Source organism: Streptomyces sp. Je 1-4 4N24 (genome assembly GCF_026239515.1).
Taxonomy (GTDB): domain Bacteria; phylum Actinomycetota; class Actinomycetes; order Streptomycetales; family Streptomycetaceae; genus Streptomyces; species Streptomyces nigrescens.
The window spans coordinates 3,545,192-3,602,862 of sequence record NZ_CP110836.1 but is presented as its reverse complement, the minus strand read 5'-3'; the positions used below and the strand labels follow the sequence as shown (position 1 = coordinate 3,602,862).

The window sequence follows — 57,671 nt, the reverse complement described above, 5'->3', positions numbered from 1 at the left end:
TGGATGCCGCCCTGGCCAACCGCCGCAAGCGGCACGGGGCCCAGCTGTTCGGCTAGGGGGGATACCTCCTGCGGCCTGTCCGGTCGAGCGGGGTCGGAGAGGCCCCAGGCGGAGGGCGTGGTCGTGACGGGCGGGGTGGCGAGGCCGGTCGCGCCGGGTCGGGGCAACGGTGCTCCCGGCCCGCGCGTGTCAGAGGCCCGTCGGGGGTGGTGGGTCCGTGTGCCGTCGGCGGGTCGTGGGCCGGACGGCGGCGGTGATGCCGGAGAGGAGCAGGCCAGTGGGGAGGGCGAGGAAGAGCCATGGGCCGGGCGCGTGCCAGAGGCCGAGGGCGTCGACGCCGTAGGCCGTGCCGAGGGGTGAGGGCGGTGAGGCCCGCGATCAGGCGGGCCGGTGCGAAGGGGTGGCGCTTCACCGGTGGGCTCCCTGGGGGGTCGGGGCGGCCGGGGCGGCGGGGGCCGGTGTGGCGCGTTCGACGGCGACCTGGCCGGCGCCGAGTTCGAGGTTCAGCTCCACCGAGCCGCGCGGCTTCTCGCCCTTCTTGAGGCCGTCGGCGGGGAGGGTGACCGTCCGCTGTCCGCCCGCCGTGAGGTCCACGTCGTGCGGCGATTCGCCGGGCAACTGGACATCGCCGAGGCCGAGCGAGATATGGAGACGGGCGGTGACACCGTGCGGCAGCGTCACTTGAAGGCGGCCGGCGCCCACTTCCACGCCGGTGCGGACCGTGCTGCCCGCTTTCAGGGGCAGGCCGGTGAGGTCCAGCTCCCCCTCTCCCGAACCGAGTTCATACTGCGGCTGGACGGCGCCGAGGGTGGTGGGGGACCAGGTGCGCTTCTGCCATTGGGCGGTGAGGTTGTCGGGCAGCGTCGTCGCGCCCGCCAGCAGCAGGGCCGTCAGCACCACCATGAAGACCGTGCCGCCACCGGTGCGTCCGAACCAGGCGCTGAGCACCAGCCCGAGACCGAAGACGACCAGCGCGCACGCCAGGCCCGCCTGGAGGGCCGGCACCGGGCCGTCATGGCGGGAGACGGCGAGCGCTGTGCCGCAGCCGGCGAGCAGCGCGAGCAGGAACGTCCAGCCGCCGATCGGGCGTCCGCTGCGGCGGCCCCGGCGCGGGTCGCGGGCAGGCGGCGCACCGCCCGGCGGCACGGGCGCCCCGGGCGGACGGCCCGCGTCGGACCAGCCGTCGTGCCGGTACGGGGCCGTGGCCGCACCGTGCTCGGCCCGGTACGTGATGTCGAGGGGGAGCGGGGTGGTGTCAGGCCCCCACAGATAGCCCGGACCGGCCGCCTCCCCGCGCTGGGCGCGCCACCAGGAGGGGCCGGCGGGCACCGGGGGCGCCTTGGTCTCGGGCGGGGCGTCGGCGACGGCCTGGGCCGTTGCGGTGTCCATCGCCTCCGGGCCCTCGGTCTCCACCCGCCGGCGCCGGCGCGACCAATGGGCGGAACCGGCCGCCGCCAGCGTCAGCATGATGGCGAACGACATCATGCTGCCCTTGGCGAGGGTCGTCAGGAACAGTCCGCAGCCGATCAGCGCCAGGAGCAGGGCCGTCAGCGCGGGGCCCTCGACACGGCCGGAGAGCAGCCTGCGGCCCTCGTTCTCGTCCTCGCCGTCGAGGGGGATGAGCAGCCAGGCGAAGCCGTAGGCGATCAGCCCGAGGCCGCCGACGGCCAGCACGGCGAGCACCACTCGGAAGATCACCGGATCGAGATCCCACTGCCGGCCCAGCCCGCCGCAGACCCCGCCGATCACCTTGTGCCGCCGGCTGCGGCGCAGCGGCGGATGCGACGGGGCGGAGCCGGTGGGGCCGGCGGGCGCCGACTCCTCGACGTGGGCTGCATCGTTCATGGGCCCATGGTGACAAGGGCGACGCGCTCCCGGCATCAGTGGAAACCCTGGCAGATCCCTGAGATCCCCCGATGCCGGCCCCGATATGCCCCTGGGGGGTCCCGAAACCCCTCGTGCATTCGCATATGCCCCCGGCCCTGTGGGGCCGGTCGGAACACGCATGCGGACGGACGGTGGCCGGAGGGCTTTCCACCGGCGGGGGCGACTATCGTTGCGCCCTGGATACGTACGGGTTTCCGGAGGGGCGTGCGGTGACGGAGGCGGCGTCGGTGGACGAGGGGCGACTGGTCGCCGGGCGGTATCGCCTGGTTGAACGGATAGGCCAGGGCGGTATGGGAACCGTCTGGCGGGCCCGGGACGAGGTCCTTGGCCGTCAGGTCGCGGTCAAGCGTCTGCATGTGGCGCCGTATCTCGATGCGGACGAACTGGCGAGGCGCTATGAGCGCACCACCCGCGAGGCGCAGGCCGCGGCGCGCATCAACCACCCCAATGTGGTGGGGGTGCACGACGTCGTGGACGACGCAGGGATGCCGTGCATCGTCATGGAGTACGTCCCCTCGACGACGCTCGGCGATCTCATCAAGGAAGCCGCACGGCAGGACAGTTCGGTCACACCGCGCGAGGCCGCCCGTATCGGACGAGGCATGGTGGCGGCGCTGCGTGCCGCACACTCCGCCGGTGTGCTGCACCGTGACGTCAAGCCGGGCAACGTGCTGCTCGGTGAGGAAGGCCGGGTCGTGCTCACCGACTTCGGCATCGCGGTCGCCAGCGGTACCTCCACGCTCACCAAGACGGGCGAGCTGGTCGGTTCCATCGACTACTTGGCGCCCGAGCGGGTCAGAAGCGGCAGCCCCGGGCCCGCATCCGACCTGTGGGCGCTGGGCGCGACGCTCTATCAAGCGGTCGAGGGACGGCCCCCGTTCCGCAAGGACACCGCGGTCGAGACGGCGTACGCGATCGCCATGGACCCGTTCGAGGCGCCGCGCAATGCCGGGGTGCTGACCCCGCTGATCGAGGCGCTGCTCGCCAAGGAGCCGGCCGACCGCCCGACGGCCGAGGTCGTCGAACAGGCGCTGCGGGCCGCCGAGGCCGACGCGGACACGGCGCTGTACGGCTGGCCCACGCTGGCACTGGGCACGGTCGGACGCGGTGCGCCGGAAACGGCAACGCCGGGCGAGCAGACGGAGGCACCGACCCATCCGGTGTCGCACACGGACGGGGCGGGAGCCACGTCGGACCGCACCGGAACCGGAACCGGGACCCGTGCGGGCACGGCCACGGGCGCGCGCTCGGGCACGGGCTCAAGTACGGGCACGGGCTCGGGTACGGAAACGGGTGCGCACTCGGGTATGGACGTCGGCGCCGTCACCGGCCCCATGGCTCTCCCGGACGGGGCGGTCGGCAGGCGGGCCGACGGGGACCGTACGGAGGCGCTGTCCGGCGGCAAGACACCTCGTAGGCGGCGTGTCGCCCGGGTCGTTGTCTGGAGCATCGTCGGGCTGCTGTTCGCCGGGGGCGGTGCGGGCACGGCCTGGTACCTGATGGACCGTGGCGACTCCGGTGCGACCCCCAGCGCCTCCGACAAGGGCGAACCGCGCGTTCCCAGTGAACCGGAAAACAGCATCGGACCGCCGCCTCCGCTCCCCGACGGCTACCGGAAAGTGAATGAGTCCGCGCTCGGCGTGGCCTTCCCGGTGCCCGATGGCTGGCAGCGGAAGGTCGAGGACAACGGCCGGACGATCATTTACTACTCGCAAAAGGACCTGGCCAGACTGACCGTCAGCGTCCTGGACCTCTCCTCCGGCAACGCGGTGAAGCACTTCAAGAACCTTGAGGCCCGCCAGAAGGCGGATTACGAGGTCTACTCGCAGCTGCGTTTGCAGAGCACCGTCTACCAGGGCGAGCCCGCCGCGATCTGGGAGTACACCTTCGGGGGCAAAGCCCGTATGTACCGGGCGGCGGATCTCGGGTTCGGCCGCGCGGGTGGCACGGACTACGCGATCTACCTGTCCGCACCGGAAGCCGACTGGACGACGTTCGGGAAGGTCTTCTCGGCGGTGACGAACGGTTTCCGCCGGACCGACCCGAAGAGCTGAGGCGGCGGGCGGGAGCGGCGAGGCGGAGCAGGCCGCCGCGGACCGCCATGGACCGGCTGGACCGGTCCGCCTCCGGCCCGCCCCGTCCGGCCCCGGGCGGCCCCCCCGGAAACGTCAGGGACAGGTTCAGGGACGACCCTGATGTCCCGGGCGCGGGTGCCGTGTGACGATCGAGCACATGACCACCGCCCCGCCCCGCGCCGAGACGAGCTACGCCCCGGCGCCGGACCCCGACGACCCGCCTGTGCGCAAGCTCTACCGCAGCGCCGACGGGCGGCTGCTCGGTGGCGTCGCGCGGGGGCTCGCGGGCCATCTCGGACTGCCGGTCTCCTGGGTGCGGATCGTGTTCGTGGCCCTGTTCATGGCGGACGGGATGGGCGCCCTGCTGTATGCCGCGTTCTGGTTCTTCGTCCCGCTGGGCGTCGGCGGCGTGGACCACCGGCAGCCCGCCCCGGCGGACGGCAAGCGCCGCCGGCTGCGGCACCGCCCCGACAAGGGCCAGGTCTTCGCGCTGATCGCGCTGCTCATCGGCGCCTCGATCGTCGCCTCCCGCTTCCAGCTGGGCCAGGCCGACGGCTATCTCTGGCCGGTGCTGCTGATCGGCGCCGGTGTCGCCCTGGTGTGGCGGCAGGCGGACAACTCCCGCCGCGCCCAGTGGCTGGAGCTCGGCCGCCGCAACGGCCTGCTGTCGATGGTGCGCGGCGCGGCCGGTGTGCTGCTGGTCGGCGTCGGGGTGACTGGAATCGTCGTGCTGCAGGGTTCGGTGCGTCATCTCGGCTCGGTGCTGCAGGCCGCCCTCGCCGTCGTCGTCGGCATCGCGCTGCTGGCGGGCCCCTACCTGGTGCGGATGGCCCAGGACCTCTCCGAGGAGCGGCTGATGCGCATCCGTGCCCAGGAGCGCGCCGAAGTGGCCGCCCATGTGCATGACTCGGTCCTGCACACCCTCACCCTGATCCAGCGCAGCGCCGACGACCCCCGGGAGGTGGCGCGGCTGGCCCGCGCCCAGGAACGTGAGCTGCGCGCCTGGCTCTACAAGCCCGAGGGCCGCGGCAAGGAGGAGGACGAGGAGCCGGCCACCCTGGCGGAGGCGGTCCGCAAGGCCGCCGCCGAGGTGGAGGACGACCACGGTGTCCCTATCGAGGTCGTGGTGGTCGGCGACTGCCCGCTGGACGAGCCGCTGGGCGCCCAGATGCAGGCCGCACGCGAGGCGATGGTCAATGCCGCGAAATACGGCGGGGAGGGCGGCGCGGTGCAGGTTTTCGCCGAGGTGGAGGGCCGTTCGGTCTTTGTCTCGGTGCGCGACCGCGGCCCCGGATTCGACCTGGACGCGGTCCCCGCGGACCGGATGGGCGTACGGGAGTCCATCATCGGCCGTATGGAGCGCCACGGCGGCACCGCCCGGCTGCGCTCCGCCCCCGAGGGCGGCACGGTCGTCGAGCTGGAGATGGAGCGCGCGGCGACGGAGCGCGGGACATGACCGGGCCGGGCGAGGGGCGGCCGGAGGCGACAGGGCGCGCCGGGGCACGGGATGATGGCGGGGCAGACACCGAGGGACGGGCGGAAGAGATGAGCAGCGACGGCGCACAGCAGGACGGGACCGGCGGCGGGACGGCCGAGGGCCGGACCGTACGGGTCGTGCTGGTCGACGATCACCGGATGTTCCGTACGGGCGTCCAGGCCGAGATCGGTGAGACCGGGCGCACCGGCGTCGAGGTGGTCGGCGAGGCCGCCGACGTCGACCAGGCGCTCACGGTCATCACGGCCACCCGCCCCGAGGTCGTCCTCCTGGACGTCCACCTCCCGGGGGGCGGCGGTGTCGAGGTGCTGCGCCGCAGCGCCGCGATGATGACCGACACCGAGCGCCCGGTCCGCTTCCTGGCGCTCTCCGTCTCCGATGCGGCCGAGGACGTCATCGGCGTCATCCGGGGCGGCGCCCGCGGCTATGTCACCAAGACGATCACGGGCACGGACCTGGTCAACGCGATCTTCCGGGTCGCCGACGGCGATGCGGTCTTCTCCCCGCGGCTGGCCGGCTTCGTCCTGGACGCCTTCGCCTCGACGGACGCCCCGCCGATCGACGAGGACCTCGACCGCCTCACCCAGCGCGAGCGCGAGGTTCTCCGGCTGATCGCCCGCGGCTATGCCTACAAGGAGATCGCCAAGCAGCTCTTCATCTCCGTGAAGACCGTCGAGTCCCATGTCTCCGCGGTGCTGCGCAAGCTCCAGCTGTCCAACCGCCATGAGCTGACCCGGTGGGCAGCGGCCCGGCGGCTGGTCTGACCTGCGGAACCGGCACGGGGGCGGGCTACCGCGCAGCTTCATGACGAGGGAGTAACAAAGCACCTAAGAAGGGCAACCAGGACCCTGCGGATCACCATCTAAGGGCGCGGAGAGGCTCACTGCCGAAGGCGGGGCCGGAACCACCCCACGTCCTTCGCGTAGTTTGTCCTGGAAGCGAGAACCCGATGAGCCTGACGGGCACGCCCTTCTTCCTCACCTCGCTCACGCTGCTGATCGTCGCCGTCGTGCTGCCCTTCGCCCTCTGGGGCCGAATAGCCGGACCGCCCCTGGTGCGCGGCCTCGGCCGACTGCTGATGCTGCTTTTCGCCCAGGTCACGGCCATCACCGTGGTCTTCGTCCTGGTCAACAACGCCAACAGCCTCTACGACACCTGGGACGATCTGCTCGGCACCGGTAGCCATGTCGAGGCGGCCCGGGACCTCGGCCCCGACGGCATGGGCGGCCGGCAGATCAAGCACGAGCCCAAGCAGCTGCAGCAGTTCCGCCCGGCCGACGACCCCAAGGTGGGTGCCGGCGTTCAGATGACCGATCTCCAGGGCCGGATCTCGGGGGTGCGGGGCGAGGTGTACGTATGGCTGCCGCCCCAGTACAACGACCCGGCCTACCGGAACAAGAAGTTCCCGGTGGTCGAGCTGCTGCCCGGCTACCCGGGCTCGGCGAAGTCCTGGCTGGGCTCCCTGCGCGCGGCCGAGCAGCTCATGCCGCTGATGCAGAACGGCACGGTCAAGCCGGCCATCCTGGTGGCGCCCCGGACCAATCTCCTCCCCGGCGCGGACACCGGGTGCGTCAACATCCCCGGGAAGGTCAACGCCGACAGCTGGCTGACCGTCGACGTCCGCAAGATGATCATTGACAACTTCCGGGCCGGCGACAAGCCGGACTCCTGGGCCCTGGCCGGCTACTCGGCCGGTGCGCACTGCGCCGCCAAGCTGGCACTGGCCCACCCCGACCGCTACCGTGCCGCGGTCGCCATGTCCGGCTACAACGACCCGGCGCTCGAGCGTGACTCGCTGGCCGGCAAGGACCCCAAGCTGCGTATCGAGTCCAACCCGCTGCACATCCTGAAGTCGGCCAACGCGGCCGGGAAGCCGCCGCGTACCGCGCTGTATGTGTCGGGTGCGGCGCGCGACGGCTTCCAGGCCGGGCTCGCCCTCCGCCAGTTCGCGCAGAGTCCGACCACGGTGACGCTGCGGCAGATCCCGCCGGGCGCGGGCCACACCACGGTGGTCTGGAAGCAGCAGGTGCCGGAGATCTTCCGCTGGCTGGGGACGCAGCTCAGGGCGTGAGGGCACGGGTGCCGCGGAGCCCGGGGCAGTTCCCCCTACGGGTGGCGGCACCTGAGCCCGCGGCCATTCACCCCATACGGCCGGCGGCGGTGACCGGGGACCGGAGCCGCCAGCCCATCGCCTCGTAGAGCGCACGGCCGTCGGGGCTGGCCACCAACACGCCCTGCCGCGCGCCCCGTTCCACCGCGCGGCCCGCCAGCGCGGTCATGACCGCCCGGCCCAGCCCGCGCCGTTGGTGCGCGGGCTCGGTGCCGATCATGTCGAAGACGACGGACGGGGCGTACGGGGCGGGGGAGCTGCCCGGTGCCCCCGTGGTGAGGGCGGCACGTCCGCTCGCGGCGAGGACCGTGCCGGGCCCGTCGGCGCCACCGCAACCGGAGCCGGAGCCGCAACCGGAACCGGAACCGGAGCCGGAGCCGTTGCCGGGGTCGCCGACGGCGTGCACACGGGCCTCGAACACCTCCTCGCCCTCGTCGACGATCTCCAGCCGGTAGCCGGACGGCAGACCGGCGCCGGGGCGCGGCGCCGCCAGCCCGTCCGTCGTCATGAGGTACTGGGGTTCGCTGATCTCCCAGTCCGCGGTCAGCAGCGGCTCGACCACCTCGCGCGGGGCACACGCCTTGATCCACAGGCCGGGCGTGGTGAGCGTGTCCACGAGGTCGCGCAGGACGGCCGGTTCCGCCTCCGAGAGGACATGGCGCGCGAGGTGACCGGGCCGCCGCACCTCGATCCGGAAACCGCCGGGCACCGCCTCCGGCGCATCCGTGCCCCGCGCACGCGCCCAGCCGTCGACCCAGGCATGGACGGCGGAGTGGAGGCCGGTGTCAGGCGCCGCGGCGGTGTGCGTCATCCGGCCGATCGTACGCGGGGGCCGCTGCCGCCCCAACTGCCTTTTCGGGGGCGGCAATCGGGCCATGGTGCGGCGCGCATGCCTCGTGGTGGGGAGCCCTACGCCGGCCGGGTCGCCGCCGCGAACGGCATCTGGTCGATCGGTGCGATCCGTACCGGCGCCCCCGGATGCGGTGCGTGGATCATCTGGCCGTTCCCGACGTAGAGCCCCACATGACTGATGCCCGAGTAGAAGAACACCAGGTCACCGGGGGCGAGTTGGGACCTGCTGACCCGCGGCCCGGAGCTGATCTGGGTGTAGGTCGTACGGGGCAGCGCGACCCCGCCGGCCTTCCAGGCGGCCTGGGTCAGCCCCGAGCAGTCGTAGGCGGCCGGGCCGGTCGCGCCCCAGACGTAGGGCTTGCCGAGGGCGCTGTAGGCGAAGGCGACGGCACGGGCGGCACGGGGGCTGGGAGCCTGTGCCGCGGCGGCGCCCGCGCCACCGGGAATCCCGGCGGGGCCGTCCCCGCGGCCGTCCCCCCGGTCCGTGCGGCCCTGCCCCGGCCCGCTCCGCGACCCGTCCCGGGCCGCCATCCGCTGCCGCTGCTCCGCGGTCAGCCGGTGGAGCAACTCCTCGGCGGCGCCCAGCTTGTGCACGACGGTGACCCGGTGCTTCTTCAGCTTGGCCTCGGTGTCCGCCAGCCGCTCCACGGTCTCCTCGGCCCGCTGCCGGACCTGCCGTACGCTGCCGAGCCGGCGCGCATAACCGGCCACCGCGGTCGCCTGGTGGCTGCCCGTACGCTCCAGCACCGCGGCGCCGTCCAGATAGCGCTGCGGGTCCGCGGACAGCAGCAGCCGTACGGCCGGGTCGACGCCGCCGGAGCGGTACTGGCTCGCGGCCAGGGTGCCCAGTTCGGTGCGGGCGGCGTTCAGCTTCCGGGTCCTGCGGGCGGCCTCGTCCTGCAGCCTGCTCAGTTCCTCGCGTGCGGTGTCGGCGGATTCCTTCGCACCGTTGTAGTTCTGCGTGGCCACCTCTGCCTCCTGGTACAGCGCGTCGACCCGGTCCTTGACCTGGGCGGGGGTGGGCCGGTGTGCGGCCTGGGCGGTGCCCTCGAAGCCGGTGGCGGTGGCGGTGGCGGCGCCGGCCAGCGCCAGGGTGGCGGCCGTACGGGCGGTGCGCGCGCTGCGCGAGCCACCGCCGGTGAGCGCGGCGAGCGGATGCTGCCGGGGCTTGCGGTGCGAGGCCACGGTGGCCGTCACTTCCTTCCCTTCGAGCCGTGGGCCCGGCGGCGGTCCGTCACGGGGGCAACGGACCGCCGCCGCACCTCTCGGCGGGGACGGCCGACGGAACGCCGGTGGGGGGGCCGGCGAGGCGGGGAGTCGGCCGCCTGAGGGAGGACGCTAAGCCTGGATGTCACGGCGGTGAGTCCCCTTGCCCGGCATTGTTCGCTTTCGACCACGGCAGGTACGCGGGTGACCGCGGCGCCATGGCCCTACGGCCGGGACCGGTCTGGCCTGACCGAAGCGGCGATAGTGGGCGCCCTGCCCGAAGGGCCGTGCTATACGGCGGCTACGATCCAGCACTATGGACGTAGTAACCAATATCTTCGTCGGCCTGCACATCATCGGCATCGCCTCCCTGCTGGGCGGCTTTCTGACCCAGATGAAGGCGATGAGCGCGGGCACCGCCCGCTTCGTGCCGGCCATGCTGCACGGCGCGCTGACGATGCTGGTCACCGGCATCGTGCTGGTCGGCCTCAACCAGGCCCAGGACCACCCCGTCAACAACATCAAGATCGGCATCAAGATGGCCGTTCTGGTGGTGATCCTGGCGCTGGTCTACGTCAAGCGGGACGACGAGACGGTCGACAAGCCGCTCTTCGCCGCGGTCGGCGGGCTGACGGTGGCCAACGTCTTCATCGCGGTGCTCTGGACCTGACGCACGTCCCCACCACGGCACACCGCGCGGTCCTCGCACTCCGGCTCCGGAGGCGAGGACCGCGCGGTGGCGTGTGGGGGGTGACCGTGGGGGGTGGTCTTGTGGGGGAGCGGGCCGGGCCTCAGTCCGGGCGGACGCTCCCGTAAATCGGCATGTAGTAGATCGACTCCTCCCGGACGTTGGCGCCCGGCTTCGGAGCGTGGACCATCTTCCCGTTGCCTATGTACATGCCGACGTGGCTGATGTCGTCATAGAAGAAGACCAGGTCACCGGGCTGCAGATCCTTGGTGGCCACCCGCTGGCCGATCTTGACCTGGTCCCAGGTGGTCCGCGGCAGGTCGACGCCCACCGCCTTCCACGCCGCCTGCGTCAGCCCCGAGCAGTCGTAGGAAGCGGGGCCGGTGGCGCCCCAGACATACGGCTTGCCGATCTGGGCGCGGGCGAAGGCGAGCGCCTTTTCGCCCTTGGCGGAGGACGAGTCACCGGTGGAGCCGCCGTCGGTCGAGCCGCCGCCGGTCCGGCCGTCGGACGGGCCGTCGCCGTCCTGCTGCCGCTGGCGCTCCCGCTCCTGCTGCTTGCGCGCCTCCTCCGCGGCCCGGCGCTTGGCCGCCTCTTCCTTCTGGCGCTCCAGCTCCGCCAGCCGCGCCTTCTCCTGGGCGGTCAGCCGGGACAGCAGCTGACGGGCCTCGGCCAGCTTGTCCTGGACGGAGCGCTTGGACTCCTTGAGGGAGGCCTGCGACGTCTGCAGCCGCTCCAGGCTGCGGGTCGCCTCGGCACGCTGCCGGGCCGCCTTCGCCTGCTGCTCCTGGTAGTCGGTGACGGCCTGCTTCTGCCGGCCGGACAGCCGCTCCATGAGGTGGTTGCGGTCGACGAACTGCTGCGGGTCCTTGGCCAGCATCAGCTGCGCCGTCGGGTTCATGCCGCCGGTGCGGTACTGCGCCGAGGCGAAGGTGCCCAGCAGGCGCCGGGACTGGTTCATCTTCTCGGCGCGCTGGGCGGCGGCGTCGAGCAGACCGTCCACGGTGTCGCGCTGCTCGTCGGCGCGCTCCTTGACGGCGTTGTACTTCTGGGTGGCCACCTCGGCCTGGTGGTAGAGGCCGTCGACCTTCTGCTTGACCTCTTCGATGCTGGGCTTGGGCGCCCTGGGGGCCGCCTCGGCGGACTGCGAGAGCAGGGTGACCGAGGCGAGGGCGGCGGTGGTGAGTCCGGCCGCCGTACGACGGCCTCCGGGTGAGGCGAGAACGCTGGTGCGCGGCTTGCGATGCGACGCCAAGGCCGGCAACTCCTTCCGTGGACCGCCTACCGGGTTGCGATGGGGGTACCTCCCAGGCCGTTCAGGCACTGGGGGAGGGTTCGGGCGGTGTCGCTGACGGAAGGCTTGCCCTACGGTCCGGACGTCCACTGGCGACGGCCGTACGGATCGATTCACCCCGGTGGTGCTGGTGGGTCCCCGGCTCCGGGTGCCTGAGGGCAGTGCCGGACTCGGCGTGGCGGCCCGTGCGGACGCTGTCGTCCACGGGGAGGCGGGCTGCCTGAGCGAGGACGTTAGCCAACTCGTGTGGCTCCTGTGAAGGCTGATGTTCGATATGCCCGAAACCTTTTCGTGACCTGAACGCGATGCGGGTGTTGTGGTGCCAGATGTCGGATTCGGGTAGACGAGGAGCCGCCGGCCGGCGGCGCTTTCCGGCGGTCTGACCTGCCGCGGTGCCACGGCCCGCCCCGCAGACGGCCCGCAATCCGCTACTCCGCGGCGGACTGTCAGTGCGGCGGCCTAGACTCGGTGGGCGATGAGCAGCCTCTTTGACGACAGCTTCCTGGCGGACCTCGGCCACAAGGGCGAGGAGGAGCACCCACCGCCTCCCGAGGACGAGCACGGCCCGGCCCCGGAGGAGATCCCCGCCGACCTCTTCGGCGGGAGGTTCGACGCGCCCGCCCCCAGGGAGTCGTACTACCGCGACGGCGCCGCCCGCCCGCCCGTCGACGCCGCGGCGCTGCTGGAGGGGCTCAACGACGAGCAGAAGGCGGCCGTGGTGCACACCGGCGGCCCGCTGCTGATCGTCGCCGGCGCCGGCTCCGGCAAGACCCGGGTGCTGACCCACCGCATCGCGCATCTGCTCGCCGAGCGCCATGTCCACCCCGGCCAGATCCTCGCGATCACGTTCACCAACAAGGCCGCCGGTGAGATGAAGGAGCGCGTCGAGGAGCTGGTCGGCCCGCGCGCGAACGCCATGTGGGTCTCCACCTTCCACAGCGCCTGTGTCCGCATCCTGCGCCGCGAGTCCAAGAAGCTCGGCTTCACCTCGTCCTTCTCGATCTACGACGCCGCCGATTCCAAGCGCCTGATGGCCCTGGTCTGCCGCGATCTGGATCTGGACCCCAAGCGCTACCCGCCCAAGTCCTTCAGCGCGAAGATCTCCAACCTCAAGAACGAGCTCATCGACGAGGAGACCTTCGCCGGGACGGCGGCTGGGGGCACCTCCCAGACGGAGTCTGGGGGAGGTTTCGAGAAGACCCTGGCCGAGGCGTACACGATGTACCAGGCACGGCTGCGCGAGGCCAACGCCCTGGACTTCGACGACATCATCATGACGACGGTCAATCTGCTCCAGGCCTTCCCGGATGTCGCCGAGCACTACCGCCGCCGCTTCCGCCATGTCCTCGTCGACGAGTACCAGGACACCAACCACGCCCAGTACACCCTCGTACGCGAACTGGTCGGCCCCGCCGAATCCGCCGCGGAGCTCTGCGTCGTCGGTGACGCCGACCAGTCGATCTACGCCTTCCGCGGCGCCACGATCCGCAACATCCTCCAGTTCGAGGAGGACTACCCGGACGCGACCACGATCCTGCTGGAGCAGAACTACCGCTCGTCGCAGACGATCCTGTCCGCCGCCAACGCCGTCATCGAGCGCAACGAGAACCGCCGCCCCAAGAACCTCTGGACGGACGCCGGCACCGGCCCAAAGATCACCGGCTATGTCGCCGACACCGAGCACGACGAGGCCCAGTTCGTCGCCGACGAGATCGACCGGCTGACGGACGCCAAGGACGCCAAGGCCGGCGACGTCGCGGTCTTCTACCGCACCAACGCCCAGTCCCGGGTCTTCGAAGAGATCTTCATCCGGGTCGGGCTGCCCTACAAGGTCATCGGCGGAGTGCGCTTCTACGAGCGCAAGGAGGTCCGCGATGTCCTCGCCTATCTGCGGGTGCTCGCCAACCCCGAGGACACCGTCCCGCTGCGCCGCATCCTGAACGTCCCCAAGCGCGGTATCGGCGACCGTGCCGAGGCGATGATCGATGCCCTGTCGGCGCGCGAGAAGATCACCTTCCCGCAGGCGCTGCGCCGGGTCGACGACGCCTACGGCATGGCGGCCCGCTCCGCCAACGCCGTCAAGCGCTTCAACGTCCTCATGGAGGAGCTGCGGACGATCGTCGAGTCCGGCGCCGGCCCCGCCACCATCCTGGAGGCGGTCCTGGAGCGCACGGGCTACCTCGCCGAACTCCAGGCCTCCACGGACCCCCAGGACGAGACCCGGATCGAGAACCTCCAGGAACTCGCGGCCGTCGCCCTGGAATTCGAGCAGGACCGCGGCGAAGACAACCCGGGCACCCTCTCCGACTTCCTGGAACAGGTCGCGCTGGTCGCCGACTCCGACCAGATCCCGGACGAGGACGAGGAGGGCAGCGGCGTGATCACCCTCATGACGCTGCACACCGCCAAGGGCCTGGAGTTCCCGGTGGTCTTCCTGACCGGCATGGAGGACGGCGTCTTCCCGCACATGCGCTCGCTGGGCCAGACCAAGGAGCTGGAGGAGGAGCGCCGGCTGGCCTATGTCGGCATCACCCGCGCCCGCGAGCGGCTCTATGTCACCCGCTCCACGATGCGCAGCGCCTGGGGCCAGCCCTCGTACAACCCGCCCTCCCGGTTCCTGGAGGAGATCCCGGACGACTTCGTGGAGTGGAAGCGGACGGGCCCGGCGACGCCGTCCGCGTCCATGGGCGGACTCTCGGCAGGCGGCGGAGGCGGCTTCAGCTCCTCGCTGTCGTCGTCGCGCGCCAAGGGCCCCAGCGGCTTTGCGACCCGCCGCTCCCAGGACCGCCCGGTGGTCTCGCTGGCCGTCGGCGACCGCGTCACGCACGACAGCTTCGGCCTCGGCACGGTCGTCGGCGTCAAGGGCAGCGGCGACAACGCCGAGGCGACCATCGACTTCGGCGGCGAGAAGCCCAAGCGGCTGCTGCTGCGGTATGCGCCGGTGGAGAAGCTGTAAGGGAAGGCTGTACCGGAAGCCGGAAGCCGGAAGCCGGAAGCCGGAAGCCCCCGGGGCCGTGCCCTGGGGGCTTCAACGGAGCCGGAGCCGGGGTCGCGGTCAGTTCGGGTCGAGGCCGTGGTCCTGCAGCCAGGGCAGCGGGTCGACCGCCGCGCCGCCGCCGGGACGCACCTCGAAGTGCAGATGCGGTCCGGTGGAATTGCCGGAGTTGCCCGAATAGGCAATCTGGTCACCGGCCTTGACCGACCCGGAACGGATCTTGGTGCTGCTGAGGTGGCAGTACCACGTCTCCGTGCCGTCGGCCGCCGTCACGATCGCCATGTTGCCGTAGGCGGAGTTCCACTGGGTGCGTACGGTGCCGTCGGTGGCGGACATGACCGGGGTGCCGTAGCTGACCGGGAAGTCGATACCGGTGTGCAGCGACATCCAGTTGACCCCGGCCTGGCCGAACTGGGCGCTCAGCCCATGCTCCTTGACCGGCAGCATGAACTTGGGCCGCATCGCCTCCTTGCGGGCCGCCTCCTTCGCCTTGCGCTGACGCTCCAGCTCCTGGCGCTCCTTGAGGTCGATCCGCTCCTGGGTGCGGCTGGCGCGGTCGCGGAAGTCATCCGCGCTGGCGCTGAGTCCGGCGAGCTGGGTGTCGAGCTTGTTGTTGGCCGCGGACGGCTTGACGGCCGCGGCATCGGGCGCGGCCTGGGCGGTCGCATCGGCCTTGTCGTCCCCGCCGAAATCGGCGACGGCCGCGGTGGCCACGGCGCACACGCCCAGGGCGGCGACCGAGGGCACCGCGACGGTCAGCAGCGCCGACCGCTTCGCCGTCCGCCGCCGGCCCCGGCCGCGGACGGCCTTCCCGGCGTCCGGCCCGGTGACCCGCCGGCCGGCGGGGGCGGGGGCCGCGGGGGTGATCGGCATGGCCTGCGTCATGGCGTCCGCCACGGCCGCGGCCTCGCTGTAGTCCTCGGCGTCGCGGGGGGAGCCGTCGTCGGCCCCGGCCCGGCCGGTGTCGTACGGGTCGCTCCCGGGCCGGCCGGCGTCGGGGCCGGCGGTGTCGAAGTGCCCGGCCTCGTCCCAAGTGGCGCTGTCCCACTGGATCGTGTCGGTCGGGGGCGGTCCGGCCTGCGCCGGGATACCGGCGATCAGGTCCTGGTCGGTGGTCGACCAGATCGCGGTGGCCTCGAAGCTCGCGGTCTCCTCGACCGCGGTGGCCTGCCGGCCGAAGGCGTCGAAGGCATCGGCGGTCTCGTACGCGCCGGTGGCATAACTGCCGGTGTCGTACGCGCCGGTGGGGTAGCTCCCGGTGTCGAAGCCGCTGTCGAAGCCGCCGTGGCCGTACGCGGTGGCTTCGTAACCCGCCGTCTCGTACCCGGACGAGGTGTACGCGGTCGCGTCGTGCGCCGGGGCGTCGTAGGTGGTGTGTGCGTACGGGTCGTAGCCCGGGGTGGCCGCGTGCGGATCGGCGACGGCATAGGCGCCGGTGTCCCAGCCGCCGGTGTCCCACTGTGTCGTGGCATAGGTGCCGGTGTCGTACGCGCCGGTGGCATAGCCGTCGCCCGCCGGGTACGTCCCCGTGTCGTAGGCCTCGGTGCTGTAGGTGCCGGTGCCGTAGGCGCTCATGCCGTAGGCGTCCGCCGTGCCGTGCGTGCCGGTGTCGTACATCCCGTAGGTGCCGGTGTCGTACATACCGGTCTCGTACGAGCCGGGGAGCGAGCCGAAGAGGGGATCACCGTCGCCGTATTCGGCGTTGCCGGTCGAGGCCTGCTGTCCGTAGGAGTCGTAGGCGGGATAGTGCGCATACGAGGCGTCGGAAGCAGAGCCGGTCGGAGGCTGGGCCCCCGAGGGGTGACGGTCGTTCACCAACTTCTCTTTCGCCTCGGCAGCAGGAGAATTAGCGGCGACTGTACCCGGCGGTACGCGACGGCGACAATCTTCAACTGGTTTTGGGCTAGGCCAGATCGGGCATTTGGCCGCCTTTCGGGAGTCCCCATGCGAGCTCTTGGCGCCCCGTTCGAAGTTTGTTCGACTTCTGGTCAAGATCATGTCGCCGGTACGACGTCACTGCGGCGCCCCGTGGGGTGCGTGCGGGGCGTTGTCAGGCCACCGAAATGGCGTCCGCGGCTCCTTGCGCGGTTTCCGCCGAGGTCAGTGCTTCCCGTATTCCGGCTGCTACGGCGCCATTGACCGGCAGGGCGAGGTGTCCGACACCGGCGACATGCACGTTGTACGCGATCAAATCAGGGTGACTGATTCTCGCTGTTGTGGCCGGAACCATCACCTGATCCTCCTCGCTCCAGAAAGCGACGAATTGCGTACGGCAATTCGGCGCCGGCCGCGACAACTCCGCTATCACCTCGGAATCGGGGCGCATCTGGCGGACGAGGGGGTGCGCCGACATCAGGGGCGCGATACGGGTGCCGGAGTGCGGGGTGCCGAGCGTGATCACCGTACGGACGCGGGTGTCGCCGCCGAGCCGCTGTACGTAATAGCGGGCGATGAGCCCGCCGAGGCTGTGGCCCACGAGGTCCACCCGGCGATGGCCGGTCCGGGCACAGACCTCCTCCACATGGCGGCTGAGCAGCTCGGCGGCCTTACGGAGATCGCAGGTCAGCGGGGAGTAGTTGAGCGCCTCTACATGGCGCCAGCCGTGCCGGTGCAGCGAGCGGCGCAGCAGCAGGAAGACGGAGCGGTTGTCGATGAAGCCATGGAGCAGGAGGACCGGCGGATGGGCCCGGCCCTCGGTCGGCAGCATCGTGGGCGCGCCGGGGGCGGGCTGCGGGGTCTCCGGCGCCGTGAACCCTTCCGGGGGCTCGGCTGCGGGGTGGGGCGCGGGCCGTGGCAAGGGGCGTTCCTGGGAGATGCCGGTCGGATAGAGGAGGAGATGGCCGGCGAGGACCGCGAGGTCCACGACCGTGCTGCGCAGGGGGAGCGACGAGGCGCGGGTGGGGAGCAGGCGCACGCACCGCAGTGGCGTGGAAACGAGGCGCGCGATCAGAAGGGGTGCGGAGAGAAAGGGCAGGGCCTGCATGGCCGACCTCCCGGATGGCATGCGGGAGGCGGCGTCGACCCCCGTATGCCCTCGTGGGAAGCCCTGGGCGGTGATGGCGGGCATGCGGCGACTCGCACTGCTGCGTGCCCGGCGCCCGGTGGCCCGGCTGTGGCTCCCCGTGCGCCTGGCCCGCGGCCTGTGCCGCCCGGCTCCGGCGGCACGACACGCGGGACGCGGCGCGTAGCGAACGTGTCCCATGTGTGATTTCCCCCTCCCCGGATGTCACGAAACGGCTGGGTACGGGATGCTGGCGATAACGTTCGTTCACGCTCGTGGCCGCCGGATCGCGGTCGCGCGATCGATTGTCGGCTCGGCGGCACCACAGTGCCGTGCATGGCTTGGAGGCAGTGATGAGTGTGGCTCGGCATGACGGAGCGCAAGCGGGGAGCCAGGGCGCGGCGGGCAGGTCGGGGCCGATCCGTGTGGTGGTGGCCAAGCCGGGCCTGGACGGGCACGACCGGGGCGCCAAGGTCATCGCGCGGGCGCTGCGCGACGCCGGTATGGAGGTGATCTACACCGGGCTGCACCAGACCCCGGAGCAGATCGTCGACACCGCGATCCAGGAGGACGCCGACGCGATCGGGCTGTCCATCCTCTCCGGGGCGCACAACACCCTCTTCGCGAAGGTCATCGCCCTGCTGGAGGAGCGGGACGCGGCGGACATCAAGGTCTTCGGCGGCGGCATCATCCCCGAGGCGGACATCGCCCCGCTCAAGGCGCAGGGCGTGGCGGAGATCTTCACGCCGGGCGCCACGACCGCCTCGATCGTGGAGTGGGTCAACGAGAACGTCCGCTCGCTGGCGGTCTGAGGCACCGCGGAGCCGGTGGCGCGGCCCGGCCGGGCGGCCGGGCCCGGGGGTGGGCCGGGGTCGGGCCCCGGCCCGGCAGGCCCTGGCACGGCAGGCCCCGGTGGGCGCAGCCCCCGTGTGCGCTGTCTTGGCGTGAGTGGTCATGGCACGCGGGGCCCTGGCGTGGCACCGTCGGGTGTGGCACCGCCGGGTGTGGTGGCTGCGGCGGCGGTGCCGAGGTCTGGGCCGGGGCCGGTGGTGTCGCCGGTGGGCGCGGTGAATTCCCTGTGCATCGTGGCGCGCAGGCGCAGGGTGCCGACCAGGCGTTGGAAGGCCTCGGACCAGTAGCCGCCGGAGCCCGGGGAGGCGCCTTCCGGCTCGTCCGTGACGGCCGTGAGCATGTCGAGACGGTCCGCGGCGGCCGGGTCCAGACAGCGCTCGGCCAGGCCCATCACCCCGCTGAAGCTCCAGGGATAGCTGCCCGCGTCCCGGGCGATGTCCAGGGCGTCGACCACCGCTCCGCCGAGCGGCTCGGCCCAGGGCACCGCACATACGCCGAGCATCCGGAAGGCCTCCGACAGGCCGTGTGCCGCGATGAACTCCGCGACCCACCGGGCCCGTTCGTCCTCGGGGAGGATGGTCAGCAGCTTCGTCAGATCCCGTGACGAGCCGGCCGGTGTGACCTCGGCGGCCTGGGACGGTGCGGCCGGCGCACCCAGCAGTGCCCGCGCCCAGTCGGCGTTGCGCTGGCGCACGGCGGCGCGGCACCAGGCATCGTGCAGCTCCGTACGCCAGTCGTCGCCCACCGGCAGCGCGACGATCGCCGCCGCGTCACGGCCCCCGAAGCGGGCGTGCCAGCCGTCCAGTGGTGTCGCCTCCACCAACTGGCTCAGCCACCAGGACCGTTCCCCCCGTCCGGAGGGCGGTTTGGGTGCCACGCCGTCCCGCTGCATCCCCATGTCGCACTCATGGGGCGCCTCCACCGCGATCACCGGTGCGCCGGCCGTCCGGTCCAGGCCGATGCAGGTGTGGGCCCGCTGTGCCATACGGGCCGCGAGCGCGGAGCCGGGAAGCGCGGAGAGCAGCTCGGCGGCCGTGGCGCGGACGTTGCGGCTGCGGTCGGACAGGGCCTGTTCGAGGAAGGGCTCATCGGCCGTTGAGAGGTCCTCGCGCAGCGAGTCGAGGAACATCAGGCGGTCTTCGGCCCGCTCCGTGGACCAGGTCGTGGTCAGCAGCGCCAGGCCCGCCGGCGGGTCCTGGCGGCGCAGGGCGGTCAGCAGGGCGACCCGCTCCGCGAACAGGCCCTCCTCCCACCGGCGCCGTACGGCCTCGGGATCGTCGTCCCCGGGGAGCGCGGACGGGCTGCCGGTCCCCCGGAGGGCGAACTTCCACTCGTCGTTGAGCCGGGCCAGCCACAGGGCACGCGGCCCCGCCAGGGCGAGCGCGGCGGGCCGCAGATCCGTACGGGCGCGGGCGGCGTCGAGCAGCGCGGGCAGCAGGGCCTCCGGGGCGCGGTAGCCGTACGTGCCTGCGGCGGCCAGCCACTGGGGCAGCAGCTCGGTGAGGTCGGGGGCCGCGCCCCGGCGGCTGCCGCCTCCGCTGCCGCCGCGGTCGGCGAGCAGCAGGGACAGCCGGCGGCGCGCCGCGGGCGGCAGCGGGGGCCGCGGGTCGGCCGGGGCCGGGGCGGGCCGCTCACCGGCAGGTGCGGGGCGCAGCGCGGCGCGCCGGCGCACCGTGCTCACCGCGGCCGCGTCCAGCAGCGCGGCCGCGGCGGCCTGTCCCGGCCGCGCCGCCACCGGCGGTGTCCGCCGCTCGGTCCCGAGCAGCGCGGCGCTCACGAGGTCGGACCAGGGGGCGGGGGCGGTCGGGGTGGGCGCGGCGGGCGAGGTGGGGGTGGTGGTGCGCGTCATGCCTTCCTCCAGGCATCGGTGGTGGACGGCGTCCGTGGGGGCCGGGGCGTCGCGGCCGGGGCGCGGGTCACAGGGACACCGGGGCGGGGTCCCAGACGGTCAGCGGCAGAAAGCCGCGGTGGCCGCATTCGCCGAAGACCGTGACCGGTGCCCCGCCCGATATGGCGGCCAGCTGCCACAGGCTCGTACGGCCGAGGCAGCGCGGGTCCAGTGGGAGCGCCGACTCCCCGTCCGCGTCGGCCAGTTGCCAGCCCCTTCCGTCGTGGCTCGGTATCGGTGTGACATCGGTGAGCACCACCGGCCAGGAATCCAGCCACGGGTCGTCGCGCAGCGCGTCGCCGTACGCGGCCAGGGCGGCATCGATGCCTCCGCCGGGGGGAACCGGTCCGGGAGCCGCCGGGGCGTGCCGCTCGCCGAGAGTGGCACGCAGCGGGCGGGCGCCCGGGTAGTAGGCGAGGTCCGCGTCGAGCACCAGACCGGGCGGCAGCGCCAGGTCCAGGGGGCGGCCGGGAGAGCCGCCGAAGGAGAGGTGCAGCGCCATCCGGCCGGTCCGCTCGCCCCGCAGGAAGATTCTGCGGGTGATCAACTTGCCGTCGTCGCTGTCCTGTTGGGCGAGCACCAGCCAACGGTCCCGGACCGTCGCCGCATCGGGGCCGGTCAGCAGGTCCGCCGCCTCCGTGGTCAGCCCGACGCGCGAGCGGACCGTCGCCGCGAGCGGACCCGGCAGCCGCTCGATACCGAGGAACCCCTGGTCGAGGAGGTGCAGCAGCGCGCATTCCTCCAGCAGCCGCGCCGGCCAGTCCGGGCCGGACGCCACCACGGACGACAACTCCCGTACGCGTGAGGCGAGTCCGGGCGCCTGGGCGTCGACCATACGGGCCGCCGTCTCGTCCCAGGATCCCGTCCCGTTCTCGGCCGAGGCCAGCCCGGACTGCAGCAGATCCTCCAGCCGCTGTTCCAGCTCCGTGGCACCGGCGCCGATCCGCTGCATCCGGCGCTCCGCCCGCCGCTTGGCGGCCTCCGGATCCGCGGGCGCCCGCGGCGGGGCGGCCGCGCCCGAGGGCGCGCCCGCCTGCCGCTCGGCCCGCCCCCGGCGTCCGGTCAGCCACTCGCCCGCCCAGGCGGACGGTTCCCCGGCCGCCACCTCCCCGCCGTCACCCGCCCAGAGCAGCAGCAGCCCCAGCGCGTGCTTGCACGGAAACTTACGGCTCGGGCAACTGCACTTGAAGGCCGGGCCTTTGATGTCCACGACCGTCTGATACGGCTTCTTGCCGCTGCCCTTGCACTGCCCCCACACCGCGCCCTCGTCCGCGCCCGTTTCCGACCACGGCCCGGACGCCGCGAGCTTGCCGCCCGCTTTGCGTGATGCCTCGTCAGGCGCCAGTGCGAGCACCTGATCCGTCGTCCAGCGTTCCCCCTGCGGATTCATGTCTTCGACGCTACGGCGCACCACTGACAATCGCCGTCGGACGCGATGAACGGGCAGGTCAGGGCCGGTTTCCGGGCGATTGTCAGTGGCTTGGTGCAGGGTTGATTCCGCAAGCGGCCGCAGCGAGTTCGGGGTGCCGGCCGCACACCTTGCGACGAGGGGGAACCATGTCCGGGAAGAGCCTCACGACGACGGACGAGCAGATCCATCAGACGGCCGGGACGGCGCCGGAAGCCGCGGGCGGCGAGGCGCTGCGGCCGCATGCCGAGGACAGTTTCGCGGCGGAGCTGGCGGCTCTCGCCGCGGCCGACGACCGGCCCCGGCCGGAGCGCTGGCGGCTCTCGCCGTGGGCGGTCGCGACCTACCTCCTCGGCGGCACGCTCGCGGACGGCACGGTCATCACACCCAAATATGTCGGCCCGCGCCGGATCGTCGAGGTCGCCGTGACGACCCTCGCGACGGACCGCGCGCTGCTCCTGCTGGGCGTGCCCGGCACCGCGAAGACCTGGGTGTCCGAGCATCTGGCGGCGGCCGTCAGCGGTGATTCCACCCTCCTGGTGCAGGGCACCGCCGGCACCCCCGAAGAGGCGATCCGCTACGGCTGGAACTACGCCCAGCTGCTCGCGCACGGCCCCAGCCGCGAGGCGCTGGTGCCCAGCCCGGTGATGCGCGCGATGGCGCAGGGCATGACCGCGCGGGTCGAGGAGCTGACCCGCATCCCCGCCGACGTACAGGACACGCTCATCACGGTCCTGTCGGAAAAGACCCTGCCGATCCCGGAGTTGGGGCAGGAGGTGCAGGCGGTCCGCGGTTTCAATCTGATCGCCACCGCCAACGACCGCGACCGCGGGGTCAACGAACTCTCCAGCGCGCTGCGCCGCCGCTTCAACACCGTCGTGCTGCCGCTGCCCGCGACCCCGGACGAGGAGGTGGACATCGTCTCGCGCCGGGTCGAGCAGATCGGGCGCTCGCTGGATCTCCCGGCCGGACCGGAGGGCCTGGACGAGATCCGCCGGGTCGTCACGGTCTTCCGTGAGCTGCGGTCCGGCCTCACCACCGACGGCCGTACCAAGCTCAAGTCGCCGTCCGGCACCCTCTCCACGGCCGAGGCCATCTCCGTGGTGACGAACGGCCTGGCGCTGGCCACCCACTTCGGGGACGGCGTCCTGCGCTCCGGCGACGTGGCCGCGGGCATCCTGGGCGCCGTGGTCCGCGACCCCGCGGCCGACCGGGTCGTATGGCAGGAGTATCTGGAGACCGTGGTGCGCGAGCGCGACGGCTGGAAGGACTTCTACCGCGCTTGCCGTGAGGTGAGCGCATGAGCGGGCGTGACGAGCGGACAACGGACAGCAGGCCCGGCAGGTGCGGGCCGGTGCTGCTCGGAGTGCGCCATCACGGCCCCGGCTCGGCACGGGCGGTGCGCGCCGCCCTGGAGCAGTGCACCCCGGCAGCGGTCCTGATCGAGGGGCCCCCGGAGGCGGACGAACTGGTGCCGCTGGCCGCCCATGAGGAGATGCGGCCGCCCGTCGCGCTGCTCGCCCATGCGCAGGACGACCCCGGCCGCGCCGCGTTCTGGCCGCTGGCCGAGTTCTCCCCGGAGTGGGTGGCGATGCGCTGGGCGCTGGAGCACGGCGTCCCCGTCCGCTTCATCGATCTGCCCGCGGCGCACTCCCTGGCGGGGGGAGACGACGGGGAGACGGCGGACGAGGAGACCGGTGAGCAGGAGGGCGGTGAGCAGGAGACCGGCGAGCAGGGGGCCGCCGCCGAGGTGCGGATCGATCCGATCGGGGTGCTGGCAGAGACGGCCGGTTACGACGACCCGGAGCGCTGGTGGGAGGACGTGGTCGAGCACCGCGGAGGCGGGGGAGCCGGTGCGGACGCGCTGGCGCCGTTCGCGGCGCTGGCCGAGGCGATGGCGGCGCTGCGCGAGACCTACGGTGACGGCGGCCATGACCGTGATCCGGTGCGCGAGGCCCATATGCGGCTCCGGCTGCGGGCCGCGCGACGGGAGTTCGGGGACGACCTCGCCGTGGTGTGCGGGGCCTGGCACGTACCCGCCCTGGCACAGCGCACCACCATGACCGCCGACCGGCAGCTGCTCAAGGGCCTGCCGAAGGTGAAGGCGGCGGTGACCTGGGTGCCCTGGACGCACCGGCGGCTCTCCCGCCGCAGCGGTTACGGCGCCGGTATCGCCTCACCCGGCTGGTACGGCCATCTCTTCAGCGCCCCCGACCGCCCCGTCGAACGCTGGCTGACCAAGGTCGCCGGGCTGCTCCGGGAGGAGGACTACGCCGTCTCGTCGGCGCATGTCATCGAAGCGGTGCGGCTCGCCGAGGGGCTGGCGACGGTACGCGGCCGCCCGCTGGCCGGGCTGACGGAGCTGGACGACGCGGTGCGCGCCGTCATGGGGGACGGCACCGATGCCCCGTTCTCGCTGATCCACGACCGGCTGGTGGTCGGGGAGGTGCTGGGCGAGGTCCCTGAGGACGCCCCCGCGGTGCCGCTGCAACGGGACATCGCCCGCGGCCAGCGGACGCTTCGGCTCAAACCGGAGGTGCTGGAACGGGAGTTGGAGCTGGATCTGCGCAAGGAGACCGACGCCGGGCGCAGCCGGCTGCTGCACCGGCTGCGGCTGCTCGGCATCCCCTGGGGCGAGCCCACCCGCTCCCGCGGCAGCACGGGCACCTTCCGGGAGACCTGGCGGCTGCGCTGGGAGCCGGAGCTCTCCGTACGGGTCGCGGAGGCCGGGATCTGGGGCACGACCGTGCTCTCGGCGGCCACCGCCAAGGCCGCGTCCGAGGCCGCCGGGGCGGCCGGTCTCGCCGAGGTCACGGCGCTCGCCGAGCGCTGTCTGCTCGCCGAACTCCCCGACGCCCTCCCGGTGGTGATGCAGGCGCTGTCGGACCGTGCGGCGCTGGACGCGGACGTGGGCCATCTCGCCCAGGCGCTGCCCGCCCTCGTACGGTCCGTGCGCTACGGCGATGTGCGCGGCACGGACGCCGTGGCGCTCCGCGAGGTGGCCACCGGCCTGGCCGAGCGGGTCTTCGTCGGACTGCCACCGGCCTGCCCGGGGCTGGACGCCGACGGTGCCGCCGAAATGCGCGGCCATCTCGACGCCACCCACCAGGCCGTCGGCCTGCTCGGCCGGCCGGAGACCGAGCGCCGGCCCGGAGAGGACGGGCTGCGGACCCGCTGGGCCGGAGTACTGCGGGCGGTCAGCGAACGGGACACCGTGCCGGGCCTGCTCCGCGGCCGTGCCACCCGGCTTCTGCTGGACGACGGCGAGTTGGGCGACGGGGGAGCGGAGCGGCTGATGGGGCTCGCCCTCTCGCCGGGCACCCCGCCCACCGATGCCGCCGGATGGATCGAGGGATTCGTCGGCGGCGGGGACGGCGGCATGCTGCTGGTCCATGACGAACGGCTGCTGGCGCTGGTCGACGGCTGGCTGACCGGTGTGCCGGACGCCGCGTTCACCGACGTACTCCCGCTGCTGCGCCGCACCTTCGCGGAGTACGAGTCCGGAGTGCGGCGCACCCTCGGGGAGCTGGTCCGCCGCGGCCCCGCGACGGCATCCCGCCACCCGGCCGGCGACGCCCCGGACGCGGCCGTGCCCGGCTTCGGCCCCGGCCTGGACCGCGACCGTGCCGCGGCCGTCCTCCCCACCCTCCGCATGCTGCTGGGCATCGGACAGCACGGCTTCGGCGACGACCCACCGGAATCGCCCCGACCGGCCGACGACCTCACGGGAGCACGGACATGACGACCACGACACCGGACCCGACGGCCGTGACCGCGGCCACCACCCCGGCAACGGCCACGGCCGAGGACCCGGCCGCCGCTCCGGCCGCCCCCACCTCCGAGGCCGAACGGCTGCGCCGCTGGCGGCTGGTGCTCGGGGGCGGCGGCGCGGACGGGACGGGGTGTGCGCTCAGAGGCCGGGACGCCGCGATGGACGGCGCGCTGGCCTCGCTCTACGGACGGGAGACGGGCCGCGGCAAGGGGGCCGACGGCGGCCGGCGTTCGGCGGGGCTCGGGGCCTCGGCGCCCGGGGTGGCGCGCTGGCTCGGCGACATCCGTACGTACTTCCCGTCGTCCGTGGTGCAGGTGATGCAGCGGGATGCCATCGACCGGCTGGGGCTGTCCGCGCTGCTGCTGGAGCCGGAGATGCTGGAGGCCGTCGAGGCGGATGTGCATCTCGTGGGCACCCTGCTGTCGCTCAACAAGGTCATGCCGGAGACGACCAAGGAGACCGCCCGCGCCGTCGTCCGCAAGGTCGTCGAACAGCTGGAGAAGAAGCTGGCGCAGCGCACCCGCGCCACCCTCACCGGCGCACTGGACCGCTCCGCGCGGATCAGCCGGCCGCGCCACCGCGACATCGACTGGGACCGCACGATCCGGGCGAACCTCAAGAACTACCTCCCCGAGTACCGCACGGTCGTGCCCGAGCGGCTGATCGGCTACGGCCGCGCCGCGCAGTCGGTGAAGAAGGACGTGGTGCTCTGCATCGACCAGTCCGGTTCGATGGCCGCCTCGGTCGTCTATGCCTCGGTGTTCGGCGCGGTGCTGGCCTCCATGCGGACCCTCGACACCCGGCTGGTCGTCTTCGACACCTCGGTGGTCGATCTGACGGACCAACTCGACGACCCGGTCGATGTCCTCTTCGGCACCCAGCTCGGCGGCGGCACGGACATCAACCGCGCGCTCGCCTACTGCCAGTCCCGCATCACCCGCCCCGCCGACACCGTCGTCGTCCTCATCAGCGACCTCTACGAGGGCGGCATCCGGGACGAGATGCTCAAGCGGGTCGCCGCGATGAAGGCGTCCGGAGTGCAGTTCGTGACCCTGCTCGCACTGTCCGACGAGGGGGCGCCCGCCTACGACCGTGAGCACGCCGCGGCCCTCGCGGCCCTGGGCGCACCGGCGTTCGCCTGCACTCCCGACCTGTTCCCGGACGTGATGGCGGCCGCCATCGAGAAACGGCCGCTGCCCATACCGGACATGGCGGAGCAACGGTGACAGGTACCCCCGGGGGACTTGCGTGGCACCTGGTTTCTCATGCAAGTATCTGCTCATCGCTCGATCGCCCGCGACGCGCGTGACACCGAGGACCGGTTCCTGGGGTGTCCCCGTCCGTATGGGAAGGTCCCCCCTTGTCTGCTGTGTTCGTCCTGCCTGCCGCCGTGCGCCTGCCGCGCACGGTGGCCGCGCGGCGTGCACTGCTGGCCGGGCTCTTCCTGGTGGGCTTCGTCGCCCTCGGCTTCGCCTTCGGTCCCGGCGCCCATGCCGACGACCGCACGCGGAACGTGGACCTGCCCGGGGCCTCGGCCCCGGCGCGCCCCGCGGCCGAGGTGTCCACCCCGGACCGGGCCGCCACCCGGGACGGGGCAAGCCGGATCTCCGGCTCCGGATCCGCGGTCACACAGCGCGGTGAGGCCTCCGGCGCGAAGGTCGCCGAGCGCACCCACGCCGCGTCCGACGCGGTGGCCGAGGCCGTACGGCCCGCCGCCGAGCGGACCACACCGGTCACCGGCCGCATCACCGAGCCGGTGAGCCGCGTCGTACGGGAGATCGGGGAGTCGGCCGGTGCCGCGCTGCCCGTCCACCTCCCGCCCGGTGAGCACGGCGAACACCCCGGCGACGGTGGCACGGACCAGCACGGCCGGACTCCGGGCGAGGACCGGCCGGCCGGTTCGCGGACCGCTGGCTCGGCCGACGGCACTGCCGCCGCCGACACGGTTCAGTCCCTCGACGACCTGCGCAAGCCGGTCTCCAAGGGTCCCTCAGCCACCGCCCACGAGCAGCGGGACCCGGGCCACGACGGCCTTCCGGGGCACCCGCAGGGCCCGGTCGCACCCGCCCCGCACACCGCCGGGGACGGCCACGGCCCCCGTGGCGGGGACCAGCACGCCGCCGTCACGGCGGACCCCACACGCTTCCGGCTGCTGCCCGGTGGCGTCCGCACGGCCGATGGCGCTCCGACGCGTCGGCGTGCCGAAGAAATCCTCGAATTCCCGGGCTAGGGCAGACCGCTCCGCGTCTGTAACTGGACCTGCCGCGCGGGGGCGGGACAGGTCTGCCCGTCAAACCCCTCCGAATTCGAAGGACTTCACCACCATGCGCTCCACCATCCGCCGTTCCATCGTCGTTGCCGCTGCCACCACCGGTCTGTGGGCCCTGGGCTCCGTCGCCGCCAACGCCGCCGAGCTGCCCGTCGGTACGGACCTCCCGGCCACCGGCACGGTCACCGACACCGCCCGCCAGCTGCCCACCGGCGACGTGGCCGGCACCGCGAAGAAGACCGCCGGGACCGCTGAGAAGACGGTCGGCGAGGTGGCGGGCAAGGCCACCGGCGCCCTCGGCGACGTGTCGGCCCCGGACCTGCCCACCGGCAAGCTGCCGCAGACCGGCGACGTGACCGGTGCGCTCGCCGGCGTGCAGGAGCGGGCCAACGGTGCCGGTCTGCCGGACACCGGTGAGGTGCGGAAGGCCGCCGGCCTGAAGCAGGCCAAGAAGGCCCTCAAGACCGTCAAGAACGCCGCCAAGGGCGCCGACCTCGGCCAGGCCGGCCGCCTGACGGACGGCACGCTGCCCGCCGTTCCGAAGCTGCCCGCCACCCCGGGCGTCCCGTCCCTGCCCGGCACCCCGGCGCTGCCCAAGGCGCCCGCGCTGCCCAAGGCCCCCGGCTCGGCCGACAACCTGCTGGCCGGTCTCGCCGGTGCGGGCATCCGTCCTGAGCAGCTGACGAAGCAGGCCCAGGGTGCGCTGGCCACCGCGCGTCCGGTCGTCGACCAGACCGCCGCCGACGCGCTGCCGCCCGTCGCCCGCCGGGTCGTCATCAAGGTCGTGCCGGTCGCCCAGGGTGCGGTCGGCGGTGCCGGTCAGCTCGCCGGTGACGCGGCCGGCCAGGCGACCCCGTTCGTGACCGTCGTCGGCGGCCAGGCGCAGCTGTTCGTGCAGGGTGCCGCGGCCGACGCGGTGCCGTTCGCCCAGGGCGTGGCCACCGACGCGGTGCCGTTCGCACAGGGTGCGGCCGCCAAGGCAGTGCCGTTCGCGCAGGGCAAGGCGACCGACGCGGTGGCGTTCGCCCAGGGCGCGGCCACCGACGCCACCCCGTTCGCGCAGGGTCTGGCCACCGTGGTCGTGACCGACGCGCAGGGCACCGCCGGCCAGGCCGCCACCGGTGTGCAGGGCCTGGCCCCGGTGAAGTCCGTGCCCGCGGTCCCGGCTGTGCCGGCTGTCCCCGCCGTTCCGTCCGTCCCGTCCGTGCCCGCCGTTCCGGCCAACGTGACGGACGCCGTCCCGGCCGTGCCTGCCGTCCCGGCCGTGCCCGCGGTCCCGGCCAACGTGACCGACGCCGTCCCGGCCGTCCCGTCCGTGCCCGCCGTCCCGGCCAACGTCACCGACGCCGTTGCCCTCCCGGCCGTTCCTGCCGTTCCGTCCGTCCCCGCCGTCCCGGCCAACCCGACCGACGCCGTTGCCGTTCCGGCCGTGCCCGCTGACCTGGCCGACCTGACCAACGCCGCCAACATCCCGGCGCTGCCGGCCCTCCCGGCCCTCCCGGTCCAGGCCGTCTGAGTCTCAGGCTGACACCACCGGCTCCTCGGCCGCGGCGGCGGCCGATGCCGGAACACCCAAGAACAGCCGGGCGGACCTCTGTGGGGGAGGGCCGCCCGGCCTTGGTGTATTCAGAGCCAACAAGCCGTCATTCGCTACGAGTTGGGTACGTGCAGCCGTTCCCAGCTGACCCGCCCCGGCACCCCGTCCGCATCCTTGCCACGGAAGCCGAGCTTGCGCTGCCAGGCCGCGTACGACGTGCGGTCCGCCTCGGTCCACTCCGGACCGGGGCCGTCCTCGTAGTGGCTGCAGCCCTCGGCCACCAGCCGTTCGCCCATCGCCGTGATCACCGGACTGCGGGCTCCCGACCGGAAGAAGTCCCGTCCGGGGAACGGCTCGTACGGCGGATGCTGCGGTTTCGGCGGCACCTGCCCCGAGCCGTCCGCGTCCGGCGCGCCCTCCGCCGCCTTCGCCAGCCGCTTCTTGATCCGGCCCCGCAGGTCGCCCATCACGATGCCGCGTGGATCGACCTTCCCGGGCTGCCACTCCTTGTGGCCGATCACCGAGCGTTCGCTCCAGCGGTGCGCCCGGCAGATCGCGGCCGACACCTTCTCGATGGCGATCCGCTGCTCCTCGGGCCACGGGTCCTTGCCGTCCCCGGCGTTGATGCATTCGAAGCCGTAGAAGTGACGGTTGCCGTCGGTGTCCGCGGCGTTGTCCTTCGGCAGCTCCGCGTCCTCGTTGATCACCGCCCGCAGGACGTCACGGTCGCCGAGCCCGGCGTGATTGGCGCGGCCGTTGCCGACGAGATGGACCTCGCCCTTCTTGTCGATCACGCCATGACACAGCGGCCCCGGCAGATCGGAGCGCCCGTCGTAACACAGGTCCACCGAGCTGCCGGTGCCCTCGGTGGCGGTGTGGTGGATCATCACACCGTGCATCGGGCCCCACGGGCCCTTCGCGTTCCGGTTGTGCGTGCGCCAGCTGCGGACCTCGTGGACCACCAGGCCCTCGTCGCGCAGCGCCTTGAGCAGCCGGCTCGCGGTCAATGGGGTGGCCATCAGGCGGTTCCTTCCTCGTCGACCGCGGCTTCTGCCGCGGCGGTGGTCTGCGACCTGCTCGGTGCCGGGCCCGAAGCGTCGTACGGCGAGCCGTAGGACGGGTCATCCGACTCCGCCGCCCGAGCCTCCTCCTCGGCGGCCAGCGCCGCATCGTCCGCGGCCGGAATGCTCGCGGCCAGCGGGCGGAAGGCCAGCCGCAGATCGGGTTCGGTCTGCTCGCCGGCGATCCAGGCCAGCGGTGCGAAGTGCACCGCGATTCCGGACGGGTACTGCAGCAGCGGCCGGCGTGCCGGGTCCGTCGGCCACTCCACTCCACCGGTGGCCGTACGGGCCGGGATCAGCCAGAAGTCGCCGGTGCGGTAGCTGCCGCCAGGCGCGAACCAGACCTCGACGCCGTCCTCCAGGGGCAGCCAGCCACCCTCCTCGACCGGCAGTGCGCCGTGCCGGAGCCGGCCGTCCCGGGCACCGCGCCCGCTCGTCCGCCGGCTGCTTTCGTGGTGGTCCCAGCGGCGCAGGAACGGATGCAGCTCCGGCCGCCGTCCGACGCCCGGCGCCGGTTCGTCCGAGAGCCGCACCCGGCGGCCCGGCAGATCGACCTCCTCCACCCGCAGCAGCGGCTCCGCCTCGCCCCGGCTCGTGTACCCGGTGTCCACGAACTCGACCAGGTCGCCGACGTCCAGATCCAGCGTGTCGTCGCTGCCCAGGGTCGCCAACTCCACCCAGGTGCCGTCGAGTCCGTCGACCGGGAAGGTGACCGAGCCGTTCTCCCGGGACCATTTGAAGGTGGCGTCCTTCGCGCTGCCCCCGTCGTGCACCTCGACCCGGTAGAGCTGGTTCTCCGGGCCCCGGTAGCGGGCGTCCGGGGCGACCAGGCAGGGCTCGTCGTCCGCGGGGCCGGGGTGTTCACCGCGGGCCGCGAGACGGGAGCCGGGGGTGGCCGCCTGCTCCGCCCAGCGTGCGAACGCGGCGCGGACCTCGTCGACCGTCGGGTTGCCGGTGTCCAGCCCCAACGCGGCGGCGGGCAGCGGCAGTACCTGCCACACCACCTTCGCGCGGGCCGCGGTGTCCGGCAGCGCGGAGCCCAGCGCGACCTCGCGCAGCGCCGGGTCCTCCGCCGCGGTCACCAGCCGCTCCCACACCTTCAGATAGACCAGATACGGGAAGGCGGTGGGCAGCCGGTCGCCGGGCCGCTCCGGGTCCCGGAAGCCGTCCGGCTGGTCCCAGTACGTCCAGGTGGCGGGCGGTGGCGGTGCGGCCGGCTCGCCGTCGCCGCCGCCGTCCTTGCCCTCCTTGCCTTCCTTGCCGGTGTCGGCCGTGCCGTGCGCGGGCACCGGCACCCCGGGCTGCGGGCGGGTCGCGTCGCACAGGATGCCGTCCACGTAGTAGCGGCCGCCGCCGATGACCAGGTCGTCCAGCTCACGGCTGCCGCCGCGCAGTGCGATCCGGAAGCCGGTGGCGCCGCGCGGCCCGCCGTGCGGGCCGATCAGGTCGGCGGCGAGCGTACGGGCCTGGAACAGCTGGATCGCGGTCTGCTCATTGGCGTCGGCGTCCAGCTGTACCCGGCCCTGCTGGGCGACGACCGCGGAGTAGTGGCGCTCCGGCCGGTGGGTGAGGCGCGAGAGATCAGCGTGCATGGAAGGGGTCCCCCTCGGACGGGATGTGCGGAAGGTCGGAGTCGCTCGGACGGCCGGAGCGGCGCGGCAGGCCCCGGTGGTGGTGCGGCGCGGGCGGTCCCCCCGGCACGCCGGGGGCGCGGGGGGACGGCCGGCGGTTCGCCTCGCGAACGGACAGCGGGCTCACGTCACGAAACAGCGGGCTCACGTCACGAACACGATCCCCGCGTCGCTCCCCGCCGGTGTGTACTCCGCCAGCCGGGCCCGCAGACTGTCCTCGCGCTGCGGTTGATAGAGATCGTGGTACGCGCCCATCTCGGCGCCGTCCTCCGCACCGCGCCGGATCGCTCCCCCAGCCCTGGACGGGCCAGGGGCACCCCCATCCCAGCCCGCCGCCAACTGCCCGTACCACGGCGTCCCGTAGCGCTCGGCGCGCAGCTGTGGCCGTACCCGCTCCGCGGCCCCGGGGCCCGCCAGGTCCGGCTGGCAGCGGTGACGGCGGGGGGTGCGCGACCCCGGCGGGGCATAGCTGAACCGCAGACAGCCGATGCCACGGCGGGCCACCCGCAGCCGCCCGGTGAAGATGCTGTTCTCGGCGAGCCGCACCGCATGCGTGTTCACCTCGCCGATGACCGTGCTGCGGTGCACGGACAGCACCGCATGCGCATGCCGGCAGTCCGGCGCGGACAGTGCCGTGCGCGCGGGCCCGGTGGCGTCGAGGATGCTGTCGCGCAGATGGACCTCCAGCGGATCGGTGCTCACCTCGTCGCCGATCACCTCGATGGTGCCCAGGATGCAGCGGTCGACCTCGACGCAGGCGGTCGTCCGGTCCAGCACCAGGCTCGGCTCCTCGGGGGAGTGCGGAGCGCACTCCGGCTCCAGCGACCAGCCCGGCACCAGGGTGCAGTGCCGCAGCACCAGAGAGCCCATCGGGCCGCTGACATGGAGGCCGCGGCCGGTGACCAGCAGCCCGTCCAGCACCATCCGCGGCCGGTCGCCCGGGGCGCAATTCCCTTCCCGCGCCCGGATGTTGAGCGCGTCCGGCCGGTTGCTGTACCAGTCGAGCAGCCGGATGACGGGACGGGTGCCCTCGGCGGCGCGCAGTTCCAGCCGGTCGCCGGGGTCCAGGTCGAAGTCCAGCTGCTCCTGGTAGGCGCCGCTGTGGGTGATCTCGATGATGCCGTCCGGGCCGCAGCGCCCGGCCCGCCGGTCGTGCTGCCAGGCGGCGTAGGCGTCCATGATCCGCTGGTACGGCCGGTGCGGCCCGACCTGATAGACGGTGGCATCCGGCGCGGTGGCCCGCTCCCGCGGATACTCGCCGCCGCCCAGGTCGTCCCCGAACCCGTAGTGGTAGTCCACCCATACGCCCTGCCGCGGCGCCGAGCGCGCACCGAACGCCATCCGGCCCAGCTCCGGGTCGACGGCGATCTGCCCGCGCTTCGGCCGGTAGCGCCAGTCGCTCAGATCGGCGACGACGATGTCGGACAGCGGAACGGGCGCCTCCTGGCCGTCCCGGCGGATCACCAGGCTCTTCCCGGGCCCGTAGTAGTCCGCGAGCCGGTCGTGCAGCTGCCGCCGGCGGATCGTGGCCGGCACATTGTCGAGGGTGGCGATATGCGCCGCGGACGGCTCCGGTTCCGGGCGGGTCAGCAGTGGGGTGTCATTGCCGAGGATCGAGAAGGTGTAGAGGTTGCGGGCCCGGTCGACGCAGTACGCGGGCGCCCGGGTCACCGAGTACGGCTTCAGCCGCCAGACGAACAGCCCGACCCCGGCAGGGGTGTAACCGCCCTGCCGGCGCGGCGAGTCGGCCCGTCGCACGTCCACCGTGCGGGCCACCGTCCCGAACGGCCCGCCTGCCAGGTCCAGCGCCGCGCCGTCCCGTACGTCCACCATCCGGCCGCGCCCGCGCCGCCGCGCACCGTCGGCCCCGGTGCCCGCCCCGTACAGCTTCACCGGCTGGTGATGGGCGACCAGCCGGGAGAGCTCCACCGCCCGGGCCGGCCAGCCCGCGACCGACTCCGACAGCTCCTCCAGCAGCGGCAGGGTGCCCTTGCGCCGCCGGTTGCCGACCGTCGCCGCCACCTCGCGGCGCGGCGCCAGCGCCTCCGCCAGCCGCCGCCGGGAGGAGTCCGGCAGCCCACCGTCCCGCAGCCCGGTCGCCAGGACCCGCTCGTAGCCGGGCAGCGGACGGTAGCCCACCAGGTCGCCGAGGTACGGCAGCACCCATGGGGCGGCGGTCTCGACGAACCAGTCGTCGTACTGCTGGGCGACCCCGTCGCGTACCCGGTCCACCTGCTCGGCGATCACCGCCAGCAGCGCGCGCAACGGCTCGCCGTGCTCCGCGTCGCGCAGCCGGTGCCACTGCGGGAGCAGCTCCGCGAGCCCGTCCGGCTCTCGGGTGGTACTCATCGGGTCACCTCCGTGAGGATCAGGGCGTCCGCGACCTGCGGGGAGAGCAGGGCGAGCTGGGCGGGACGGATGCCGCGGAAGACGCACACCGCACGGCCCTTCGGCAGCGGCAGGGTGTCGGTGATGTCGGGGTTGAGGCGGAGGAGTTCGGCCAGGGTGATGCCGTAGCGGGCGGCGATGGCGGTCAGCGTCTCCCCGCCGTCCGCGGTGACCTCGTGGACCCGCTCGTCGAACGTGGCGAGCCGGGACGGCACCGAGGAGCGCGGCGGACCGTCGAACTGACCGGCTGGCCCGGCGAGTTCGGACGGGGTGACGGATGCCGGTACGCCGGTGAAGGCGTCCACGTCCACATGGTCGACACCCGGCACGGAGTGGGCCGCCACCAGCACCTCCGACAACTGCGCGGGCTGCCCCAGCTCCCGCCCGTCGGGGCCCAGCCGCGCCCACAGCGCCCGCCGGAGCCGGGGCTCGACCAGCGGCCAGGAGTGATCGGGCGCCACCTTCACCTTCGCCCTCAGCAGCAGCAGGACCGGCTCGCGGACGTCGACCCGGACCGGAAGCCGGGCATCGCCGTACTCGGCCAGCGAGGACCGCAGCGCCCGCAGCACCTCCGCGTCCGGTGCGAGCGAAGCGAGATGGGGGTCCCCCCGGCCGAAGGCTGGGGGAGGGGTGTCGTCCACCCCCGCGACCGTCACATGCAGCACCTTCCGCCGCCCGTCGAACAGTTCCCTGGCCGACGCCCGGCCGATACCGGCCCGGGAGCGGGCGAAGTCCTCGTAGTCGGAGAGCGAGACCAGCCGGTCCAGCGCGGAGACGGCCAGCGGTACGGTGCGCCGGGTCAGCCCCGGCCCGTCCGCGTCCGCACCGCCGCTCGCGGGCTGCGGATTGGTCACCCCCGTCACCCCGAGCGGCCGGGATACCGCCTGGGTGATCCGGTTCGCCGCGACATTCGCCGCCCGCCCGGTGCCGAAGCGGTAGCGGGCCCGGACGTTGTCGTGGCCGCTCGGCAGCCGGGCGCCGTGCACCCCGTCGCCGAACGTCACCGTCGTCCGGCCGTCGTCCGCCGTGCCCGTCACATACACCCGCTCCCGCGGTCCCCGCCCGGCGAGACTGTCCACCGGGTGCCACAGCAGGCCGTCGACCCGCACCTCCAACTGCGGGGCGGCGCCCAGGGGACTGTCGTCCGGCAGCCAGGTCAGCGGTGACTGCCAGAGCGCGAAGGTCTGGTGGGCGCGCGCGGCATCGCCGCTGCCGATCGGCTCGTCCCGGCTCTCGCCGTGCGTGGCGGGCACGACATTGCCCTGGATGCGGACGGTGTCCCGGCGGTAGCGGTGGGCCAGGTCCGCGGTGAGCGTGAGCACCGTATGGACGTGGTCGCCCGGCAGTTCGGGGTCCAGCCGCTGCTCGACCGCGGCGATCACGGCGAGTTCGGTACCGCGGAGCCCGGCCGGCCCCGGGATGTCGGTGCGTTCGCCGGAGACGACGAGGCGACGGCCGGGCAGCAGACCGTCGTACAGCTCGGCCAACTCCAGCTCGTTGCCGTGCACGTCCTCGCCCAGCGGCTCGTCCGCCATGCGCAGCGGCTCGCCGCCCGCGTACACGGTCGTGTCGCGGATCGCGGAGAGCAGCACATCGTGCTCGTCCAGCCAGGGGTCGGCCAGGGTCAGTTCGGTGCCGCGCCCGGTGATGCCGAACTGGGTGTACGCGGCGGTCCGGACCGCGGTCACCCGGGTCGTGACGAACGCCAGCTTCGGGTCGCCCGGGATGCCGTCCGGCCCGTCCGCGCCCTTGCGGGGCCGCCGGATGGCGACCCAGCTGCCGACCGCGATGCCGTCCTGCACCGAATCCAGCGGCAGCACCGAGCGGTTGGCGGCCTCCGGGACCGTCGCGATACCGATCTCCACGGCGGGCGGTTCGCTGCCCGGTGTGCGGCGTACGGTCACCTCGTACTCGCCGTGCCGGATCTGGTGCTGCTCGCCCGGTGTGAGGTGCCAGGTCTCGGTCCGGCCGTTGCGCACCGCGACCGCGATCCGGCCCCCGTCGTCGGGGCGGGCCACGGACAGCGTGCGCTCGGGCAGACCGGACAGCAGCCGGGCGGTGACCCCGGATTCCTGCGCGTCCGACGGGCGGCGGCCCAGCCAGCTCAGATCGTGGTCCGGGCCGGTGCGGGTGGACAGCTCGATCCGGCCGGGGCCGAGGTCGAAGGGCTCGTCGGACGGCAGATTCACCGTGCGCTGCACCGAACTGCCGGTCTCGATGTGCTGGAACTCCGCCTTCACCGGCACCTTGCCGGCCGTGTCGAACACCACCCGCATGCTGGTCAGCACCCCGCCGGTGAGCGGCCAGTCGGACTGCCGGATGACCCGGCCCTTGTCGTCCTGGACGGGCTTGAGCGGGGCGGTCGACCCGAAGGGCGCGGCGGTCACCCGCATCGCCAGCAGCGCACGCAGCGCGGACGGCACGGCCGGTGCCGCCTGCCGCCATGCCGCGTACATCCCCTCGGCGACCCGCGGATCGAGCGCGGCCAGCAGCCGCGCGGTCAGGTCCGAGCCCGGAGCCGGGCTCGGTCCGGGACCGTGCCCGAAGGTCCGGGCGCCGGACGGCGGGCGCACCACCCCGGTGCGGAGGGCGGGAAGGACGGCGTCGAGCGCCCGCAGGGCCGGGGAGGGGCCGCCGCCCGCCGCGAGGGACAGCGGCTCCGGCGGTACGGCCCGTGCGGGCGCCAGGTCCAGCGCCCGCTCCCGCAGTTCCCCGACCACGGCGGTCAGTTGCTCGAACCAGTCCGTGACCGCCTCGTACGGCGCGGCCAGCACCTGCGCCTCGGCCAGCCGCTCATGCGGTCCGGTGAGCCGCTCGGCGAACGCCGCCGGGGTCTTGCCGGCCGCCCCGTCCAGGTCCTTGCGCAGCGGGGCCAGCACCTGGCGGTCGAAGGTCTCGATCAGCTTGCTGACGGGCCGCGGGTTGGGGGTCTCGGGGGTGGGGTGGTCCTCCGCCGGGTCGTCCGGATCGCCGCCGTCCGCCGGTTCGGTGATCCACTGCCGCAGCTCGTCGACCAGCTCCCTGAGGGTGGGCGGCGCGGACTGCGGCAGCCCGAGCGCGGTGAGGTCCTCGTCCCGGTCGAGGCGTACCTTCGCCACCGGCAGCAGCAGCCGTGTGCTGCCGAAGTCGAAGAGCAGCTGGTCCCCGGTCTGCAGGGAGGTGGACGTCCCGGCGACGAACACCTCCGCGCGCCGGGCCAGGTCCTCGGCGACGAGCAGGGCCGGGCGGCGCCGGCGGACCTTCAGCTCGTTCCACGCCCAGCGGGCGGTGAGGTCCTCGTCCGTCTCGAAGGTCTGCGACTCCTCGCCGGAGGCGCCGGGCACGCTGTGGCTGCGCGACCCGCGCGGGACGACCACCGGCAGGTCCTCGGCCCGCGGGTCACGGTCGAGGGTGTACGCGAGGTGGGTGCCGGCCGCGACCCCGGGCCGTGGCCGGTGCCCGACCAGCCGCCCCAGCAGGGCCAGCGACCGGTGCTCGTGGGCGGTCCGCAGATAGCCCTCGTCGGCGATCCGCTCGCTGTGGAAGGTCAGGACGTCACCCAGCACCGCCCAGGCGTCCAGCAGCCCGATCGCCGGGTCGTCCGGACTTCGGACGGTCAGTCCGCGCAGCGCCGGATAGGCGGGGGAGGCGAGCCGGTCGAGCATGGCGGCCAGGAAGGAGCCGTAGTCGCCGACGCGGTAGTGCAGGGACGTACGCCCCGGCGGGTTGTGGAGGGCGTCCGGGGCGCGGCGTTCGTCGCTGCCGCCCCCGCAGCCGCAACCACAGCGGGAGGTACTCATCGGGCACCTCCGAGTTCGATGACCAGCCGGCCGTTCTCCGGCCGCTCCGGGTCGTTGTCGCACACGGCGATCTCCAGCGGGCCGAGCCGCAGCACACCGTCCTCCCGTTCTCCGTTGTCCTGATGGAACAGCCGTTGCAGCCGGGTCACCCGTACGCTCCGCACGCCCGGTACGGCCGCGGCCACCGCGGTCAGCCGGCTCAGCCGGACCGGCTCCCCGAACGTCAGCGCGTCCGGGTGGAAGAAGCCCAGCCGCCCGCCGGACAGCCGCCGGTTGCCGAGGACCCGGGTCAACTCGGCCAGGATCTGCCCGTGTTGATGTCCCGGGTCCGCACAGACCTCGATCGCGACGTCCAGCGGCACCGTCCGGGCCGGCCCGACGACCAGGTCGTGCCCGATCCGCCGGTAGCGCTCCAGCGCCTGGGCGACGGACTCCAGCAGGGGCGGGCCCGGCTCGCCGGTCCCCGTCGCGTCGACGGCCACATGTGCCTCCTGCACACTGCCGGTCCAGCGGATCTCGGCGGCTGCCCGGCCGACGCCCGGGACCGCGGCCGCCAGCTCCGCGTAGTCCGCCGCGGTCACGGCGCGCAGCCGGGTCCGCCGGAGGTCGAGCGGTGCGAGCTGCCGCACCTGCTCCAGCGGCTCAGGACCGGTCCCGCCGGCCGCGGGCAGCGGATTGCGCACCCCCGCCACCGGCAGCGGCTCCCCGGCGTCCGAAGCCGCCGGATCCCGGCTCAGTACCAGGTGGTTGATGGCCTCGGCGCCGACATTGCCCGCCGTACCGCCGCCCAGCCGGTAATGGAGTTCCCAGCGGCTGCCGGGGGCGGGGCGGGCGCCGTACCGTCCGTCACCGAAGCGCAGCGCGATCCGCCGTCCCCCACTCTCGGCTCCGCTTGAGCGGGAGGTACCCCCATCTTCGAGCTCGCCGACGAAGTGCCGGTCGCGGGGGCCGCTGTCGAGCAGATCGCGGCGCGGGGTCCAGCTGTGCTCGCCGTCCTGGAGGCGTACGGCGGGGAGCGCGGCGCGCGGGTCGGGCAGCAGGGCGGCGGCCGGGCCGTGCAGCACCGGCTCGTCCGGATGCAGCCCCACCGCATGGTCCGGGCCCCAGCTGTGGGCGATCTCCCAGGCGATCCGCCCGTCCAGCACCGTGCCCGCACGGGCCCGTGCGGTCAGCACCTCCAGGCGCCGCAGCTTGGCCGCCAGCAGCCGGTCCCCGCGGTGCAGCAGCTCCCGCAGCGCCCGTACGGGATGCCGCCGCAGCTCCAGCCGCTCCAGGACCTTGAGGCCGAAGAGCACCGTGAGCTCGGCGATCTCCGGCTCCGACAGCCCGTCGTGGTCGCGGGCGCCGCGCCACAGCTCCATCAGCCGCGCCCGTACCCGCTCCCGTAGGCCCGCCAGCCGGTCGGCCTGCCCCGCGGCCACCTGCGCGGGCTGCGGGTAGGGCACGGTCCGGGCGACGGGGGAGCGCGGCAGCACGGGCCGGAACCGGGGCACCAGGCCCGGGTAGACGGACTGCGCGAGGAGCGTACGCAGCGCCTCGGCCTGCGCGTGCACGGTGCCGGGTGCGACCTTCTCCCTGCCGGACGGTGCCCCCGTCCGCCGCTGCCCGGCCGGCTCCAGACCGAGCCCGGCCCGGCCGGTCGCCTCCGCACCGACGACCGTGCACAGCTCACGGAGGTCGTCGGCGGTCAGCGCCTCGTGACCACCGGTCTTCGCCAGCAGGGCGTCGATGAGCCGGGCCGGGGCATTGCCGCTGTCCTTGCGGTCGCCGCAGCCGAAGGCGGGCGGATCGCAGGAACCGGGCACGGCGGGGTCGGGCGGCACGGTCACGGTCTCCGGGGCGCTCTCCGCCCCGGCCCCGAAGGTCAGCGACCGCCCGTGGTCGACCAGCACGACATTGCCGCGCGCCACACTCACGTCCTCGACCGGTGCACAGTCGCGGCCGCCGCGCGTCGACAGGCACAGCGGGAAGGCCAGCGCGTCCTCCGGAGCCCAGGTGACCTCCAGCACCGGCTGGTCGTCGAGCTGGTCGACGGCCGGGGTGACCGAGGTCAGCCGGACCGGCTGCCGGTGCGCCGGGTCCTGGTCGCCGGGGGTGCCGGTACGCGGCCCCTTGACCTCTTCGAACAGCAGCAGATCGCCGGGGGACAGCCGCAGCGCACGGCGCTCGCACGCCTCGTCCGTCCATGCGTCCCGCAGCGTCGCAGAGGTCGCGCCCTTCGGCAGTCCGCACACCTCCCCGGCCCAGGTCCACAGGCGGATCGCGGTGTGCTCGGGCCGCACGACGAGCGGCGCCTCGGCCACCGGCTCGAAGACCTCCACCGCACCGCGCTCGTCGAGCACGGCCAGATCCCGGTCGTCGAGGACCGTACCGGTCTCCGGCCGGTCGCGCGGGCCGTACGTCCTGATGTCGACGGCGGCGAAGCGGAACTCGCCCGGGAGCAGGGTGAGTTCACGGGTCGGCTCCACGGTCACCAAGGCCCGTGCACTGCACCCGTCGTGCATCGGATAGTCGATCAGCCGGACATGCCGCCGGACGGACACCCGGCGGCGGGCGGTGTCGAGATACGCCTCGGTGGCCACCGCGTCCTGCTGATAGCTGATCTGGTCCGCGGTGTACGCCAGCAGCTCGACCAGCGTCATCCCCAGATCGGCGGGGTTGCGCTCCACCCAGTCGGGGGTGGTCAGCCGGAGCCGGTCCAGGACCAGCCGGCGCAGGGTGTCGTAGTCGCGCGCGGTGTAGTCGGTGACCGGGGCGGGCCGGAGGGTCTCCGGGCAGTCCGCGGCCTGATCGTCCACACAGTCGAAGGGGCTGGGGCAGTGGGGGTGAAAGGAGAACTCCGCGCGGAAGTACCGCTGGTCGAAGCCCTCGTACGGGGTGCTGCCGGGCCGCCCGTACGCATCCGTCTCCACGACGGACAGCTGGTAGCGCGAGGTGTCCCCGGTCCGGTCGAGGACGACCAGCAGCCGGTCGTCGAGCTCGGGATCCTCCTCCCGCTCGACGGAGATCTCCCGTACCCCGATACCGGTGATCCGCCGCCCGCCGTCGATCCGGATGTTCTCCGCGCACAGCCCGTGCGGTGCCTTGCCGAGAAAGGTGACGGTCAGCGTCACCCCGTCATCGGCGGCCTCCACCGCATCGATCCCGTTGAGCCGCGCCGCCCTGACCCGCCCGCGCCGCCCGTCCGCGGGGCACACCGGCCCGTCTGCCGTGCCGCGCTGTTCCGTCATCCCTCGCCCCGCCCCTCGAACACGTCGTCACGCCGGCTCGCGGTGGAGCGCACGACATAGCGCAGATACACCCGTACGACCTGGTCCTCGCTCACCACGTCCAGCGACTCCACCTCGATCAGCTCGCCCAGCCAGCGCTGCAGCGAGGCCTGGACCGACAGCTCCACCGCGGACGCCAGCTCCGGACTGTTCGGGGTGAAGACGAGATCCAGCAGCCCGCACCCGAAGTCCGGCCGCATCACCCGCTCGCCGGGGCCGGTGAACAGCAACTGCTCGATCAGATCCCGCACATGTGCCTCGTGATCCGCATGCGCGGTGCGCCCCCGCCGGTCGACCCGGAACGGAAAGGCCACCTCGGTACGTACCGTCCGCACCGCCTTCATCGGCTGGACACCCCCTGGCCCTGCTGGACGGACGCCACGACCGGCGGGCCCTGCGGCACCGGCCCGGCGCTGAAACACATCGCCGCGGTGGTGTCCAGCAGCACCGGCACCCCGTCGGCCCGTACGGTGTCCTCGCCCGCGGCCGGCGTCCAGCGGACGCTCGTACAGGGCTGCGGCCGGCCGCCGACGGAGTGCGGACAACCGCTGACCGTGAAGAGGTCCGCGGTGGTGGCCACGGGCGCGCCGTCGATCCGCACCCCTGCGCCCGCCCCGGCGGCCGCGGTGGATAACACGCGGCCTCCGTGCGGGCAGCTGATCACGGCCCCGCCGTGGACGAGATTCCCGCTCGCCATCTGTCCCCCGTTCCCTTCAGCGCTTCTTGGGCACGGTCAACCGGCCCTCGTTGATGTCGACTTGATTTCCAACCAGAGAAATCGACGCGCCCTGCCCGTTATTGATATGGACACCCGTCGCATCGATCTTCACGTAGGCGCCGCCCGGCGCTTGCAGCACAATTCCGTTGGCCGGAACATCCGACATCACCAGCTTGTGCTTCTTGGGCGTCTGAATGACCACGGGCCGGGAATCGGGCGGCTGGACCCGCGCGTCCTCCGGCAGTTCTTCACGCTGCCCGTACCAGCACCCCGTCCAGATCGGATAGCTGGGATCGCCCTGCTCGAATTCCACCCACACACCCGCCCCGGCCGACGGCACGACCACCTGTCCCGCCGCCGGCCCGGTGAACGGGAAACACGGCAGCGCCCATGTGGACGGCTCATCACCGAGCACATCCGGGACCTGGACGATCAGCCGCCCGGTCCCCATCGGGTCGTTGTTGTCCACCACCCGGCCACGGAACTTGCCGAGAAAGCGGTTGTTCGGTCCACCAGCCATGAGCGGTTTCTCTCTCCTTGCGGACGGGATTCACGGACGAACGGTGCTGCTCCGCGCAATCAGCCCCTCACGCGAGAGCGTGAAGTTCTGCTGGTACGACCCCGGCCGCAGGTTGGTCGTCACACTCTTCACGTAGTAGTCGCCGTCATAGGTCACCCCGGCGCCGCGCACTCCCACCAACTCCCGGGCCCGCAACACATATCCATGTCGATTGACATCGAGCCGGCCGGAGCCCGAAATGGCGTCCGCCGAGGTCGCCGCCCGCCCCAGCGCCTCCGCCCGCGCCATCGCCTCGTCCTTCTTCGCCGTTCCGGTCAGCGTTCTGCGCTTGAGGGCCGGTGAGGCCCGCCGTCCGAGGGGCGGGCGCAGCGGACCGATATCGGGCGGAGCGAGCAGCGGGGCATTCCGTGTCACCGGGTCCTGCACCCTCGCCTGCGGTTCTTCCCGCGCCGTCCCGTCGTAAGCGAACGTCAGCTGGTCAACGGTCGAATGCACATCCATATTCACGTTCAGCGCGTGCTGCCGCTGCCCCAGCCGCTGCTCGGGCCCCCAGAACGCGGTCGACCGCCCCGGCACCGGACCGGGGTCTAGATAGAAGGTGTACCCATTGGCACGGGCCAGCTCGTTCACATACTGCAGATCGGTGCCGACCTGGTAATCGACCCGCACCTGCTCCCGCGGCGGCTGTGGAATCTGCTCCCGGATGATCCGCGCATCGATCCCGTAATCCGCGTACTTCGCCAGAATCCGCTCGACCCGCTGTGAGGGCGCCAGATTCGGATAGCGGTCCGCCCGCTCCTCCAGATCCATCAGCAGCGTCAGATCCTCTCCGGTGAGGGTGAGCGTCGTCCGGCCGGGCTGATTGCTGGCGCCCACCTCCTGCCGGACGATCAAGCCGTCCAGCAGCACAAAGGCGGTCCCCTTGACCGACACGGCCAGAATCACCCGCGTCTTCGGATCGAAGAACCCCTCCGGCAGCAACCGCTCGATGAGGGCGCCCTTCTTGGTGAGATCGAGGGCGAGCTGAAATCCGCTCCGCTCACCCGCCGTACTCGTGATCTGCGCGGACAGCAGGGCCTCGGTCACCTCGGCCGGAACCGGCCTGACCAGCTTCGGTCCCATGTACAGCGAGACATGGATCGGACCGCGTCCAACGGGCTCATCAGCCATTCCGCACACCCGGCCCGCCCATGCCACCCGGAAACCCACCCGGCAACGGAACGGCGATCCGCTCCCCGGGCTCATCCGTCAACTCCCGTGGGTCGAGCGTGGGATTGGCATCGGCGATCTGCCACCACTGCCCGGAATTCCCGAAATACCGCTGCCCCAGCTGGTCGGCCCGCTCGCCGCTGCTCACGGTGTGCGTGGCCGTCTCCTCGGCGGCATCATCGAGCCGGGGCAACAACCTCCGTTTGGCATAGCGGACTTCGGTGCCGTCACGACACCGGTACACCCCGATCTCCACCGCGCTGTACCGGCTGCTCCGCGCATAGGGATGCGCCCCCGGCACCTCGTCCAACGCCCGCTCATACGGCTCGATCACGCCTCAGATCCCCCTTCCGAGCCCCAATTGCGCAAAACTGCCGCCCTGCGCGGCCCGCGCCAACTGCTCCTTCTGCGCCAGATGTGCGAGGTAGAGCTCGGCACCCCGGTGCCCGGCCGGCAGATCGCTCACCGTCAGCACCTTCAACCCGATGCTGAGCGCGGCCCGGATCGGATTGAGATTGACGTCGAACGCCGACTCATTGACGGACAACTCGGTCAGCCGGACCGGCATGACCCGCTTGCTTCCCCAGGTGAAGAGGGTGAGTGGCGTCTCGATGGGACTGATCTCAATGGTCCCCTTCTTACTGAGGTGCGAGGCGGCACGCAGCTGCGCGGTAGTGGGCTGCACCAGCATTTCCAGCACGGCCAACTGCGGATGAATCCCGTTCGGCGCCGCCACATCCAGCTGATCGGTGGCATCGATCTCCGCGGTGAACTTCCACGACTCCTGTGCCGGCCCTTTGAGCCGAAGCGCCTCGTTCCGGTCGCCAGCGCTGTCCCCGCCGCCACCGCCTTCCCCACCGGCGGCCTGGGGCGCGACGGACCGCTCCAGTGTGTCCGGGTTGAACTGCAGGACGATGATGCGCTGGGGCGTGCCACGCTCGGGGTCGACGATGACAAGGCCGGAGCGGATGGGCTTGGGTATGTCGGCGTAGCGGGTCATATGCGCTTCTCCTTTCCCGTACAGGTCATTGCTGACGTCCGTTGCCGACGTTTTCCGCACGGTCCGAGGCCGTGGAGTTCACCAAGTAGACCGGCTGATCCGGCAGTTCAACTCCGCTACGGGAAAGGGCTTCGAGGACCCGTCCTCCATAGGTCAGCATGGGGGAGACGGGGTAGCTCTCCCCGTTCGCTTCGTAAGCATCAACCCAGGCCATTCCGTGGGTGTTCAGGAATTCGAGATTCTTGTCGGTGAGCACCATGCGGCCGTCGTGGGAGATCATCCACAGTCCGGTACTTCTCCGGTCAAGGCCGTAGGCGGCGGGGAGCGCGACCGGATCGGGCAGATGAGGTGCGTGGGCGAGTTCCCGGAGAGGTCCCTTTTCCCTCTCCTGCCACTCCACGCCGTGGGTGAGGGGGGACAGGACGTCCAGCAGCGGGGGACTGGCCAACTGCGCTGACTCGTCCTCTGACGTGAGCAGCGCGGGAGTTCCTTCTGCCGGGGTCTTCTCGTCCTCGCGAAAGAGGCTCAGGTGCGCCCCGTACTCCTCCGGTGGATCGGACTCACCCGGTGTGAAGGCATAGAGGCGGTAGAACTGGGTGCCGCGCTCCTGGAGTTCGGCGATGATGGCCGCAAGGGTGTCCTCGGGGGCTGTCCAGCACGACATGCGCGGCGAGTGTGCACCGCGACTTCGCATAAAGGAACTGTTCTCCGCGGAAGGGGCCAGGAGCACAGTGAGGGAGGCTTCCATGTTCGCCTACTTTCTGATCTGTTGAAAAAGCCCGCGCCCCTTGTCTTCCCGCGCGATTTTGTATCCGAGCTCTTTGATGCAGGTGAGCCCCCATTTGCGGTGCGTCTCCTCGGAGGCTCCCTTGAGGTACTGACGGACCGATTTGTCTCCGGTGGAGGGGAGCAGTGTTCCATCCGGAGCCACCACCGCGTCGTGCTTCCGGGCCATCCATGTGTTGAACGCCTGGTTCGCGTAGTCGCGGCTGTAGGCAAGGTTGTCGACGCTGTTCGGGCCGTCGGCCACTTGTTCGTGGATGTGGTGCCAGTTCCAGATGCGGCCCCCGGGATTGCTGAACCTGTACGCCTTGCGGTAGTTGAGCGACTGCCGGGCGTCCGGCTCGTACCGGTCCCACGAGCTGTTGTGCCTGATCCCTTCGAAGGACCTTCCGTACTTGTACTTTCCGGGCGGGTCGATCGCCCGCCACATGCTCTTTTTGCTCGTCTCCACGTCGAACGAGGCGTCGCCGTCCTTGCCGTGTCCGTAGAACGAGAAGTTCTCCTCGTCCACACCCGATACCTGGCCCACGTACCAGCCACCCAGTGCCGGCCTTTTCGCGAACACCTTCATGGTGCGCTTGGGGTCCGGGTGCGGATTCTTCTCCTTTTTCTTCTCCTCCTCCGCCGTCTCCTTGTCAAAGGTGACCTTCTTGCCCTCGGTGGCGTCATTCTTTTCGTCGGCGGAGGGGACGCCGGGCCCCGCTCCGCCTTCTTCGATGGCGTTCTCGCCTTCCTCGATACCGATAGGCGGCTGCCCTTGTGACGTTTCCTTGGTCCGCTGGGCTACCTTCTCGCCTTCCCCTCCGCCTTCGGTCGGGTTGAGTTTGGCCGCGAACTCCACCATGGGGTCACCGGTCGCGGTGACGCTGGTGAGCCGGTAATGACGGCGCAGCTCGGCCAGGGTCGGATCCATCACCCTTTCGGGAATGCCCTTCTCCAGGCGGTCCTTGAGGTTGCGGCGTAGCCGGGGCATGATGCGCTGCAGGCGCTTCTTCTTCTCCTGCTTCTCCTTTTCCTTGCTCTTGTCATCGCCCCTCCGTGACCTCTTCGGCCTGGTGCGCCTCTTCTTGTTGTCGCGCAGAGTGTCGCGCTTGTTCTTGAAGGTGTTCCAGAGCTTCTTGGCACCGTTCTTCAGCGCCTTGCCGATCTTGCTCTTGCGCAGCTTCTTCCCGAGGGTCCGCCCGGCGTTCCTGATTTTCTTGAGGGCGGATTTGATCGTTGTCCTGACCTTCTTCAGTGCCCGGCCCAGCAGCGACGTCGGAGGTTGCTTCCTGGTGCGCTTGGGGGCCTCGGTCTCCTTCTTCCGCGGCTTCTGCGGGGACTGGTCCTTCTTCGTGCCGGTGCCGTCCTTGCCGGATTTCCTGTCCGGTCCGTCGTTGTCGGGCCGCTTGCCCTGCGCCGTGCCCGGGGGTTCCTTCTTCGCGCCGTCGTCGTGTGGCCGCTTGTTCGGTGCCGCCTCCTCCTTGGCCCTCTTCGCCTCGGCCTCGTCCTCGCGCTTCTTCCTGGCCGGGTCCGGGGTCTTGCCGGCCGGGCGGCCCGTGGGCTGGGTCTTCGGCTGGTGCTTCGGGTGGCCGCCGCCCGGGGTGCGGTCGGCGGGGGCCCCCGGGCGGGACGGGACGCGGGGCCCCTTGGGCTTGGCCGGGCGTACCGGCTTGCGCAGGGCCTGGGCGGCCTTGCGGGCGGCGCCCTTGGCGGCGTTGACGGCCTTGCCGGCCACCTTGCGGGCGCCCTTGCCGGTCCTCTTGAGGCCGGCCGTGATCTTCTGGGCCATGGCCTTGAGGCGGGTGCCCACGCCCTTCGCGGCCCGGCCGAGGCGCTGGAGGAGGAGGTTGGTGAGGAAGTCGAGGAGGGCCACCACACCGGCGGCCACCGCTTCCGCGAAGAGACAGGCGGCCGGTCCGGCCTTGACCGCCTTGAGGTAGGCGAAGAACTTGCCGAAGGCGGTGAGGATGGAGCTGATGCTCTCCCAGGCGGCCATCAGACCCTGCACGATGGTGAGGATCGCCCCCGCCGCCGGGACGATCATCGAGACGACCTTCTCGATGACCAGTGAGGCGATCATCATCGGCAGGGAGGCAATGATCGCGTCCCAGGCCATCTTGCCGATCTGCTTCAAGGACATACAGCCCTTGAGGAGAACGTTGATCACGGCCTTGCCGAGGCCGAGGATGCCCTCCACCTTGGTGTCGAACCACTGCTTGACGGCGGACTTGATCGCGCCCCACAGATGTTCCTGGATGCCGGTCTTGGCGGCGCTGCCCGCCTTGCTGAGCCAGCCGCCCGGGTCCGGTGCGATATCGGCGACCAGGGCCGCGAACTTACCGAGCGCCTCGATGGCGGCCTCGGCGAACTTGATCGCGGCGGTGATCACGGCCTGATACGCCTTGATGACCGCCTTGACCCCGGCTTCGAGGACGTCCAGGAGCTTGTTGAGACCGGCCGCGAGCGCGTCAAGGAGGGTGTTGACGGCCTTCTTCAGGCCGTCGGCCAGCTTGTTGACGGTCGCGATGGCCGCGTCACGCAGACCCTCGATGGCCTTGCGGAACCTGTCGCGGAGTTCGGGGAAGGCGGCCAGCAGGACGTCGCCGATGGCGATCAGGGCGTCCGCCAGCACATTGATGGCCTTGATGGCGAAGTCGCGTACCGCGTCGATCGCCTTGTTCGCGAACTCCTTGAACTTGTCGATGACGCTGTTGATGGCGTTGCGCGCCGCGTCGAAGATCGCCGTAACGGCGTCCAGGAGGCCCTTGAAGAAGTCGCCCACGGCGTCCAGCAGTTTGCCGAAGAGGCTGTCCGACTCCCCCTTCTTCTCCTCCTTCTTCTTCTCGGCGTCCTTCTCGGCCTGTTCCGCCTTGGTGTCGATGTCCTTGTTGTCGTTGTTCTTTCGGTCATCGACTTCTTTGTCCTTGCCGTCCCGCTCCTTGGTTATCTTCTGGTTGCCGTCCTTGTGCTCCTTCTCGGTGTCCTTGTCGGCCTTCTCGATCTTCTTGTCCTGCTCGTCACGCCAGTTCTGGCGCTCCGTGCCGGCCTGTTCGGCCGCCCGGCCGCGCTCCGCCGTCTGCTGTTCGGCATTGCGCGCGACCTCGTTGTCGATCTCCTGCTGCTTCTCCTGCTTGGCCTGCTGCTCGCCCTGCCGGTGTTCCTTCTCCTTGGCGGACAGATCGGTCTGTGACTGCGCCGCCCCGCTCTTGAGCTCGGCCCCACGCTCCTGTTTGGCGACGACCCCGACATGCTGCCCGGCCCCGCCGCCTGCCGACTGCCGGCCACCGCCACCGCCGCCCGCGCGCCCGGACGCCTTGCCCGTCAGCTGTTCCCGGGGAGCGTCGGGGAAGATCTTGTCCTCGCCCATCGGCTTGGACGCGTCCGCCCGGCCGGTGTCCTGGATCGTGCCCTGCTTGTCCTTGAGCTTCTCCGCCTGCTTGTCCGTACGCTGCGGGTCGCTCGCCCCCTCCAGCTTGATCTTGGGGGCCGGTCCGACCGTCTTGTTGCGCAGCTCGGGGTCGGTGGTGGGCACCTTGTCCGCGGCGGCCTCGACGCTCTTCGCGTCGCCGGCCGTCAGCTTGCCGTCCTTGCTGGGCGGGAGCTGCGGCGCCGTCACATGGTCGGTGGGCCTGGCGCCCTGCGCCTTCTCGCTGCCCTTGGCCCGCTGCTTCTCGCCCTGGTCCTCCGGCCCGACCCTCTCCAGCTTCCCGCTGACCGCCGTCTCCGGCGCCTCGGCCTCCGGAGGCGAGGACTGCGTCTGCGGCGCACCCGAAGGACGCTCCCGCTGGGGCGGGTTGGCCTCCAGGCGCTTCTGCTCCTCGTTGACCTTCTTGTCGGCGGCCGCGTCCACACCGGGCATGGCGCCCTGAGCCTGGTCGGGGGAGAGCTTGCTCACGGTGCTGAGCGCGGACTTCGGGTCCTGCCCCGAGACGTCCGGCGGCTCCTCCTGCTTCTCCGCGGGCGCCTTCCCACCACCCCCGCCCCCACCGCATGAACCGCCCTTCTCCTCCTTCTCCGCCGCGGGCTCCGGCGGCGCACAGCCACCACCGTCCTTCTCCAGCGACGCGTCGGGCTGCGCCTTGGCGCCCTCGGGCGCGGGCGCGCCCATCTTCCCGGGGTTCTCCGCCTGTTCGGCCGCCGGGCCGACCGCGGCCTGGGCGACGGACGGCGCACCTCCGGGACCGGTGGCGCCCTTGGGCGCGGCGGCGGGCTCACTTGCGCCCACCGTGCCGCTGGGCGCCGCCCCCGGGCCGGCCTCCTTCGGCACCGCGCTCTTCGGTGCGGGTGCCTCGTTCTCGGCCCGTACGGGCGCCGCGGCCCTTCGCGCGGCGGGGGAGGGGTGCCGGTCCTCGACCGCGGCACGCTCGGTGTGCGCACCGGCGGGCGGCGCAGGCGAACCCGCCGTCGGCCCGGCCCCGGCACCGGCCGCTCCGGTGCCTGCTGACCCACTCGGCCGGTCCGCCGCCGCGCCCTCCGGCTGCCCCCTGGCCTCCTTCTTCTCCTCCTGTGCGTCCTGGTCCTTCTTGTCCTGCTGCTCGTCCTGGGGCTCCTTGGCGTCCGGGGCCCCTTCGCCGTCGCCCGCCTTCTCGTCCCGCTCCGCGTCCTTGTCGGCCGCATCCTGCTTGGCGGCCCTGGCCCCGTCCTCGTCCTGGTCCTGCTGCTGCTCGGGGTCCTTCTTCTCCTCGGCCTCCTGCGCCGGATCCGGCCTCTCCTCGGTCGAAGGGTCCGGGCCGACCTCTTGCTCGACCGGCTTCTCCGGCTGCAGGTCCCGCTCGCCGCGGTCGGGCGCCTCGGACGCGGGGCCGTGCTCCGGCTGCGGCGCCTCGCCCTCGACCGGGCCGCGCTCCTCACCCGGCGCCTTGGCCTCGGCCTCCGGCGCCTCCTCGTCCTCCTCCTCATCGGCGTCGTCCTCCCGCTCCTTCTGGATCTTCTCCGCCCTGGTGGGCTGTGGAGCGGGGAACGACGGCATGCTCGCCGTGGGGTTCTCGGCGGTCGGTACGGACGACAGGTCGGGATCGGCCGCCGGCAGATGGTCCTCGGGCTTCAGCTCCGCCTCGCCCGCCCCCGGGCCGCTGCCGTGCTTCTCCTCCTGCCCGCCGTCGACCTCCTTGTCCGCGCCGGCCTCCAGCCCGAGGGGCTGTTCCTCCTCGCGCGGTTCGCCCTCGTTCTCGTCCTTCTCGTGCAGACCGTGCTCGGACAGCGCACTGTCGCGCTGGTCGGCCCGCTCATCCACCTTCTCCGGGCGGACCGGCCCCTGCTGCTCCTTCTTTTTCTTTTCGAGCTCTTCCTGCCTGGCACCGTCGGCAGGCTTCTTCCCGTCGTCCTTGCGCTTGCGCTTGTCCGCACCCGGCCGGTTGGCCTGCTCCGGGTCCTGCTCCTCGCGCTCACGCTGCTCCCTGCGCTCCTCCTTGGCGCGTTCGGAGCCCTCCTGCCCCTCCTGGGCCTTCTCCGCGTCGGCCTGATCGGCCTTCTCGCGTTCCTCGCCCTGCTTCTCCGCTTCCTGCCGCTGCTCCTTCTTCGAGTCGGCGAGCTCCTCGGCCCGCTCGTCCTCCTGTGCCTTGCGCTCGCCGGCTTCCTTCTCCTCCGCCGAGGCGTCCCGCTGCGCCCGGGTCTGTTCCTGCGCACGAGCGCCGTCCCGCCCCTTGGCGTCCTTCTGTTCTTCCTCGGCGTCCTCGTCCCGCTGCTGCTCGGCCTTCTCCCTGCCGTCCGCACGGCCGGCCGCCACCGCCCGCCCGTCCTCGATCAGGTCGATCGCGTCCGGGACCGGCCCGGGGACGTTCGAGGGCCGGAGCCCGAGTGGAGCGGTCCCGGCTTCCTCCGTCAGCTCCAGAACCTGGTGGAACTCCCAGGTCAGCAGCCGGACTTCGAGCCGGTCCAGTACGGAGTCCTGCAACTCCGGTCCCATCCGGGCGAGTTCCCCGCGCACCCGGCCGGAGAGGTCCTCCGGGTCACCCCGCAGTGACCGCAGCACGCCATTGGCCAGGCGGTCCACCAGGGTCGCCGGGTCGGCCTCTTCCCCGCGGCGACGGTTCGCGTCGACCGTCGCGTACCGCAGCCACCCGGGCGTCGTCCGGCCCGGCTCGATCTCGGCGGCCTCCGGGTCACGGGGCTCATGGACCGAGTCACGCAGGGCGCCCAGCACGGAAGCCTGTGCCGCCGACTCCGCCTCCCGCTCGATCGCCTCCTGCGGCAGGCTGACCGAGCCCAGGTCGCGGCCGGCGCGGAGGGCGCCCAGCCCGTGCGGATTCTGGACGGTGTGCAGCAGCTCGTGGGCCAGGAGGCGCCGGCCGTCCACGGTGCCGGGGCGGTAGGTGCCCTCGCGGAAGAAGATGTCCTGGCCGACGGCGAACGCGTCGGCTCCCATCACGTCCGCCAGGTGCGCGGAGTCGCGGTCGGTGTGCAGGCGGACCTGGCTGAAGTCGTGGCCGAGCTGTTCCTCGAGTTCGCGGCGGACACCGGGGTCCAGGGGCTGTCCTGCGCCGCTGACGATGTCCTTCGGCTCCGGGGCCCGGGACCGGGCGGAGCGTTCCCGGCGCTTGCGGCGCTTGTCGCTGCGGGCCGACCGGCTGGGGTCCTGCGTCGAGGACCGGCTCGTGCTCATCGGGGCTCCCCCCGTCCCGCGAGGCCCGCGTGCACCGCGCGGGCCAGTGCTTCGCCCAGCCGGACCGGGTGCGTCGTGGCCGGCAGGGGCGGCAGACCGGTGAGGCCGTCCAGTGCCACGCCCGTGCCGTCGGCCGCCAGCGGTATGCCGCGCTCGTGCACGAGGCGGGCCAGTTCGGAGGTGAACGCCGCCGAGACGCGGGCCGGGTCGACGCGCGCGTCGAAGCCGTCCAGGACCAGTTCACCGATGTCGATACGGAAGGACCGCGGCGGCACCTCCTCTCCGCCCCCGCTCCGGACCGCCTGCCCGGTCGCGCCCCCGGTCGCGCCCCCGGCCTGGTCCCCGGCCGCGCCCCTGACGTGCTTCCTGACCTCGTTCAGACCCATCCATGGACCTCCGACGGCGTCAAGGAGCGTTCGAGCTTCAGGTATTCGGTACGGGCGGCGGCCAGCATGTGGCGCATGCGCAGGCGGTCGCCCTCCTCGGCGGCGAGAAAGGCTCCGGAGAGGGCGATATTGCGGATCGAACCGCCGGCCACGGTGAGTTGGGCCAACAGGGACGTATCGATGCCCTTCGTCGGGGCCTGCGCGGGCAGCACCCGGCGCCAGATCTCCGCGCGCTCCTTCTCCCCCGGGAAGGGGAAATCGACCACGAACCGGATGCGGCGCATGAAGGCGGAGTCCAGGGCCTTCTTCATGTTGGTGGTGAGGACCGCCAGACCGCGGTACGCCTCCATGCGCATCAGCAGATAGCTGACCTCCAGGTTCGCGTAACGGTCATGGCTGTCCTTGACCTCGCTGCGCTTGCCGAACAGGGCGTCCGCCTCGTCGAAGAGGAGCAGCGCCCCGCCCCGCTCCGCCGCGTCGAAGACGCGACTGAGGTTCTTCTCCGTCTCACCGATGTACTTACTGACCACCTGGGAGAGATCGATGATGAACAGGTCCAGCCCCAGTTCCCCGGCCATCACCTCGGCGGCCAGCGTCTTGCCCGTTCCGGAGCCGCCCGCGAACAGCGCGGTCACGCCCAGACCGCTGCGCAGCGCCTTCGCGAAGCCCCAGTCCTGGTAGACGGTGCCGCGCTGCCGCACATGCGCGACGATCTCCTGGAGGATGCCGAGTTGGCGGCCGGCGAGGACCAGGTCGTCCCAGCCGGCGCGCGGTTCGATACGGCGGCCCAGTTCGTCGAGCCCCATCCGGGCCTCGGTGAGACCGGCCTGCCAGGCCAGTCCGGCGGCATCCGGGCCGTCCGGACCACCCGGGCCGGACAGCTCACGGCGTACCGTCGCGGCCGCGGACCGCACGACATGCGGCGGGAGCTGGAACTGCGCCACGAGCGCCTGCACATCACGGGCAGTCACGTCAGGGACGTCCGCGAAGGCGTCCGTCCACAGCCCCGCCTGTTCCTCGTCGTTCAACTTCGGTACGGTCACCCGCTGCCCGCGCGGATGGCCCGTCTGCCGCGGATCCGGGCCGGAGACGACCAGCGGGACGGCGGAACCCGCGATGAAGGAGTCGGCCGCGGCATGCTGCTCGCGGTCCAGCTCGCCCACCTCGATGAGGAGGGCGGCCGGCAGGAGGATCGCCTCGCGCTGCCAGAGGCGGGCGAGCCGGTCCCGTTCGGCGGCGTCCGCCGGGACATCGTCGGCGGCCATGGAGTACAGGCCGAGGCCCGTGCGGCGGGCGGCAGTTGCGGCGATGTCGGCGCGGGTGCGCAGATCGCCGCCGACCAGTTCGACGCGGAGCGGGGCGTCGGGGCCCGCGTCCGCCCAGCCGGCGGCCACCCGGTCCGCCGCCGCGTCGTAGGAGGCCGGCAAGGTGGCGGGCGCCGTCGTACGGCGCAGCAGCCCGTGCAGCCTGGCATCCAGGTACGGCGAGCCGACGAGGAAGTGCAGGATGCGTTCATCGAGGCGCAGGCGGGACATGGTCAGCCGGGTCTCGTCGTCCAGCTCGACCAGGCGCCAGCGGCGCAGGGGGGCGACCGGCGTCAGTGCACTCCAATGGGGAGCGCCGAGGGCGGCCAGCGCCAACGAGAACGTCGGATACGCATGGCCCGGGTCGCTGCTCGCGGCGGCGCAGCGGGCGCCGGTCGTCGGGTCGAGTTCGGCCGCGGCGGCGAGCAGGACGACCTCCCGCTCGAACGGGCTGAGGCCGAAGCAGGCGGCCAGTGCGTCGAGGGCGGGGAGCGCGCGGCCGGGGGAGCGGGCGCCGTCCTCCTGGGGAGGGGGCGCCGGAGCGGCGCCGGGCGGACCCGCCGCACCGCCGTCGCCCGCCGCGCTCCCGCGGACCGTTGTACGGGCGCGTGCCGCATGGGCGTCCAGGCGTGCCAGCACGGACCCGACCGCCGCGGCCAGCGCGCTGCCGTCCGCGTCGGCGGACCACACCGTGCCCGGCCGCCCGCTGCTGCCGTCGCCGCCCATGTCCTTCTCCGCCCCCGCTCCGCGCACCGCGCCTCAGCTCTCCGTGCCGTCGTCCGGATGCCCCGGGTCGTCCGTGCGGCGCGCCTCATCGGTGCGGCCCGTGCCGTCCCGGCCGCCGTCCCGCGCACCGCCGCCGGTCGCCTTGCGGGTACGTGAACCGGCGGACGGGCCGCCCGACTTGCTGCCGCGACGCGCGGCCGGCGGGTCGCCCGCCGCCTTCTTCGCGGCCCGCGCACCACCGCCGGACGCGGCCTTGGCGACGGTGGCCCTCTTGGCGGCGGCGGGCCGGCCCCCGGCGGTCTCCGCCGGCGCCGGCGCCGCCCCGGGGGGAGGCGTCGCACCCCCACCACCCGCCACCCCGCCCGGCTCCGGGGCCCCCGGCGCCCCGAACGGCAGCACCCTGACGTCCGGCTTCTGCACCGGCTTCGCCGGGACCGGCTTCTGATGCCCGTCGAGCAGCACCAGCGAGGCCTGGTACACCACGGACAACGCATACGGCGTGTGGTGCAGCATCCCCCAGAGCTTCGAGGTCTCGTCGACGTCCAGCTGGAGCGGTGTGAAGCGCACCTTCTGCGGGGACTCGGCGAGATCGCTGCCCGCCAGATAGGGACGCCGCGCCGCTTCCTCGATCAACTCCTGGGGCAGTACCGGGATTTCGTGCAGGGTGCGCACCACGCTGCCGATCAGCCGCTGCCCGACCAGCTCGGTCTCCTCGCCGTACGCACTGATCAGGAAGTGCAGATCGAGGGCGGCGGCGGGCCGCTTCAGCAGTGTCCCGTCGGAGGCGCGGGTGACCAGGTCGCTGTTGCGCATCGAAGGGTTGTGGCTGACCTGGTAGAGGAAGACCGTGATCGTCGGCTCCGTCGGCGGATCGGACGGCGGCTTACGGGTCTCCACCGAGACGGCCATATCGATCTCGGGGTGCAGGTGGTGCTCGATCAGCAGCGCAAGGGCCTGGGTGACCGTCGCGACGGCGAGTGCGTTGCTCATGAAGCCCTTCCCTGTGGGTGCGGCCCCGGCCGGGTCGTGTGGTGCGTCACCGTCAGTGCGTCCTCTCCCCGCGCGCCAGATAGTCCGCGAGGCTCAGCGTGGGCTCGCGGCGCTCCGTACGCGCCGGCCGGTCCGCTGCGGGCCGCTGCGGACCGGCCGCGTTCACCTCAAGCCGGCCGATCTGTACGTGCACCACCCGCTCGGCGGCCCGCTGCCCGCGCCGCCCGGTGGCCGCGGTCCGGGCGGCGGGACGGGCCGTCGGCGGTTCGTCGGTGCGCGGCCGCAGCGGTGTGACCGGGGCGACGGGAGCGGTGTCGAAGCCCGGCAGGACGAGCGTGGACGCCGTCGGACGTGCGGCCCGGTCGTCGCCCGTCCGCGTCCCCGCCGTCCCCTGGGGACGGACGGCGCCGGGCGGGCCGGGCCGCGGCCCCGGGTCCACTGTGGGGCGTAACAGCCCCTCTGTCGGGTGCAGTTGACGCTCGGCGGGGCCCGGGGCCTCGTCCTGCCGAGGGGCCTCGGTGCGCAGGACGGTCTGCCGCTCGGTGGTCCTGATCTCCCGCTCGTACCGGATCCGCCCCTCCTCGGACCGCGCGGACCGGGGCGCCTGCGGAGCGTGCGGCGCCGGCCCGTCCGGTTCGGCGGAGGGGCCGGACAGCGCCTCGATCCGCTCGAACGGCCCCGGCAGCCGGGGCTGTACGAGGGTGCGCCCGGCCCGGTCCGTACGGCCGCTGTCGGGAAAGGCGCCCCCGGGCGACGGTGCGTACCGCGCCAGCAGCCGGTCGAAGTAGTCAGGCATCTGCGCACAGCTCCAGGTAGTAACGGCGGCGCAGCGGACTCAGCGCCAGGATCTGGGGCTCGCTCCAGCCGTAGGCCGAGGCGAGCAGGTGGACGTCCAGGAGCACATCGCGGGCCCAGACGTCGAGTTCGGTCCACAGGTAGGCGGCGATGTCCAGCTCCGCCGGGGTGGCGGCGCCGCACTCCGGACAGGCGATGTTCAGCACCACCTCGGCGGCCGGGTCCGCCCGCTCGGCCGCCTCGGCGAACCGCTTGAGCACCGCCTCGGGCAGCGCCGACAGCTCCTCGTCCGTGGCCGGCCGCCCGTCCCGCCGCGCCGTACGGGCACAGCGGGCGCCCAGCAGCCGCCGGGCCTCCTCCGCACCGGCCGCCAGGGACGCCACCGCGGTGAGATCGGCGACCGACGGCAACCGGAACACGACCGTCCACTCGCCCTCCGCCACCCGCAGACCGTCCTCGGGCACCCGGGGCCGGGCGCCCAGCCCGGCCGCGTCGAGCTCGAACTCCATCGCCGCCGCGCAGTCCGGGTCGGCGCAGTCGAGCGTGATCTGCATCCGCTCGCCGAACAGCGCCCGGCGCAGCGCGAACAGATCGGCAGCCCGCTCCCCGGGCGGCACCGACAGCAGTGCGCCGGCGCCGGCCCCGGGGCGGGCCGCCCGGTGCAGCAGCAGGGCCCGGTCGCCGCCCTGCTGAGCCAGCCCGGCCTCCCAGGTGGCCAGCAGTTCCGCGGGCCCGGTGACCGTCATTCCTCACCTCGTCCGGTGCAGGTGCCGTGGCGTACCAGCCGGGTGCTGTGTACGCGATGTGCCGTACGGGCCGGGTCAGGCCGGATGGGTGAACGACGGCTCGGTCGGCTCCGGTACCTCGTAGTCCCGCTCCCAGCCCTCGCACTCCAGCTTCAGGCTCTGGATGGCGACGGCGTTGGCGTTGGCGTCCATCTCGCCCAGGACCTGGTACTCGCTCGGCCAGGAGCGGTAGATCTTGTGCGAGACGGCGACCTGACCGGCCTCGTTGAGGACCTGGATCACCAGGTCCTTGCGGAAGTCGGCCAGCGAGACCTCGGCGCCGAGGCCCGCGCCGACCTGCCAGACCTTGTTGGCCCAGCGGTCGAACTCCGGGTCGTGGGTGACACCGCGCTCCAGGGTGATGCCCTCGAACTCGGAGCGGCCCGGGGACTTGCGCGGGGAGCTGGGGTCGCCG

Annotated in this window: 40 protein-coding genes (2 of these 40 running past the window's edge); 13 read left to right on the top strand and 27 right to left on the bottom strand. The window is 72.7% G+C overall.

What is annotated here, in order from left to right; genetic code table 11:
* Positions 1–56, top strand: the 3' portion of a protein-coding gene (locus SLV14N_RS15350; protein WP_208681397.1) for a TQO small subunit DoxD. It extends 490 nt beyond the left edge of the window; the window shows 56 of its 546 coding nt (coding positions 491–546); its start codon lies beyond the left edge, outside the window; the stop codon is at positions 54–56.
* A 352-nt stretch (positions 57–408) separates the two neighbouring features.
* On the opposite strand, the gene SLV14N_RS15345 is transcribed toward SLV14N_RS15350, so the two are convergent.
* Positions 409–1,845 carry a PspC domain-containing protein gene (locus SLV14N_RS15345; RefSeq protein ID WP_263269681.1) on the bottom strand — a complete coding sequence of 479 codons (1,437 nt, stop codon included), beginning with the start codon at positions 1,843–1,845 and terminating at the stop codon, positions 409–411.
* A gap of 251 nt (positions 1,846–2,096) precedes the next feature.
* Here SLV14N_RS15345 and SLV14N_RS15340 point away from each other — a divergent pair, with 251 nt between their 5' ends.
* The 4 genes from SLV14N_RS15340 (at position 2,097) to SLV14N_RS15325 (ending at position 7,528) form a co-directional block, all read left to right on the top strand.
* Positions 2,097–3,941: a serine/threonine-protein kinase gene (locus tag SLV14N_RS15340; protein ID WP_263269680.1), complete on the top strand. Its 1,845-nt coding sequence runs from the start codon at positions 2,097–2,099 to the stop codon at positions 3,939–3,941.
* A gap of 178 nt (positions 3,942–4,119) precedes the next feature.
* Positions 4,120–5,418: an ATP-binding protein gene (locus SLV14N_RS15335; protein WP_208681393.1), complete on the top strand. Its 1,299-nt coding sequence runs from the start codon at positions 4,120–4,122 to the stop codon at positions 5,416–5,418.
* Between the two features lie 89 nt (positions 5,419–5,507).
* The gene (locus tag SLV14N_RS15330) at positions 5,508–6,221 is read left to right on the top strand and encodes a response regulator transcription factor (RefSeq protein ID WP_208681392.1); all 714 of its coding nucleotides are present in this window, start codon (positions 5,508–5,510) and stop codon (positions 6,219–6,221) included.
* A 185-nt stretch (positions 6,222–6,406) separates the two neighbouring features.
* Positions 6,407–7,528 carry an esterase family protein gene (locus SLV14N_RS15325; RefSeq protein WP_263269677.1) on the top strand — a complete coding sequence of 374 codons (1,122 nt, stop codon included), beginning with the start codon at positions 6,407–6,409 and terminating at the stop codon, positions 7,526–7,528.
* Positions 7,529–7,595: 67 nt separating this feature from the next.
* On the opposite strand, the gene SLV14N_RS15320 is transcribed toward SLV14N_RS15325, so the two are convergent.
* Together SLV14N_RS15320 and SLV14N_RS15315 are read right to left on the bottom strand one after the other, a co-directional pair.
* Entirely contained in the window at positions 7,596–8,378 is a 783-nt protein-coding gene (locus SLV14N_RS15320) for a GNAT family N-acetyltransferase (RefSeq protein ID WP_263269675.1), read from the bottom strand.
* Positions 8,379–8,476: 98 nt separating this feature from the next.
* Positions 8,477–9,616, bottom strand: a complete 1,140-nt coding sequence (locus SLV14N_RS15315) for an NlpC/P60 family protein (RefSeq protein WP_263269673.1) — start codon at positions 9,614–9,616, stop codon at positions 8,477–8,479.
* Between the two features lie 325 nt (positions 9,617–9,941).
* Here SLV14N_RS15315 and SLV14N_RS15310 point away from each other — a divergent pair, with 325 nt between their 5' ends.
* The gene (locus SLV14N_RS15310) at positions 9,942–10,295 is read left to right on the top strand and encodes a hypothetical protein (RefSeq protein ID WP_263269671.1); all 354 of its coding nucleotides are present in this window, start codon (positions 9,942–9,944) and stop codon (positions 10,293–10,295) included.
* A gap of 121 nt (positions 10,296–10,416) precedes the next feature.
* Here SLV14N_RS15310 and SLV14N_RS15305 read toward each other — a convergent pair whose 3' ends face one another.
* Positions 10,417–11,568, bottom strand: coding sequence for a C40 family peptidase (locus SLV14N_RS15305; protein ID WP_263269669.1), 1,152 nt, complete (start codon positions 11,566–11,568; stop codon positions 10,417–10,419).
* 514 nt (positions 11,569–12,082) lie between these two features.
* Here SLV14N_RS15305 and pcrA point away from each other — a divergent pair.
* The gene (pcrA, locus tag SLV14N_RS15300; RefSeq protein WP_263269668.1) at positions 12,083–14,563 is read left to right on the top strand and encodes a DNA helicase PcrA; all 2,481 of its coding nucleotides are present in this window, start codon (positions 12,083–12,085) and stop codon (positions 14,561–14,563) included.
* A 99-nt stretch (positions 14,564–14,662) separates the two neighbouring features.
* On the opposite strand, the gene SLV14N_RS15295 is transcribed toward pcrA, so the two are convergent.
* On the bottom strand, positions 14,663–16,417 hold the full coding sequence (locus SLV14N_RS15295; RefSeq protein WP_263269666.1) for a M23 family metallopeptidase: 1,755 nt from the start codon (positions 16,415–16,417) through the stop codon (positions 14,663–14,665).
* 235 nt (positions 16,418–16,652) lie between these two features.
* Positions 16,653–17,585, bottom strand: a complete 933-nt coding sequence (locus tag SLV14N_RS15290; protein ID WP_208681385.1) for a triacylglycerol lipase — start codon at positions 17,583–17,585, stop codon at positions 16,653–16,655.
* A gap of 371 nt (positions 17,586–17,956) precedes the next feature.
* Here SLV14N_RS15290 and SLV14N_RS15285 point away from each other — a divergent pair, with 371 nt between their 5' ends.
* Positions 17,957–18,415 (top strand): cobalamin B12-binding domain-containing protein, encoded by a 459-nt coding sequence (locus tag SLV14N_RS15285; protein ID WP_208681384.1) that lies wholly within the window; start codon positions 17,957–17,959, stop codon positions 18,413–18,415.
* A gap of 140 nt (positions 18,416–18,555) precedes the next feature.
* Here the strand turns inward: SLV14N_RS15285 and SLV14N_RS15280 are convergent, their stop codons facing one another.
* Both SLV14N_RS15280 and SLV14N_RS15275 read right to left on the bottom strand, forming a co-directional pair.
* Complete coding sequence (locus tag SLV14N_RS15280; protein ID WP_263269664.1) at positions 18,556–20,304, bottom strand: DUF5691 domain-containing protein; 1,749 nt, start codon at positions 20,302–20,304, stop codon at positions 18,556–18,558.
* A gap of 67 nt (positions 20,305–20,371) precedes the next feature.
* Entirely contained in the window at positions 20,372–21,733 is a 1,362-nt protein-coding gene (locus tag SLV14N_RS15275; RefSeq protein WP_263269663.1) for an SWIM zinc finger family protein, read from the bottom strand.
* Positions 21,734–21,900: 167 nt separating this feature from the next.
* Here SLV14N_RS15275 and SLV14N_RS15270 point away from each other — a divergent pair, with 167 nt between their 5' ends.
* The 5 genes from SLV14N_RS15270 to SLV14N_RS15250 all read left to right on the top strand — a co-directional run bounded on the left by SLV14N_RS15270 (position 21,901) and on the right by SLV14N_RS15250 (position 29,308).
* Entirely contained in the window at positions 21,901–23,055 is a 1,155-nt protein-coding gene (locus tag SLV14N_RS15270; RefSeq protein WP_259670309.1) for an AAA family ATPase, read from the top strand.
* Complete coding sequence (locus SLV14N_RS15265) at positions 23,052–25,493, top strand: DUF5682 family protein (RefSeq protein WP_263269662.1); 2,442 nt, start codon at positions 23,052–23,054, stop codon at positions 25,491–25,493. The genes SLV14N_RS15270 and SLV14N_RS15265 overlap by 4 nt, the downstream gene beginning before the upstream one ends.
* Complete coding sequence (locus SLV14N_RS15260) at positions 25,490–26,749, top strand: VWA domain-containing protein (protein ID WP_263269661.1); 1,260 nt, start codon at positions 25,490–25,492, stop codon at positions 26,747–26,749. Before SLV14N_RS15265 ends, SLV14N_RS15260 begins: the two co-directional genes overlap by 4 nt.
* Before the next feature lie 134 nt (positions 26,750–26,883).
* Positions 26,884–27,753 carry a hypothetical protein gene (locus SLV14N_RS15255; protein ID WP_263269659.1) on the top strand — a complete coding sequence of 290 codons (870 nt, stop codon included), beginning with the start codon at positions 26,884–26,886 and terminating at the stop codon, positions 27,751–27,753.
* 94 nt (positions 27,754–27,847) lie between these two features.
* Positions 27,848–29,308 carry a hypothetical protein gene (locus SLV14N_RS15250; protein WP_263269657.1) on the top strand — a complete coding sequence of 487 codons (1,461 nt, stop codon included), beginning with the start codon at positions 27,848–27,850 and terminating at the stop codon, positions 29,306–29,308.
* Between the two features lie 134 nt (positions 29,309–29,442).
* Here SLV14N_RS15250 and SLV14N_RS15245 read toward each other — a convergent pair whose 3' ends face one another.
* The 19 genes from SLV14N_RS15245 to SLV14N_RS15155 form a co-directional block, all read right to left on the bottom strand.
* Entirely contained in the window at positions 29,443–30,348 is a 906-nt protein-coding gene (locus tag SLV14N_RS15245; RefSeq protein WP_263269655.1) for a peptidoglycan-binding protein, read from the bottom strand.
* Complete coding sequence (locus tag SLV14N_RS15240) at positions 30,348–31,982, bottom strand: DUF6519 domain-containing protein (RefSeq protein WP_263269654.1); 1,635 nt, start codon at positions 31,980–31,982, stop codon at positions 30,348–30,350. The genes SLV14N_RS15245 and SLV14N_RS15240 overlap by 1 nt, the downstream gene beginning before the upstream one ends.
* A gap of 183 nt (positions 31,983–32,165) precedes the next feature.
* Positions 32,166–34,370, bottom strand: a complete 2,205-nt coding sequence (locus SLV14N_RS15235; protein ID WP_263269653.1) for a hypothetical protein — start codon at positions 34,368–34,370, stop codon at positions 32,166–32,168.
* A complete protein-coding gene (locus tag SLV14N_RS15230) occupies positions 34,367–38,188 on the bottom strand; it encodes a putative baseplate assembly protein (RefSeq protein WP_263269652.1) in 3,822 nt (1,273 codons plus the stop codon). Before SLV14N_RS15230 ends, SLV14N_RS15235 begins: the two co-directional genes overlap by 4 nt.
* Positions 38,185–41,418 carry a putative baseplate assembly protein gene (locus SLV14N_RS15225; protein WP_263269651.1) on the bottom strand — a complete coding sequence of 1,078 codons (3,234 nt, stop codon included), beginning with the start codon at positions 41,416–41,418 and terminating at the stop codon, positions 38,185–38,187. The genes SLV14N_RS15230 and SLV14N_RS15225 overlap by 4 nt, the downstream gene beginning before the upstream one ends.
* On the bottom strand, positions 41,415–41,801 hold the full coding sequence (locus tag SLV14N_RS15220; RefSeq protein ID WP_208681375.1) for a GPW/gp25 family protein: 387 nt from the start codon (positions 41,799–41,801) through the stop codon (positions 41,415–41,417). The genes SLV14N_RS15225 and SLV14N_RS15220 overlap by 4 nt, the downstream gene beginning before the upstream one ends.
* Positions 41,798–42,154, bottom strand: coding sequence for a hypothetical protein (locus SLV14N_RS15215; RefSeq protein ID WP_208681374.1), 357 nt, complete (start codon positions 42,152–42,154; stop codon positions 41,798–41,800). Before SLV14N_RS15215 ends, SLV14N_RS15220 begins: the two co-directional genes overlap by 4 nt.
* 16 nt (positions 42,155–42,170) lie before the next feature.
* Positions 42,171–42,695, bottom strand: coding sequence for a phage baseplate assembly protein V (locus SLV14N_RS15210; protein WP_208681373.1), 525 nt, complete (start codon positions 42,693–42,695; stop codon positions 42,171–42,173).
* 30 nt (positions 42,696–42,725) lie between these two features.
* Positions 42,726–43,865 carry a hypothetical protein gene (locus SLV14N_RS15205; protein ID WP_263269649.1) on the bottom strand — a complete coding sequence of 380 codons (1,140 nt, stop codon included), beginning with the start codon at positions 43,863–43,865 and terminating at the stop codon, positions 42,726–42,728.
* Positions 43,858–44,238 carry a hypothetical protein gene (locus tag SLV14N_RS15200; RefSeq protein ID WP_263269647.1) on the bottom strand — a complete coding sequence of 127 codons (381 nt, stop codon included), beginning with the start codon at positions 44,236–44,238 and terminating at the stop codon, positions 43,858–43,860. The genes SLV14N_RS15205 and SLV14N_RS15200 overlap by 8 nt, the downstream gene beginning before the upstream one ends.
* Positions 44,239–44,241: 3 nt before the next feature.
* Positions 44,242–44,904 (bottom strand): hypothetical protein, encoded by a 663-nt coding sequence (locus SLV14N_RS15195; RefSeq protein ID WP_263269645.1) that lies wholly within the window; start codon positions 44,902–44,904, stop codon positions 44,242–44,244.
* Positions 44,905–44,929: 25 nt separating this feature from the next.
* Positions 44,930–45,568: a hypothetical protein gene (locus SLV14N_RS15190; RefSeq protein WP_263269644.1), complete on the bottom strand. Its 639-nt coding sequence runs from the start codon at positions 45,566–45,568 to the stop codon at positions 44,930–44,932.
* A 90-nt stretch (positions 45,569–45,658) separates the two neighbouring features.
* Positions 45,659–52,270, bottom strand: a complete 6,612-nt coding sequence (locus tag SLV14N_RS15185) for a DUF4157 domain-containing protein (protein WP_263269643.1) — start codon at positions 52,268–52,270, stop codon at positions 45,659–45,661.
* The gene (locus SLV14N_RS15180; protein ID WP_259670305.1) at positions 52,267–52,656 is read right to left on the bottom strand and encodes a hypothetical protein; all 390 of its coding nucleotides are present in this window, start codon (positions 52,654–52,656) and stop codon (positions 52,267–52,269) included. The genes SLV14N_RS15185 and SLV14N_RS15180 overlap by 4 nt, the downstream gene beginning before the upstream one ends.
* A complete protein-coding gene (locus SLV14N_RS15175) occupies positions 52,647–54,686 on the bottom strand; it encodes an ATP-binding protein (protein WP_263273160.1) in 2,040 nt (679 codons plus the stop codon). The genes SLV14N_RS15180 and SLV14N_RS15175 overlap by 10 nt, the downstream gene beginning before the upstream one ends.
* Positions 54,687–54,719: 33 nt before the next feature.
* Complete coding sequence (locus SLV14N_RS15170; RefSeq protein ID WP_263269640.1) at positions 54,720–55,676, bottom strand: DUF4255 domain-containing protein; 957 nt, start codon at positions 55,674–55,676, stop codon at positions 54,720–54,722.
* Between the two features lie 52 nt (positions 55,677–55,728).
* Positions 55,729–56,472: a hypothetical protein gene (locus SLV14N_RS15165; protein WP_263269639.1), complete on the bottom strand. Its 744-nt coding sequence runs from the start codon at positions 56,470–56,472 to the stop codon at positions 55,729–55,731.
* Positions 56,465–57,217, bottom strand: a complete 753-nt coding sequence (locus SLV14N_RS15160; protein ID WP_263269638.1) for a hypothetical protein — start codon at positions 57,215–57,217, stop codon at positions 56,465–56,467. Before SLV14N_RS15160 ends, SLV14N_RS15165 begins: the two co-directional genes overlap by 8 nt.
* 75 nt (positions 57,218–57,292) lie before the next feature.
* A protein-coding gene (locus tag SLV14N_RS15155; protein ID WP_018089559.1) for a phage tail protein crosses the window boundary here: on the bottom strand, positions 57,293–57,671 show its 3' portion. It continues 146 nt past the right edge of the window; only the last 379 of its 525 coding nucleotides appear in the window; the start codon falls outside the window, past its right edge; the stop codon is at positions 57,293–57,295.

Coding starts and splice junctions, on each gene's coding strand:
- SLV14N_RS15335 (WP_208681393.1), top strand. CDS start 4,120: ATGACCACCGCCCCGCCCCGCGCCGAGACGAGCTACGCCCCGGCGCCG.
- SLV14N_RS15260 (WP_263269661.1), top strand. CDS start 25,490: ATGACGACCACGACACCGGACCCGACGGCCGTGACCGCGGCCACCACC.
- SLV14N_RS15250 (WP_263269657.1), top strand. CDS start 27,848: ATGCGCTCCACCATCCGCCGTTCCATCGTCGTTGCCGCTGCCACCACC.
- SLV14N_RS15225 (WP_263269651.1), bottom strand. CDS start 41,418: ATGACGGAACAGCGCGGCACGGCAGACGGGCCGGTGTGCCCCGCGGAC.
- SLV14N_RS15290 (WP_208681385.1), bottom strand. CDS start 17,585: ATGCAGGCCCTGCCCTTTCTCTCCGCACCCCTTCTGATCGCGCGCCTC.
- SLV14N_RS15185 (WP_263269643.1), bottom strand. CDS start 52,270: ATGAGCACGAGCCGGTCCTCGACGCAGGACCCCAGCCGGTCGGCCCGC.
- SLV14N_RS15215 (WP_208681374.1), bottom strand. CDS start 42,154: ATGGCGAGCGGGAATCTCGTCCACGGCGGGGCCGTGATCAGCTGCCCG.
- SLV14N_RS15230 (WP_263269652.1), bottom strand. CDS start 38,188: ATGAGTACCTCCCGCTGTGGTTGCGGCTGCGGGGGCGGCAGCGACGAA.
- SLV14N_RS15235 (WP_263269653.1), bottom strand. CDS start 34,370: ATGAGTACCACCCGAGAGCCGGACGGGCTCGCGGAGCTGCTCCCGCAG.
- pcrA (WP_263269668.1), top strand. CDS start 12,083: ATGAGCAGCCTCTTTGACGACAGCTTCCTGGCGGACCTCGGCCACAAG.
- SLV14N_RS15165 (WP_263269639.1), bottom strand. CDS start 56,472: ATGCCTGACTACTTCGACCGGCTGCTGGCGCGGTACGCACCGTCGCCC.
- SLV14N_RS15325 (WP_263269677.1), top strand. CDS start 6,407: ATGAGCCTGACGGGCACGCCCTTCTTCCTCACCTCGCTCACGCTGCTG.
- SLV14N_RS15280 (WP_263269664.1), bottom strand. CDS start 20,304: ATGACGCGCACCACCACCCCCACCTCGCCCGCCGCGCCCACCCCGACC.
- SLV14N_RS15180 (WP_259670305.1), bottom strand. CDS start 52,656: ATGGGTCTGAACGAGGTCAGGAAGCACGTCAGGGGCGCGGCCGGGGAC.
- SLV14N_RS15175 (WP_263273160.1), bottom strand. CDS start 54,686: ATGGGCGGCGACGGCAGCAGCGGGCGGCCGGGCACGGTGTGGTCCGCC.
- SLV14N_RS15170 (WP_263269640.1), bottom strand. CDS start 55,676: ATGAGCAACGCACTCGCCGTCGCGACGGTCACCCAGGCCCTTGCGCTG.
- SLV14N_RS15245 (WP_263269655.1), bottom strand. CDS start 30,348: ATGGCCACCCCATTGACCGCGAGCCGGCTGCTCAAGGCGCTGCGCGAC.
- SLV14N_RS15320 (WP_263269675.1), bottom strand. CDS start 8,378: ATGACGCACACCGCCGCGGCGCCTGACACCGGCCTCCACTCCGCCGTC.
- SLV14N_RS15265 (WP_263269662.1), top strand. CDS start 23,052: ATGAGCGGGCGTGACGAGCGGACAACGGACAGCAGGCCCGGCAGGTGC.
- SLV14N_RS15270 (WP_259670309.1), top strand. CDS start 21,901: ATGTCCGGGAAGAGCCTCACGACGACGGACGAGCAGATCCATCAGACG.
- SLV14N_RS15330 (WP_208681392.1), top strand. CDS start 5,508: ATGAGCAGCGACGGCGCACAGCAGGACGGGACCGGCGGCGGGACGGCC.
- SLV14N_RS15345 (WP_263269681.1), bottom strand. CDS start 1,845: ATGAACGATGCAGCCCACGTCGAGGAGTCGGCGCCCGCCGGCCCCACC.
- SLV14N_RS15275 (WP_263269663.1), bottom strand. CDS start 21,733: ATGAATCCGCAGGGGGAACGCTGGACGACGGATCAGGTGCTCGCACTG.
- SLV14N_RS15240 (WP_263269654.1), bottom strand. CDS start 31,982: ATGCACGCTGATCTCTCGCGCCTCACCCACCGGCCGGAGCGCCACTAC.
- SLV14N_RS15160 (WP_263269638.1), bottom strand. CDS start 57,217: ATGACGGTCACCGGGCCCGCGGAACTGCTGGCCACCTGGGAGGCCGGG.
- SLV14N_RS15220 (WP_208681375.1), bottom strand. CDS start 41,801: ATGAAGGCGGTGCGGACGGTACGTACCGAGGTGGCCTTTCCGTTCCGG.
- SLV14N_RS15205 (WP_263269649.1), bottom strand. CDS start 43,865: ATGGCTGATGAGCCCGTTGGACGCGGTCCGATCCATGTCTCGCTGTAC.
- SLV14N_RS15190 (WP_263269644.1), bottom strand. CDS start 45,568: ATGTCGTGCTGGACAGCCCCCGAGGACACCCTTGCGGCCATCATCGCC.
- SLV14N_RS15210 (WP_208681373.1), bottom strand. CDS start 42,695: ATGGCTGGTGGACCGAACAACCGCTTTCTCGGCAAGTTCCGTGGCCGG.
- SLV14N_RS15195 (WP_263269645.1), bottom strand. CDS start 44,904: ATGACCCGCTACGCCGACATACCCAAGCCCATCCGCTCCGGCCTTGTC.
- SLV14N_RS15310 (WP_263269671.1), top strand. CDS start 9,942: ATGGACGTAGTAACCAATATCTTCGTCGGCCTGCACATCATCGGCATC.
- SLV14N_RS15285 (WP_208681384.1), top strand. CDS start 17,957: ATGAGTGTGGCTCGGCATGACGGAGCGCAAGCGGGGAGCCAGGGCGCG.